At 35.7% G+C, this 57,671-nt stretch carries 61 protein-coding genes, 4 pseudogenes and 1 riboswitch; of the genes and pseudogenes, 21 read left to right on the forward strand and 44 right to left on the reverse strand.

All coding sequences use genetic code 11. The features are described from left to right. The 11 genes from BAU23_RS28320 to BAU23_RS28370 all read right to left on the reverse strand — a co-directional run. On the reverse strand, positions 1 to 2,292 hold a 2,292-nt coding region (locus BAU23_RS28320; RefSeq protein ID WP_116733325.1), incomplete at its 3' end, for a SpaA isopeptide-forming pilin-related protein. Positions 2,293 to 2,349: 57 nt separating this feature from the next. Beyond that, positions 2,350 to 2,442, reverse strand: a riboswitch (cyclic di-GMP riboswitch). 169 nt (positions 2,443 to 2,611) lie between these two features. Further along, positions 2,612 to 3,148: a TetR/AcrR family transcriptional regulator gene (locus tag BAU23_RS28325; RefSeq protein WP_001097940.1), complete on the reverse strand. Its 537-nt coding sequence runs from the start codon at positions 3,146 to 3,148 to the stop codon at positions 2,612 to 2,614. Between the two features lie 418 nt (positions 3,149 to 3,566). Beyond that, positions 3,567 to 3,833 (reverse strand): CPCC family cysteine-rich protein, encoded by a 267-nt coding sequence (locus BAU23_RS28330; protein WP_000877822.1) that lies wholly within the window; start codon positions 3,831 to 3,833, stop codon positions 3,567 to 3,569. Between the two features lie 20 nt (positions 3,834 to 3,853). Next, positions 3,854 to 4,273 carry a hypothetical protein gene (locus BAU23_RS28335; RefSeq protein ID WP_071735714.1) on the reverse strand — a complete coding sequence of 140 codons (420 nt, stop codon included), beginning with the start codon at positions 4,271 to 4,273 and terminating at the stop codon, positions 3,854 to 3,856. Between the two features lie 191 nt (positions 4,274 to 4,464). Next, entirely contained in the window at positions 4,465 to 5,118 is a 654-nt protein-coding gene (locus BAU23_RS28340; protein ID WP_071735716.1) for a DUF975 family protein, read from the reverse strand. Positions 5,119 to 5,317: 199 nt separating this feature from the next. Further along, the gene (locus BAU23_RS28345; RefSeq protein WP_000278232.1) at positions 5,318 to 6,745 is read right to left on the reverse strand and encodes a PH domain-containing protein; all 1,428 of its coding nucleotides are present in this window, start codon (positions 6,743 to 6,745) and stop codon (positions 5,318 to 5,320) included. Next, on the reverse strand, positions 6,738 to 7,214 hold the full coding sequence (locus BAU23_RS28350; RefSeq protein WP_000371361.1) for a PH domain-containing protein: 477 nt from the start codon (positions 7,212 to 7,214) through the stop codon (positions 6,738 to 6,740). Before BAU23_RS28350 ends, BAU23_RS28345 begins: the two co-directional genes overlap by 8 nt. An 83-nt stretch (positions 7,215 to 7,297) precedes the next feature. Further along, complete coding sequence (locus BAU23_RS28355) at positions 7,298 to 7,492, reverse strand: hypothetical protein (protein WP_071735718.1); 195 nt, start codon at positions 7,490 to 7,492, stop codon at positions 7,298 to 7,300. Between the two features lie 2 nt (positions 7,493 to 7,494). After that, positions 7,495 to 8,079 carry a TetR/AcrR family transcriptional regulator gene (locus BAU23_RS28360; protein ID WP_000164839.1) on the reverse strand — a complete coding sequence of 195 codons (585 nt, stop codon included), beginning with the start codon at positions 8,077 to 8,079 and terminating at the stop codon, positions 7,495 to 7,497. Positions 8,080 to 8,280: 201 nt separating this feature from the next. Further along, positions 8,281 to 8,577, reverse strand: coding sequence for a hypothetical protein (locus BAU23_RS28365; RefSeq protein ID WP_001137435.1), 297 nt, complete (start codon positions 8,575 to 8,577; stop codon positions 8,281 to 8,283). Between the two features lie 14 nt (positions 8,578 to 8,591). Continuing rightward, positions 8,592 to 9,797: a lipase family protein gene (locus BAU23_RS28370; RefSeq protein ID WP_406910823.1), complete on the reverse strand. Its 1,206-nt coding sequence runs from the start codon at positions 9,795 to 9,797 to the stop codon at positions 8,592 to 8,594. A gap of 113 nt (positions 9,798 to 9,910) precedes the next feature. Here BAU23_RS28370 and BAU23_RS28375 point away from each other — a divergent pair, with 113 nt between their 5' ends. The 4 genes from BAU23_RS28375 (at position 9,911) to BAU23_RS28390 (ending at position 12,132) form a co-directional block, all read left to right on the forward strand. Next, entirely contained in the window at positions 9,911 to 10,234 is a 324-nt protein-coding gene (locus BAU23_RS28375; protein ID WP_001220548.1) for a hypothetical protein, read from the forward strand. Positions 10,235 to 10,772: 538 nt separating this feature from the next. After that, positions 10,773 to 11,093 (forward strand): DUF1433 domain-containing protein, encoded by a 321-nt coding sequence (locus tag BAU23_RS28380; RefSeq protein WP_000902680.1) that lies wholly within the window; start codon positions 10,773 to 10,775, stop codon positions 11,091 to 11,093. A gap of 173 nt (positions 11,094 to 11,266) precedes the next feature. After that, positions 11,267 to 11,524, forward strand: coding sequence for a hypothetical protein (locus BAU23_RS28385; protein ID WP_000372302.1), 258 nt, complete (start codon positions 11,267 to 11,269; stop codon positions 11,522 to 11,524). Positions 11,525 to 11,817: 293 nt separating this feature from the next. After that, a complete protein-coding gene (locus tag BAU23_RS28390; RefSeq protein WP_000759584.1) occupies positions 11,818 to 12,132 on the forward strand; it encodes a hypothetical protein in 315 nt (104 codons plus the stop codon). Between the two features lie 158 nt (positions 12,133 to 12,290). Here the strand turns inward: BAU23_RS28390 and BAU23_RS28395 are convergent, their stop codons facing one another. From BAU23_RS28395 to ecsA, 6 genes are all read right to left on the reverse strand, one after another. Beyond that, on the reverse strand, positions 12,291 to 12,992 hold the full coding sequence (locus tag BAU23_RS28395) for a LutC/YkgG family protein (RefSeq protein ID WP_071735722.1): 702 nt from the start codon (positions 12,990 to 12,992) through the stop codon (positions 12,291 to 12,293). Beyond that, the gene (locus BAU23_RS28400) at positions 12,973 to 14,403 is read right to left on the reverse strand and encodes a LutB/LldF family L-lactate oxidation iron-sulfur protein (RefSeq protein WP_071735723.1); all 1,431 of its coding nucleotides are present in this window, start codon (positions 14,401 to 14,403) and stop codon (positions 12,973 to 12,975) included. The genes BAU23_RS28395 and BAU23_RS28400 overlap by 20 nt, the downstream gene beginning before the upstream one ends. Positions 14,404 to 14,418: 15 nt before the next feature. Further along, entirely contained in the window at positions 14,419 to 15,144 is a 726-nt protein-coding gene (locus BAU23_RS28405) for a (Fe-S)-binding protein (protein WP_071735725.1), read from the reverse strand. A gap of 136 nt (positions 15,145 to 15,280) precedes the next feature. After that, entirely contained in the window at positions 15,281 to 15,988 is a 708-nt protein-coding gene (ecsC, locus tag BAU23_RS28410; RefSeq protein WP_000634147.1) for an ecs operon protein EcsC, read from the reverse strand. Positions 15,989 to 16,001: 13 nt separating this feature from the next. Beyond that, the gene (gene ecsB, locus BAU23_RS28415; RefSeq protein WP_071735727.1) at positions 16,002 to 17,213 is read right to left on the reverse strand and encodes an ABC transporter permease EcsB; all 1,212 of its coding nucleotides are present in this window, start codon (positions 17,211 to 17,213) and stop codon (positions 16,002 to 16,004) included. Next, positions 17,206 to 17,949 carry an ABC transporter ATP-binding protein EcsA gene (gene ecsA, locus BAU23_RS28420; RefSeq protein ID WP_001292616.1) on the reverse strand — a complete coding sequence of 248 codons (744 nt, stop codon included), beginning with the start codon at positions 17,947 to 17,949 and terminating at the stop codon, positions 17,206 to 17,208. Before ecsA ends, ecsB begins: the two co-directional genes overlap by 8 nt. A 581-nt stretch (positions 17,950 to 18,530) precedes the next feature. Here ecsA and BAU23_RS28425 point away from each other — a divergent pair. The 3 genes from BAU23_RS28425 to BAU23_RS28435 all read left to right on the forward strand — a co-directional run bounded on the left by BAU23_RS28425 (position 18,531) and on the right by BAU23_RS28435 (position 20,394). Continuing rightward, positions 18,531 to 18,965, forward strand: coding sequence for an HIT family protein (locus BAU23_RS28425; protein ID WP_001016832.1), 435 nt, complete (start codon positions 18,531 to 18,533; stop codon positions 18,963 to 18,965). 210 nt (positions 18,966 to 19,175) lie between these two features. After that, complete coding sequence (locus BAU23_RS28430) at positions 19,176 to 19,538, forward strand: YtxH domain-containing protein (protein WP_000030296.1); 363 nt, start codon at positions 19,176 to 19,178, stop codon at positions 19,536 to 19,538. Between the two features lie 298 nt (positions 19,539 to 19,836). Further along, positions 19,837 to 20,394 carry an HTH-type transcriptional regulator Hpr gene (locus tag BAU23_RS28435; RefSeq protein WP_000834921.1) on the forward strand — a complete coding sequence of 186 codons (558 nt, stop codon included), beginning with the start codon at positions 19,837 to 19,839 and terminating at the stop codon, positions 20,392 to 20,394. 5 nt (positions 20,395 to 20,399) lie between these two features. On the opposite strand, the gene BAU23_RS28440 is transcribed toward BAU23_RS28435, so the two are convergent. Continuing rightward, complete coding sequence (locus tag BAU23_RS28440) at positions 20,400 to 20,735, reverse strand: YhaI family protein (RefSeq protein ID WP_000383654.1); 336 nt, start codon at positions 20,733 to 20,735, stop codon at positions 20,400 to 20,402. Between the two features lie 118 nt (positions 20,736 to 20,853). Between BAU23_RS28440 and BAU23_RS28445 the strand changes: the two genes are divergently transcribed. From BAU23_RS28445 to BAU23_RS30370, 4 genes are all read left to right on the forward strand, one after another. Next, positions 20,854 to 21,048, forward strand: coding sequence for a hypothetical protein (locus tag BAU23_RS28445; protein WP_000172693.1), 195 nt, complete (start codon positions 20,854 to 20,856; stop codon positions 21,046 to 21,048). A gap of 425 nt (positions 21,049 to 21,473) precedes the next feature. Beyond that, positions 21,474 to 22,334 carry a peptidylprolyl isomerase PrsA gene (gene prsA / locus BAU23_RS28450; RefSeq protein ID WP_000710083.1) on the forward strand — a complete coding sequence of 287 codons (861 nt, stop codon included), beginning with the start codon at positions 21,474 to 21,476 and terminating at the stop codon, positions 22,332 to 22,334. 341 nt (positions 22,335 to 22,675) lie between these two features. Continuing rightward, positions 22,676 to 25,012, forward strand: coding sequence for an RNA polymerase recycling motor HelD (gene helD / locus BAU23_RS28455; protein WP_001035439.1), 2,337 nt, complete (start codon positions 22,676 to 22,678; stop codon positions 25,010 to 25,012). 312 nt (positions 25,013 to 25,324) lie between these two features. Continuing rightward, on the forward strand, positions 25,325 to 25,489 hold the full coding sequence (locus BAU23_RS30370; protein ID WP_000561154.1) for a hypothetical protein: 165 nt from the start codon (positions 25,325 to 25,327) through the stop codon (positions 25,487 to 25,489). Positions 25,490 to 25,687: 198 nt separating this feature from the next. Here BAU23_RS30370 and glpD read toward each other — a convergent pair whose 3' ends face one another. The 11 genes from glpD to BAU23_RS28510 form a co-directional block, all read right to left on the reverse strand. Further along, positions 25,688 to 27,370: an aerobic glycerol-3-phosphate dehydrogenase gene (glpD, locus tag BAU23_RS28460; protein WP_071735729.1), complete on the reverse strand. Its 1,683-nt coding sequence runs from the start codon at positions 27,368 to 27,370 to the stop codon at positions 25,688 to 25,690. Between the two features lie 133 nt (positions 27,371 to 27,503). Then, positions 27,504 to 28,994 (reverse strand): glycerol kinase GlpK, encoded by a 1,491-nt coding sequence (gene glpK / locus BAU23_RS28465; protein WP_071735730.1) that lies wholly within the window; start codon positions 28,992 to 28,994, stop codon positions 27,504 to 27,506. A 12-nt stretch (positions 28,995 to 29,006) separates the two neighbouring features. Next, the gene (gene glpF, locus BAU23_RS28470) at positions 29,007 to 29,828 is read right to left on the reverse strand and encodes a glycerol uptake facilitator protein GlpF (protein WP_001272196.1); all 822 of its coding nucleotides are present in this window, start codon (positions 29,826 to 29,828) and stop codon (positions 29,007 to 29,009) included. A gap of 224 nt (positions 29,829 to 30,052) precedes the next feature. After that, positions 30,053 to 30,613, reverse strand: a complete 561-nt coding sequence (gene glpP / locus BAU23_RS28475) for a glycerol uptake operon antiterminator GlpP (RefSeq protein WP_000394292.1) — start codon at positions 30,611 to 30,613, stop codon at positions 30,053 to 30,055. A 90-nt stretch (positions 30,614 to 30,703) separates the two neighbouring features. Beyond that, positions 30,704 to 31,153, reverse strand: coding sequence for a helix-turn-helix domain-containing protein (locus BAU23_RS28480; protein WP_016128873.1), 450 nt, complete (start codon positions 31,151 to 31,153; stop codon positions 30,704 to 30,706). Positions 31,154 to 31,447: 294 nt separating this feature from the next. Next, positions 31,448 to 31,678 (reverse strand): hypothetical protein, encoded by a 231-nt coding sequence (locus tag BAU23_RS28485; RefSeq protein ID WP_071735732.1) that lies wholly within the window; start codon positions 31,676 to 31,678, stop codon positions 31,448 to 31,450. 213 nt (positions 31,679 to 31,891) lie between these two features. Further along, positions 31,892 to 32,092, reverse strand: coding sequence for a sporulation YhaL family protein (locus tag BAU23_RS28490; protein ID WP_002087191.1), 201 nt, complete (start codon positions 32,090 to 32,092; stop codon positions 31,892 to 31,894). A gap of 77 nt (positions 32,093 to 32,169) precedes the next feature. Beyond that, complete coding sequence (locus BAU23_RS28495; RefSeq protein WP_071735734.1) at positions 32,170 to 33,045, reverse strand: alpha/beta fold hydrolase; 876 nt, start codon at positions 33,043 to 33,045, stop codon at positions 32,170 to 32,172. Positions 33,046 to 33,257: 212 nt separating this feature from the next. Then, the gene (locus BAU23_RS28500; protein WP_000161565.1) at positions 33,258 to 33,785 is read right to left on the reverse strand and encodes a DUF2199 domain-containing protein; all 528 of its coding nucleotides are present in this window, start codon (positions 33,783 to 33,785) and stop codon (positions 33,258 to 33,260) included. 116 nt (positions 33,786 to 33,901) lie between these two features. Continuing rightward, complete coding sequence (locus tag BAU23_RS28505; RefSeq protein ID WP_001072570.1) at positions 33,902 to 34,879, reverse strand: ring-cleaving dioxygenase; 978 nt, start codon at positions 34,877 to 34,879, stop codon at positions 33,902 to 33,904. A 44-nt stretch (positions 34,880 to 34,923) separates the two neighbouring features. Then, on the reverse strand, positions 34,924 to 35,868 hold the full coding sequence (locus BAU23_RS28510; RefSeq protein WP_000273000.1) for a ring-cleaving dioxygenase: 945 nt from the start codon (positions 35,866 to 35,868) through the stop codon (positions 34,924 to 34,926). Positions 35,869 to 36,216: 348 nt separating this feature from the next. On the opposite strand from BAU23_RS28510, the pseudogene BAU23_RS30045 reads away from it, so the two are divergent. Further along, a pseudogene (locus tag BAU23_RS30045) lies at positions 36,217 to 36,333 on the forward strand (N-acetylmuramoyl-L-alanine amidase C-terminal domain-containing protein); the annotation flags it as partial. Positions 36,334 to 36,377: 44 nt separating this feature from the next. On the opposite strand, the gene BAU23_RS28515 reads toward BAU23_RS30045, so the two are convergent. From BAU23_RS28515 to BAU23_RS28560, 9 genes and pseudogenes are all read right to left on the reverse strand, one after another. Next, complete coding sequence (locus BAU23_RS28515; protein ID WP_000952063.1) at positions 36,378 to 36,635, reverse strand: hypothetical protein; 258 nt, start codon at positions 36,633 to 36,635, stop codon at positions 36,378 to 36,380. A gap of 100 nt (positions 36,636 to 36,735) precedes the next feature. Beyond that, positions 36,736 to 36,996 (reverse strand): annotated as a pseudogene (locus tag BAU23_RS28520) (IS110 family transposase); the annotation flags it as partial. Between the two features lie 158 nt (positions 36,997 to 37,154). Then, positions 37,155 to 37,781 carry a recombinase family protein gene (locus tag BAU23_RS28525; protein WP_071735736.1) on the reverse strand — a complete coding sequence of 209 codons (627 nt, stop codon included), beginning with the start codon at positions 37,779 to 37,781 and terminating at the stop codon, positions 37,155 to 37,157. A gap of 609 nt (positions 37,782 to 38,390) precedes the next feature. After that, a complete protein-coding gene (gene imm47, locus BAU23_RS28535; RefSeq protein ID WP_000862553.1) occupies positions 38,391 to 39,203 on the reverse strand; it encodes an Imm47 family immunity protein in 813 nt (270 codons plus the stop codon). A gap of 4 nt (positions 39,204 to 39,207) precedes the next feature. After that, positions 39,208 to 39,978, reverse strand: a pseudogene (locus BAU23_RS28540) (pre-toxin TG domain-containing protein); the annotation flags it as partial. Then, positions 39,956 to 40,201 carry a hypothetical protein gene (locus tag BAU23_RS28545; protein ID WP_001171228.1) on the reverse strand — a complete coding sequence of 82 codons (246 nt, stop codon included), beginning with the start codon at positions 40,199 to 40,201 and terminating at the stop codon, positions 39,956 to 39,958. The pseudogene BAU23_RS28540 and the gene BAU23_RS28545, both read right to left, overlap by 23 nt. A gap of 128 nt (positions 40,202 to 40,329) precedes the next feature. Next, the gene (yhaM, locus tag BAU23_RS28550; protein ID WP_000726647.1) at positions 40,330 to 41,274 is read right to left on the reverse strand and encodes a 3'-5' exoribonuclease YhaM; all 945 of its coding nucleotides are present in this window, start codon (positions 41,272 to 41,274) and stop codon (positions 40,330 to 40,332) included. Between the two features lie 41 nt (positions 41,275 to 41,315). Further along, on the reverse strand, positions 41,316 to 44,240 hold the full coding sequence (locus tag BAU23_RS28555; protein ID WP_071735737.1) for an ATP-binding protein: 2,925 nt from the start codon (positions 44,238 to 44,240) through the stop codon (positions 41,316 to 41,318). Next, positions 44,237 to 45,478, reverse strand: coding sequence for a metallophosphoesterase family protein (locus BAU23_RS28560; RefSeq protein WP_000815697.1), 1,242 nt, complete (start codon positions 45,476 to 45,478; stop codon positions 44,237 to 44,239). The genes BAU23_RS28555 and BAU23_RS28560 overlap by 4 nt, the downstream gene beginning before the upstream one ends. A 352-nt stretch (positions 45,479 to 45,830) precedes the next feature. On the opposite strand from BAU23_RS28560, the gene BAU23_RS28565 reads away from it, so the two are divergent. Next, positions 45,831 to 46,016, forward strand: a complete 186-nt coding sequence (locus tag BAU23_RS28565) for a YhzD family protein (RefSeq protein WP_000539551.1) — start codon at positions 45,831 to 45,833, stop codon at positions 46,014 to 46,016. A 26-nt stretch (positions 46,017 to 46,042) separates the two neighbouring features. On the opposite strand, the gene BAU23_RS28570 is transcribed toward BAU23_RS28565, so the two are convergent. Then, positions 46,043 to 46,405: a hypothetical protein gene (locus BAU23_RS28570; protein ID WP_000582796.1), complete on the reverse strand. Its 363-nt coding sequence runs from the start codon at positions 46,403 to 46,405 to the stop codon at positions 46,043 to 46,045. Between the two features lie 307 nt (positions 46,406 to 46,712). Here BAU23_RS28570 and BAU23_RS28575 point away from each other — a divergent pair, with 307 nt between their 5' ends. The 5 genes and pseudogenes from BAU23_RS28575 to BAU23_RS28595 all read left to right on the forward strand — a co-directional run bounded on the left by BAU23_RS28575 (position 46,713) and on the right by BAU23_RS28595 (position 50,522). Next, positions 46,713 to 46,853: a YflJ family protein gene (locus tag BAU23_RS28575; RefSeq protein WP_000273535.1), complete on the forward strand. Its 141-nt coding sequence runs from the start codon at positions 46,713 to 46,715 to the stop codon at positions 46,851 to 46,853. Positions 46,854 to 46,983: 130 nt separating this feature from the next. After that, complete coding sequence (locus BAU23_RS28580; RefSeq protein ID WP_071735739.1) at positions 46,984 to 47,976, forward strand: zinc-dependent alcohol dehydrogenase family protein; 993 nt, start codon at positions 46,984 to 46,986, stop codon at positions 47,974 to 47,976. A gap of 117 nt (positions 47,977 to 48,093) precedes the next feature. Then, a pseudogene (locus BAU23_RS28585) lies at positions 48,094 to 48,400 on the forward strand (hypothetical protein). A gap of 183 nt (positions 48,401 to 48,583) precedes the next feature. Further along, positions 48,584 to 49,264: a FadR/GntR family transcriptional regulator gene (locus BAU23_RS28590; protein WP_071735741.1), complete on the forward strand. Its 681-nt coding sequence runs from the start codon at positions 48,584 to 48,586 to the stop codon at positions 49,262 to 49,264. Between the two features lie 70 nt (positions 49,265 to 49,334). Continuing rightward, positions 49,335 to 50,522: an MFS transporter gene (locus BAU23_RS28595; protein WP_033670059.1), complete on the forward strand. Its 1,188-nt coding sequence runs from the start codon at positions 49,335 to 49,337 to the stop codon at positions 50,520 to 50,522. Positions 50,523 to 50,641: 119 nt separating this feature from the next. Here the strand turns inward: BAU23_RS28595 and BAU23_RS28600 are convergent, their stop codons facing one another. The 4 genes from BAU23_RS28600 to BAU23_RS30375 all read right to left on the reverse strand — a co-directional run bounded on the left by BAU23_RS28600 (position 50,642) and on the right by BAU23_RS30375 (position 52,151). Then, entirely contained in the window at positions 50,642 to 50,953 is a 312-nt protein-coding gene (locus BAU23_RS28600) for a YbjQ family protein (RefSeq protein WP_000637510.1), read from the reverse strand. A 136-nt stretch (positions 50,954 to 51,089) separates the two neighbouring features. Further along, the gene (locus tag BAU23_RS28605) at positions 51,090 to 51,293 is read right to left on the reverse strand and encodes a DUF4028 family protein (protein ID WP_071735743.1); all 204 of its coding nucleotides are present in this window, start codon (positions 51,291 to 51,293) and stop codon (positions 51,090 to 51,092) included. A gap of 150 nt (positions 51,294 to 51,443) precedes the next feature. Next, a complete protein-coding gene (locus BAU23_RS28610; protein ID WP_001100080.1) occupies positions 51,444 to 51,974 on the reverse strand; it encodes a general stress protein in 531 nt (176 codons plus the stop codon). A 36-nt stretch (positions 51,975 to 52,010) separates the two neighbouring features. Beyond that, positions 52,011 to 52,151: a hypothetical protein gene (locus tag BAU23_RS30375; RefSeq protein ID WP_001004564.1), complete on the reverse strand. Its 141-nt coding sequence runs from the start codon at positions 52,149 to 52,151 to the stop codon at positions 52,011 to 52,013. A gap of 223 nt (positions 52,152 to 52,374) precedes the next feature. Between BAU23_RS30375 and BAU23_RS28615 the strand changes: the two genes are divergently transcribed. The 3 genes from BAU23_RS28615 (at position 52,375) to BAU23_RS28625 (ending at position 56,396) form a co-directional block, all read left to right on the forward strand. After that, on the forward strand, positions 52,375 to 52,626 hold the full coding sequence (locus tag BAU23_RS28615; protein ID WP_071735745.1) for a hypothetical protein: 252 nt from the start codon (positions 52,375 to 52,377) through the stop codon (positions 52,624 to 52,626). A 205-nt stretch (positions 52,627 to 52,831) separates the two neighbouring features. Further along, positions 52,832 to 55,522, forward strand: a complete 2,691-nt coding sequence (locus BAU23_RS28620) for a response regulator (RefSeq protein WP_000836697.1) — start codon at positions 52,832 to 52,834, stop codon at positions 55,520 to 55,522. A 16-nt stretch (positions 55,523 to 55,538) separates the two neighbouring features. Next, positions 55,539 to 56,396 carry a CheR family methyltransferase gene (locus tag BAU23_RS28625; RefSeq protein WP_000429031.1) on the forward strand — a complete coding sequence of 286 codons (858 nt, stop codon included), beginning with the start codon at positions 55,539 to 55,541 and terminating at the stop codon, positions 56,394 to 56,396. Between the two features lie 39 nt (positions 56,397 to 56,435). Here the strand turns inward: BAU23_RS28625 and BAU23_RS28630 are convergent, their stop codons facing one another. Then, complete coding sequence (locus tag BAU23_RS28630; protein WP_000025527.1) at positions 56,436 to 57,578, reverse strand: fused response regulator/phosphatase; 1,143 nt, start codon at positions 57,576 to 57,578, stop codon at positions 56,436 to 56,438. Positions 57,579 to 57,671 lie beyond the last annotated feature (93 nt).

The raw sequence follows: 57,671 nt of genomic DNA on the forward strand, positions 1-57,671 counted from the left end.
ATCTACTTTTGTAATTTCTACTGAGCCTTTGTCTAACTGCTCATTTTCTACTTTCAATGATAAAACTTTTGTCATGCCTTTTTTAATTTCAAATGATACTGGCTCTGTTAGTTTTTTGTAACCTGGTAAGCTTTTCGTCTCTACTAATTTGTATTTTCCTACTGATAGATCTGAAACGTTTGCTTTTCCATCTTTATCTGTTGTTACTTTTCTTACTACTTCACCTTTCTCATCTTGGACTTCAAATTCGACACCTGCTAATACTGCACCGCTTTCTTTGTCCACTTTTGTAATTTCTACATTACCTTTGTCTACCATTGCATTTTCTACTGTTATTGGGAATATGCCGTCCCCTGCTACATTTACTTCGAACTCTTTTGCTTTTAATTGGTATCCTTCAGGCGCTTTCGTTTCTTTTAAAATATATTTTCCTGGTGCTAACGGTTTAGAAATTGCCTTACCGTCTTTATCTGTAATAATATGTTCAACTACTACACCGTCTTTTACTATATCAAACTCTGCATTTGCTAATGCTTTGCCACCATTTTCCGAATCAATTTTCTTTAATTCAATTTGACCCTTTTGCATGGTATTTTTAATTTCAATTGTTTTTGTTTCTCCAGCTTGAAGTGTAACCTCTACCGGACTTGTTAATTTTTGATATCCTTCAGGTGCTACTTTTTCATAAATTTTATACGTTCCAGGTGTTAAAGTTTGAGGAGCTGAAAAACCTTTTTCGCCTGTTTTCAGTACTGCAACAACCTTATCTTCACTATTTCGAACTTCAAATTCGGCACCTGTTAACTCTTTATTCGGATCCTCAGCATCTATTTTATGAATAGCTACTGTACCTTCTTTTGGAGGTTCCGGCGGCGTAACCGTTACTTCATTCGATGTTAATTTCTTATCATCATAATGTAACTCTGCTTTATTAGGAATCTTCTTATCTACATAAGAAGATAAGTCTGCATCAGCTTTAATTTTCGCCTTAATATTCAAGTTAATTATCTGGTCTTCATATGACTTATAGTCAAAGCTCTCACCGAACGTAAATGTTACTTTACTTGTTTGTTTATCTATCGTTAGCTTTCCTTTAGACGTAATATCTTGACCACTTTGATCAAATACTTTCGCATCTATAACGTCTAATACATCTTCTAAATCATCACTAATTACCATTGATGTATAATTAGGCGGATCTTGTGGTATATGCGTACCAACTTGATATTGAATTGTTTGATCCATTTGTGTTAACTGCTGATTCTCTACAAGCTTACCATTCTCATTAACTATATTTTTTTCAATGCTAGGTGGATTATTGTCACCTGAACCGGTTCCTCCCCCACCACTTACAAATACTTGTCCTACTTTTTCTTCAGTTTCAATATTTTTGCCTTCTAATTTCACTGTATTTTTATGAGGCTTTGCAGCAGGATTTGTAATTTTTGTTTTATATCTTAAAATATAACCTTTTGAGCTGTCTGGAAATTCAATTGTAAATCCAGCCTTCGTTGTATTGATTTTAATTTTAGATAAATCTGCTGGCTTAATATTTGTTGCTGCATAGCCATCTTCAAATACAGCCTCTTCTAATACTAAGCTATCTGTAATTAATTCATGCCCAGGTCCTAATGTGTCTGTTAATTTAAGATCTTGCATTTCTGTTCCAGTTGCATTTACATATACCGTCCAGTCTGCAATTGAAGGATCTTCCTGATTATAAGAACCCCATTTCAATAGATTATCTGTATTGGGCTGTGGCTTCGGTCTCTCTGTCGTATTATTTACACTTACTTCTTTATCTACGATTTGACCATCAACGTTAAATTCTAATGGGATTTTTTGAACACCATCATATGCTTCTAGAGCAAAATAGAATTCTACGAATAAAGAACCTTTAATGTTATTCTTTCCTTCTACATAATCACCCATAGTACACGTCAATAGACCATTTTTCATCTCACATGTACCAACTGTTTTTCCTTCAGCATCTTTTAAAGGAAAACTCATATTCATAAGATCTTTTCGAAATTCTTTTGGCATATCAATTGTGAATTGATCTCCACTTTTTATCTGTTCTTTAGCTGACCACTTCACTTCTACTTTCATACCATCTGAAGCCTGATATGGTTCAGATATCGTGCCATCAGTACGGGAAATGCTAATATCATCCACCGGACTTTTCATCACAGCAGCTTGAATAACTGGAGCCCACACATTCAGCACTGAAAATAATACTAGAAAAACTAATGAAACCATTGAAATGTGCCTTTTAGTACTTTTTGCTTGCATATTTTCCTCCTTGAATATTATATTTATATAATAAAAAAGATCATCCAATTGCATCAAAAGTGCAACCAGACGATCTTAGTAACCAATATATATTACCGTAGACTCTAAGCTTTGCGGCCTATCCTTTCGAATAGTGTGCTAAAAATATGTTTTATTCTTTTTTTGTTTCATTTCCCACTTGTACCAAATATTACTATACCGTCTGGACGGTTATAATTCAACATCTATACAATTGTTCTATTATTCTAATAAAAAAAATAATTCCCCGCCGGATTAAACAAACCAATGGGGAATTTTTTCATTCTATAGTTTATATATTCTATTTATAAGAAGCATTAATAAGGGCTTGAATCACTTTTTCTCTTAATTCAGGACTTAGTCTTCCGATCCCTAAATATTCCGAATACCATAATCCATCAGCTGCTAATCTAATAATTGTGGCACAAACAGAATCCATTTCATCATTTTCTATTTTAGTTTGCAATTGCTGAAATGCTTGTTGTAATGGCTCAAGTAATTCAGGTTTTAGCATTAATGCTGCCATCATACTACTACACAACTCTTCTGTTCTGTTCTCATTACTTAATCTTTCCTCTACAAAAGAACGAACCCACCTTCCTTTCTTCTCTGTGTCTTCCGTTACCCTATTATGAATAGCACCATGATACTCCTCTGTCCCTTTAAGTATCATGCCTTCTATTAAAGCTTCTTTATTTGAAAAGTGATACAATAATCCCCCTTTACTTACACCTGCCTCTTTTGCTACTGCTTCTAAAGTTAACTTAGCTACTCCTTTAAATTGAACAATTTGAGAAGCGGCGGCTAAAATTTTTTGCCGTGTTATGCTCGTGTTCATTCCTTTTTAAACCCTCATTTCTACTAATTCTATCTAAATACGTATTTTATCTTTAATATCGTTGAGTACTACTAGGTATTTTTTTATTCAATATAGGCCTCATTATTTTTGAATTGTGAGTTGCTTCTTCTATTAAAAATTTCCATATCATCCAATATGATAACATTAAATACACTACGTTGACTATACATCTATACATTTATATTAATTCCTAATATACCCATAAACATGAAATGTCATTTTAACGAGTTGATTTCCTATCCTTTAGTTTTCTAGCATTTTTCGAAGCTGGTCTTCCTACCACCCTATCAGCGTTATTGTTTTATTTTATAAGACGGTGCCAATTCTTTAATCACTAAATAAAAAATGTTATTACTTCTCTTTCTATAAGTAATAACATTTTCTCCCTATAAACCACTTAACAAATTTGCTTCCAACTAGAATCCTTCACATCTTCACTAGTCGGCTTTCTAACTGATCCAACACAAGATTCCTCGCAAGCACCAAATGCAATGAAATTTTTCTGTGCTTGCCTTAACGAGGGCTTATTTGCCCCGCCTTCAAAGTCATGATCATTAAACTGAACAGGATCATCTTCCCAATAACATATATTACAAATTTCATATGTACCTGGTGGTTCTTCTTCTATTGTTTTATATCCGCAGCATGGACAAGTGTATTTCATTCTGTCACTCCATTATTAATTTATTTTTTCTCCCATATATTCCGGCCCACAAAGAATGTAACAGCGCAAATCATAGTTATTACCATGAAAAAAACATTAGAATCTTCATATGTAGTTGGAATTCCTACCGTTACGAAAACAATACTAAAAGCTAAAAGTAAATATACTAATAAAGATATGATATAGCTTAGTTTAAATCGTAAAATGATACCTCTAAACAATAGCTCACCAAGAAGACAGCCACCTAAAATGATAGGTACTCCAAAATACAATGTAAGGACTCCCATTTGCGCAGTAGATTGAATTATCTTTCCAATTATGTTCGGCGAAGTCATCTCATCATTTTTCCCCATCCTATCATATAAATCAAGTGCCGTTGCTGAAATAAAGAAACTTAATATAGCAAATGAATACGGTATTAAAAATTTGCTCAATCTCATTCACCTCACTTTTTCCTTTACATATATTATTCATTATTTTCTATCATTTTTACATAAAAAAATAACCCTCTATGATAAAACATAGAGGGAAGAATTTCTATATAAAAACCTATACCTTATCCTGAAGTGCCCCCCGTAAACAGAACCTCTAAACTATCTGTGCCCTATATTCTTTAGGGGATAGGTGGTTATTAGAAAGTAGTACCTTCTTTTTTGTAATATTCTTTTGAAACCTCTTCATAAAACGCTGCCGATGTCGAATAGAAATAAGGTACTAACCATAAGAAACCGATTCCTAAAGTAAGAATACTTAAAATGAACCAACCTAAGAAACTTAAGCATAGTAAAAAGTAATCCATTTTATGTCCATTCATCATACGACGACTTTCAGTAATCGCTTGATTTGCTGTATATTCTGGATGATCGTTCAAAATAAAATATGTCATAGAATAAGAAAATGATTTAATAATACCTGGAATAATAAGAAGTAATGTCCATAGAATCAAGTACACATTCATTAGTAAATATGTTAAAAACGATTTCATAAACTTACTTCCATCGTTAAACCATCTAAATATATGACCAATACGAGCATTATTCCCACGAATTACATTTAAAACAAAATAAGAAGCACCTATTGTTAACGGACCGATAATAAACATTGCAATAATAGTTACTGTAAGCGACTCATTTGCTTCTTCCCAACCCCAAAACATCGAGAAAATACCTGTGGTTAGAATTTCAACAGCTCCAATAAGGATTCCGACTAATAAGGTTGCCCCTACCGCTAATCCCCATTTTCCTTTTAATGCATCAAGTGCTTCTCTTTTTAACTGACTTATCATATATAGCCTCCTAATACTTTTTCTATATTAGTATACCATTTATATCAAAAATTCCATAGATTTTCCTTAAATAGAAGTATACTACTTTTTTGATATGTATTGATATATGTGTGCTGTCGCTGTACTAATACATGGATTAAGTCACTCATTTTCCTATAACAAAAAAGCCTGCCTTTCATAATAGGCAAGCTTTTTCAAGTTAATCCTCACTTATTCTCTTCTTATACCAATCCTGCATTCTCTCCGCATCTTCAACTCTCGTATGTTCTAATTTATAATTCGATGATGCACTAGAAAAATTATAGGTACATAAATCCGCCCGGCGCTGGAAATATGATTGTGTTTTTTCAATTGATTGGACGTGTCTTCTTCTTACAAGTCCTGTATGTTTCCCAATACTACGATGTATGATCGTAATTTGTTCTCCGTTTACGCCGTAACCATTTGTTTTAAATGTTGCGTATCCAAGTGTAAAGATGAGGATAGCGAGCGGTAACAACGCCCACATGATGTAATACTTTTCAAAGTATATGCTGATTCCAGTAAGCGGGATTGCTAGCATTGCGAAGAATATAAAACTATCAATTAAGTAACGGCGCAATGCCGCTTTTGGTAATGCAATAATGTTTGTATTCAGTTCATATGGCAATTGTAAATGAGCAAGTAACTGTTGCACGCGATCTTTTCGAATAATCGGATGCAGCGTAACTTTGTCTTTCTCTTCTCCCAATCCCTTACTTTGAATGACGTCGACTTGCACAGCACAATAACCGAACATCTGACGGAAAATACCTTCTTTTATCGTAATACCTTGAATACGGTGCAATTTTAGTACAAGTTCTTTTTTCTCAAGTAATCCTTGCGAAATGCGGACTTCATCATTTCTTCGATTCACTGTGAAATCGCCATGTTTTAACGCATAACCGATTGTGGATATCATCCAAGAAACAACAAGTAAAATAGCTACCATGTAAATCCAGCCGTATATATCATGATCCATTACATACGACTCTACGCTATTTTTTATCCATTTCGGAATGTATTCATCTACTTGGTTATAAACGAAAAATATTAAAGAGAATAACAATCCAAATTGACCAGATGTAATAGATGCTAATAAAATTTCTTTCAAAGTTAATTTGTACTCTGTCGCTTGCTTTTCCTCTGTCATAACTTCTTTTTCTACTACTTCTTCTGCTTTCACTTCTGGAGTTGGCTCATTTAGTAAGGAAATAAGCTCCTTCGCCTCATCTTCCGTAATACCAGCTAGGCTTACTTCTGCATCATCGCCTCCACCAGCTGTTTCGATTTGAATTTTCTTTAAACCAAGCATTTGATATAACACGTTTGAACTTGTATTAATCGTTTGAACACGTTCTTTATTTAAGTAGCTCTCCTTCTTCACAAAGAGCCCTTGTTTCACATGTAATACGTTATTTTCAACCCAGTATGTTGTGTAATACCATTTTTCAAACGCTGAAAAGACGGTGAGTAAACCGAATCCAGCGGGAATTAAATACCAAAATGGAAACTTTCCATTTAAACTAAACATGAAAATAAGTAGTGGTATAAAGTCTGTTATTTTTAATTCTAATAACATCGTAATGGGATGCTGCCTCTTATACATCCTCATCACTCACTTTCGCTAATTCTGCGATTTTCGTTTTCAACATTTCTGCTTCATACATCGTTAAACCTGGGATGCTGTGAGAAGTTGCCGCTGTTGAAATATGTAATTCTGCTAATCCATATTTTCTCATAATTGGTCCTTGTTCAATTGTAACGTGCTGTACACGAATCATCGGTACTAATACGCGCTTTACAACGAAAAGACCGTGCTGAATTTCAAGCTCTTCTTCATTTAATTGATAGCTATAATAACGCTGACGTAGTTTCGGGAATAAAAAGTACGAAAATGGTGCTAGCGCAACTGTTAACCCAACCATCACATACAAAATCCACGCCCACCAATCAAACTTTATCATGAGGAAAAGGTATACTAAGATGACGAGAATACCTATCCCTTCTTCAATTACAGCACGAACTTTCCACACCTTGACCATGTCAGGGTGAATTTCATTTTTCAATGGATCCATGTAACCACTCCAAATCTAGTAATCTAATATATGAATACTCTCAATCTATATTTTACATAACTTTACATAAAATTGAAAATTTATTATTTATCCGTTTTTGTCTCAGGAATAAAATATCCGAACCAAAGGAGCCAAACTAAACTAATTAATGCGAGCCAAACTAAACTAATTAATGCGAGCCAACCTTTATCCGCTTGGAAAGCTTCAATCATACCTGGAATTTTATAAATTCCAATTAACCCCAGAAAACCGAGCCACCAGTTTTTCTGCATTTTCATTTTTATTCCCCCTCCTTCATGACGTTTTTCACATTTCGAATCCAAATTTCTTTATACTTTAACTGGAGTCCCATTAACATGTAATTACTCATATTATCGATCACGAGCGCTAACGTATGCGCGTTTTCTTCAGTTGCATGTTGTGACACAACGTCAAGTTCCACACCTTTTTTCAATAAATCGTGGAAACCATTTAAGAAATCTTCTTGTATTTCAAATAAGCGTTTCTGATACTTTTCATTTCGCGATGCAGTTACGATGAATTCATTTATGACGCGTAGTATGCCTTCTTGTCCTTCATACTCAGAGAGCATATGTAAACCATCGGCAATTAATTTTTCTGCAAAGTTTTCTTTCGTATATTGCTCTTTATCGAAGTAACTTGCAAAATGGTACCCAGAAAAAATTTCTTCAAATAAAAAATCAACTAACGCTTCTTTAGAAGAAAAATGATAATAAATAGCCGGTTTTGAAATACCTACCTCTTTCGCAATCATAGAAAGGCTCATCTTCTCAATACCGTGCTCTGCCATGAGTTTAAATGATGCCTCTACAATGTTTTGCGATGTTTGTAAATTCTTTGTCATACTGTACCTCACTTATTTTTACTTACCGGTCGGTAAGTAAATTGTAAAATAAAAAATCATCGTTTGCAAGTTTGATTCAAAACTGTATATTACTTTTTCAATCTACATTATGGATCTGGGATCATATTCCTTAATAATGACTACAATAATCTTTAATCCAGTTAAACTACAAAAAGCACCTTTGTGAGTGCTTCTTGTAATTTAATATTTAGGCCCCATGTAATCATAACTTTGATCTAGCGCTTTTAATAAATCAATCGCACCCTTTAACTCCCTTTTATCAGACTCTAATTCTTCCATCCTTCTTTCAATATCTTTTTTAAAAGATTCTAAATCACTAATGGCCTTCTTCCCCACTCCAAGTTGAGACCAGCTTGATAAGAGTAAATTATGTACATTACTTACAACTCTTTTATTATGATTTAAGTCTTGAATCATATGGTCAAATTGTTGTAAGGCTTGGTTCAATGCTTCTTCATTTAAGTAAATTCTCGGCATCCTAATCTTCTCCCTTAATATTGTTGATCTGTCTTCTTATAATCATCGGCTTTCTTCTCAATAAAATCTGAAATTTCCGTTGCTGTTCTTATGTACCAAAAACTTAAATGCTCTACATGTGCACGTATATTATTTACTTTAGCTTCTACCCGTCTACTTTCAGCCGTTTCTAATAATGTCATCATATTAGAAATTAACCTCGGTACTCTATCTTGAAATTCTTGCGCGTTTCGCTTCATATCTCTTACAGCTTGTTCTAAATTCTCTACCACTACACGAATTTCTCCCCCGCCTAATAACGCGCCTGGTGAATCATAAACTCTTTCATTCGTGTCTACATTTAACAAGTATTTATTGGATAAAGACCCATTCTCTCCAAACCGGAAGTTCTGATCTGTTTGATAATGATAACCAGGGCCACTTATCGAATTCAAAAATCGAGTAACATCCATCCCAATCTTTTGCTGTAATGATAGCTTTGACATTTCTTCTTTCGAAATTGGTGGGGTTACCGCATAAGTAGAGCCTATATGACTTTCATATGCACCAAATGGTCCATAGCCAATTGAATCATTTCCGTGAACAACACTTACAATTCTATTATTAAACTCACCATTATTTGCTTTTTCTTGTAAATCAGGCGGTAACAAATGTTTTGCACTCGGCGCATTCCATGACATACATCTTACATTATCATTAGATGCCGCTGCATATTCCGCTAAAGCTCCCCCTAACGAATGACCCGTCGTATATATCTCCACATCATCCCTGTCCTTGTATGTATCCGTTACTTGTTTCATGACCCTTTCAGCCTGTTCGAATTGATTGTGTGTTTCCCAGCGCTGATTCTCTTCATTCCAATATTTCTTTGAACCTTCATTCTCAGTCCCTGCTACAGGAGGTGCTGCTGGTTCATGAACACCTTCTCGTAATACAAAATGATTGGTATCCGTTTTTAAATCCTTCATACCTTCCCCTGGCTTCATCGGAATGCCTAAAGAGTTTTTCTCTATAATTTTGTCCCCTTCTGTACCTCGGAAAGCTACCATAACTTGCTTTTTGCCATCCACATCTCGTTCAAAGGCTACTGCGTCCATTCCGGTTTGTTTGTCGTGGAATGTTTCACGGACCTTCCATGTTTGTAAAGTATCATCATTCGCATTATTCACTGTAATTTCATTTCTTAACTCTTTATCTGATTTATACGCATCTTTAGCCATTCGATAAAAGCTTAAATCTAACACTTCTTGTGTATTTTTGCTATCCAAAGTATTCCCTCCTCGGGATATTTAGTATATTCTAAATTATAGAACAACATTAACGGAGGGTAAACATGAGAATTAAAATCCGAAAATTTACCTTTTTTGTCTTTTTTATCTTTGTAAGTACAATAATTGGGGGATGTAATATGCAGGAAAATAATAAAGAAAAACAAATAGTAGATAAAGCAACAGAAAAAACAATTAATTACTTTAAAGAGAAACAAAATTTAGATGTAACTATTACTGATTACAGGTTCCCTTCTAATGATCTAGAATCAGTCTTCATAACTGGTCATATCAAAGATGATGAAAGCAAGGAATTCACTGCTACAATAGATTACAATAATAATTATAATGTTGGTTCTGTTTCAACGAATTTTTCTCTAAAAAAATAATACAATATGGATAAAAAAATGAGGAAATAGCATTAAAAGAAAAAGCAGAAAAGATCGCAATCCAACATTTTAAAGAAGATAAAAAGCTAGGTGTCACAGTGACAAGAGTGGAATTCGCCCCCTCAGATTTTTGGGTGATTTTTGTATCAGGTCATGTAACAAATAATCCAAACCGTAAAATAACTGCAGATATAAATTATAAAAATAAGGTTGAAAGTATTAGTTATGATGACTGAAATTAATATGAAAATAAAATATATTTTTGTTGGCCCTTTATATTAATTCCAATTATTTCATATGTATATAAAGGATGAGATCAATATTCAATAAGCTCAACTTCTAACATTAAAAATTTAGAAGCAATGTATCAAACTTTTGGGCACCTAACAATAAGGTGTCTATTTTTATTTTCAAAAGGAGCCCCTCAAATAATTCTTAAAAACCTAGATTGATTTGAACCTATTAAAACATTTTAAAGTTTCTCTTCTACAACATTTGATATATCCCTAATTTAGGAACCAATGATTGGAGGAGAATTATGTTGCATAAAAGATTGTTTTTTTATTTAGTTTTCATTTTCATTATTACTACCTTAGGAGGCTGTAATAATGAAAATAATACCGAGGAAGAAATCATTAATAAAGCAAAAGAAGAAACCATTCAATATTTCACAAAAACAGAGGGCTTAGATGTAACAATTACTGGTCATGAATTTGGACCAAAAGACTTTCAAACTATCTCTATATCAGGCTATGTGACTAATGATAAAACTAAAGAATTTACTGCTTCAGTTGAATACGCAAATAATTATCATATCGGCGCTATTTCAACCACCAAAAATTTAGAGCTTAAAAACTAATAATCCTGGCACTTTAGAGTGCCTTTTCTTTATACTTCACCACACAATATTCAGTGAATATAAAATTTATTGAAGAGGAATATAACGCAACATTCATGGAGTGATTATTCGTGAAAAAGTATGCTATAAGATTATTCTTTATTTTTACACTTATCCTTTTAGGAGGATGTACTATGGATCAAAAAAACAATGAAGAAAAAGTAGTAAAAGAAGCAAAAGCGACAACCATTACATACTTTAAGGAAAAGCAAGATTTGGACGTAGTAATTACTGGGCATGAGTTTGGTCCTAAAGACCTACAATCCATTTATATCTCTGGGCATGTCAAAGATGATAGAGCCAAAACATTTAATATAACTATTCAATATAGCGGAGATAAATACACGATAGGTTCAATTTCTAAAAGTAAAAGTTTAAAATTAAAATACTAACACTTCCCATAATTTTCATCTAAATCATTCCTATATGCTCCCAATGATTTTCAAATAGTTTTTATAAACTGACATGTGAAAGATAACAAAAATAAGATTTTTTCTATGGACGCAGAATATGATGGAGGAGAATATCATATAAGATCTATGTCTCACTCCAAAAATTTAGAGCTTAAAAACTAATAATCCAGGCACTTTAGATTGCCTTTTCTTTATGCTTCACCACACAATGTTCAGTAAATATAAAATTTATTGAAGAGGAATATAACGCAACATTCATGGAGTGATTATTCGTGAAAAAATATGCTATAAGATTATTCTTTACTTTCACACTTATCCTTTTAGGAGGATGTGCGATAGATCAAAAAAATACTGAACAACAAATCGTTAATAAAGCAACAGAAGAAACCATTCAGTATTTCAAAGAAAAAGAGAATTTAGAAGTGACTATTACAAATCATAGATTTCCTTCTAATGATATCGAAACTATTTTTATAACGGGTCATATCAAAGATGATACAAATAAGAAATTTACTACTTCAATTGATTATAAAGATGATTATAATATCGGTTCTATCTCTACCACTAATTTCAGCCTAAAACACTGAAAAGACAATCTGAAAATTTCCTTTTAAACATTAATCATTAGAACAAAAAGACATCCTAAATGTGTGATTAGGATGTCTTCTTTATAAAACAAATCAATTCCTATTTAGATAAACGGTAAAAAGTTTCATCTATATTTCCAACTCGTAACCGTAAATCATTATTGATCATCCACAATAATATACGCTGTCCGGATCGGCCCATGCACACCTACGACAAGGTTCATTTCAATATCCGCGCTATTTGATGGACCAGAAACAAAGTTCACACAAGCCGGCAAGTTTTCTCCCGCTTTACTTTGATCATGAATCATTTTTGTAGCTTGGGTTAATCTTGGTACGATCGTACTTTTAGGAACGATTGCAATATATGACTCTGGAAGCAAACTAACATGCCTTCCTTTTAACCCATCATTAAATAGCACAACGGTTCCTGATTCCGCCAGAGTCATATCACTGAACGTAATGCCAAGGTCAGCAGCTTTCGCAAATTTTATGTCCTCTTCTTTATCACCTAATCCCCATGCACGAAAATGTGTTGTGCCTTCATTGTTGAAACATGAAGTAAGACCGTACTCATTAAAGCGCTCATCGTTCGAATACATAGCAGATTTGATATTCCATTCTTTTATTAAAGACCCCAATGTTTCAACAAGATTTTCCTTTGTTGTTCGCTTTACTTCTGTATGAATCACTTCGCAGTGCTCCATTAACTGTAATACAAGTTCGTCTTGCGCCAGTCCATCAAAAACATTCCACTGCGGGGAAAAAGACCATTTCGGTTTTTCCACCGCTTCTGGACGTTTCCTACCAAGCTTTTCTGATAATTGGAGTAAAAATTCCTCACGATTTTGAATGGCCATCATCGTTCTCCTTTACGTGTTTTTCAAACCACTCTCGAAACGGTTGTTTTTTCGGAACCGGAAAATCTCTCGCGTCCGTCCAAGCTTTTAACGGTCCAATGCCGCGCTCAATCTTATCTCCTTTTGCGAGAGGTTTTAATGCATACGGAGCGCTCTTCGCAGCAAAAGAAAATAGTCTAGGACTCTTCACCGCTTTTTCAAAACCTTTCATAGCCACGTTCCAAGCTACGGGTGATTGTTTTTCTTCTACGATGCGGCTGCGATGTTTAATTAATAAGTCGTGTAACGGGATTTTCACTGGACACGCTTCTGTACAAGCACCACAAAGGCTAGATGCATAAGGTAAATCCTTATATTCATCATATCCTCCTAAAAGCGGTGTTAACACAGCTCCAATTGGCCCTGGATAAATAGAGCCGTACGCATGTCCACCAATATGCCTGTATACAGGACACACATTAATACATGCTGCGCAACGAATACACTGAAGAACACTTTGGAATTCTGTTCCTACAATATCGGAACGACCGTTATCAACAATGACTAAATGAAATTCCTCAGGTCCATCTGTCCCGCCAGGCTCAGTTAATCCTGTAATATAACTTGTTAACTTTTGTCCTACAGAACTTCGGCATAGAAGTGCGACTAAAACATCAAGCTCTTCCCACGTCGGAACAATACGTTCCATCCCCATAACTGTAATCAACGTTTTTGGAAGTGTCGTAGTAAGTCTTGCATTTCCTTCGTTTGCTACAATAGAAATTGACCCAGACTCTGCAACAGCAAAGTTACATCCAGTCACCCCTATATCCGCTGCAAAAAAATCATCACGTAAATAATCTCTTACAAACCTCGCCATTTCCGTAGGGTCAGATGTTCCAGTGTAATTTAACTTTGTTTTAAATATTTCACAAATGTGTTCTTTATCTTTGTGAAGGCACGGAACAACAATATGCGAGGGAGGATCGTGGTCGTTCACTTGTAGAATAAATTCAGCAAGATCTGTTTCTAACACTTCCGCCCCAGCTTCTTCAATCGCTTCATTTAAACTAATCTCTTCTGTTACCATCGATTTTGATTTCACAATTTTTTTCGCATTTTTCTTTTTTACAATCTCTTTTACATATTCCCTTGCGTCTTCTGCAGTCTTTGCGAAATAAACGAAACCACCGTTTTTCTCAATATTTTCACTTAGCTGATGTAAATAATAATCAAGGTTTTCTAATGTATGCTTTCGAATTTCTTCTCCTAAAGCTCGCCATTCCTCCCAATTCCCAAGACTCTCAGTAGCTTTTAATTTCTTAACTCTAAGACCATCTTGCGCTTTCCTGACAGCCTGTCGCATAAATTTATCCCCAATGCCTGTTTCAGTACGCTTATGAAAGGGATCGTTCCCAATTCTCATTCCCATCTCTATATCCCCCTCTTATTTTCGATCTTCATTTAATACTTGAGCAATATGTTTTACATCAATTGGATAGCCATTGCGTGTTAAACGTCCTTTTATATTCATTAAGCAGCTACAATCCATCCCAATTAACAATTCCGCACCGGTTTCCATAATATGCTTTACTTTTTCCTCAACCATTTGCTCAGAGATTTCTGGCATTTTCACCGAGAATGTCCCTCCAAATCCGCAGCAATCATAATTATGTGGCAGTGAAACAACTTCCAGTCCCTTTACACATTTCAATAATTTTTGCGGTGGTTCCTTAATCCCCATTAACCGGCTCATATGACAAGATGTATGAACCGTTGCTTTTTTATGAAGCTCCGCACCTAAGTCTTCTTTCCCTAATACTTCAACAAGAAATTGTGTGAATTCATACGTTTTATTTCCAAGTTCCGTAGCCTTTTTCTTCCACTCCGCTTCACTTTCAGAAAATAAGCTAGAAAACTCGTGAACCATCATAGCGCAAGACCCCGATGGTGCCACAACATATTCCGAACCGGCAAAGGCTTCAATCATATGTTTTGCAGCTGTTTTTGTTTCTTTCACATACCCGCTATTATAAGCAGGTTGTCCGCAGCAAGTTTGAGTTTTTGGAAAATCAACTTCACACCCTAAATCTTCAAGAATTTCCACAACATCTTTCCCTACTTCTGGATAAAAAACATCTGCAACACAAGTAATAAATATTGATACTTTCATATTTTGCACCCCTAAATACAGTAAAGTAAGCTCAAGTAACTTTATTTGTATATTATTGGTAAAAAGTTTAAAAATATGAATAAAAATAAAAAAAGCATCCTAAATGTGTAATTTAGGATGCTTTTTTTAACGCAAATCAATTTCTATTAAGCAATCGCATACGATAACAATTCATCGTCACTTCCCCAAGCCTTTGCAACAATTGATAATTCGCATATGCGCCAACCGGGGCACCTATGATTGGTACGAGCTGAAGCATTTTTGCTAAATCGATATAGTCTCGGTACTCTGTTTGGAACTTTTCCCAGTCCATATGATTTTCTTCTTCTGTATCCCACGTTTCAATCGCTTTCCATACTTCTTTTCGGTGATCGTCACTTGAAAAAGCAAGTTGGAAAACGTGAAGGATAAAGAGGCGCTCTTCTTGTTTACTCGTATCAAATCCGTACAATGTTGCTGCATCGAATAAAAATTTAATTTTAATTGTAAGTAGTAGCGGAAAGTCAGCAAGACCGAGAAGAATACCACCAGCTCCTGTTCCCGCTCCTTCTGCCGCTGCTACTTTTTTATATTCGTCCATTTTTTTACGAACTTCATCATCACGTCTTTGCAGCGACCAAGTCGTTTCTTTTAGTTTCGGCTTTATAAAGTTTGATCCGGCGCTAATCGTTTGTACCATCATCCGAATCGTTTCTGTTAGTACCTTTTGCACTTTCGCCGGAATGAGCTGTTGTACTTTCACCTGCACTTTTTTAGAGAACCGTGTCATCATAGAAGAATCCTTCATGAATGTAGCTTTCCACTGCTCCAATTCTTTTATAACCTTCTCTTCATATGTAATCATAGGTTCATTCCCTTCAATTTAAACGCTCAATACGTTTCGCCCCGTATTGATAAACGAAACCGATACTAAATACTATGCTTACGACTAGTAAAATTCCCGTCATCATGAAATCTTTCGTCGCAAGGGCGAATATAACCGTAAATACAACACTGCCGATAATAAGAATCGCATTTAATAAAGTAAGAAAATCGTTCTTCTTCTCGTCTCCCCCTACCGGATATAAATCAAGCCAAACTTTCATACGGTGATGTTTCCAAAGGGTTAAGAGCTGGTAGCCGATTAAGTATAAGAAAACAAGGCTTACGATAAAACGTCCATATAAAAATGGAATAAAGTAAAGAATAACTCCTCCAAGAGCGAGTAAACGCACATATAAGCCGAAATAGTTACCCGATCTTAAAAATGTTCTCGTATATAAGTATAAATATGTACGTTTCTCACCGATCATCGAAAGGATGAAATCAAGCCATTTCCTACGTGATACTCTCTCTTTTAATGCTGGTACATCAACGAACATGTTCGCGATGCGGTACAGCAGCATCATTTTTTTACCTTCTTCAGAAATTAAATACTCCCAGTTCAGCGGCTTTCCCTTCACCTTTTGATGCATAACAGCAAGGTATAGCACCATTAAAAAGACAATTACACCGGTAAAAATGACTGAAGTACGTTCTACAAGGAAGTACACAAATAAGCCGTTTAAAATAAAACGAATGAACCAATCGGCTCTTTGTATATTTTGGTCTGTTAAAAATGATTTTTCCCATGCGACGAATAAGTTCCACGCTTTTACAATGACAAACGCGAGTACAATCCATATGTAAGCCGCTCCTGTTTGTTTCATTTGCTGGAAATATAACGGGGCAAGCGCAGCCGCTACCATTGCGATTATGTATAACTGAATCATAAACGTAAAGAGAAATGCCTTTGTAAAATAAAGCTTTAACTTTTCTTCAACTGGCAGCAAATAAACGAGGTCCGCTTCTTTTAATAACGTTTGGATGGATCCAGCTGTTAATACGAGGCCAAGTAAGACTGCCATAACGAGCGCTGTCGGAAACGAAGGTGTTAACGTTTGTAACCATTGCTGGTAATAATACGCTCCTGCGCCGATGATGAATACGAAAATAAATTTCAAATGATCATTAAATACGTATTTACTATATGTACGAACTTCTTTTAGAAAGTGCCGAAATCGTTCTTTCCATAACGCTGTGCTATTCATAATCTTCTTCCTTTGTTAATGCAATATAAATATCATCTAACGTTGCACCAGGCATGTTAAACCCAGATTGAAGTTCTGATAATGTTCCCATCGCTCTCACTTCACCTTGATGCAAAATAATAAATGAATCACAATAGCGCTCTGCTGTCGCTAAAATATGTGTACTCATTAAAATACCTGCACCACTCTTTTTCATTTGATCCATCATTTGAAGAAGCGATTGAATCGCTAACGGATCAAGACCAACGAAAGGTTCGTCCACAATGTAAAGAGATGGTTCAACTAAAAATGCACTCATAATCATTACTTTTTGTTTCATCCCTTTTGAGAAATGAGACGGAAACCATTTCAAACGATTTTTCATGCGAAACTCTTGTAATAGTTGTCCTACGCGTTCTTCATATTGTTTTTCATCTACACCGTACGCCATCGCTGTTAATTTCAAATGCTCTTCTAACGTTAACTCATCATATAATACTGGCGTTTCTGGAATGAAGGAGAAACTAGAACGGTACGCTGTCATATCATCACGAATTGTTTTCCCGTTAATTGTGACAGTTCCTTTTTTCGGCTCCATTAAACCGATGATATGTTTAATTGTCGTACTCTTCCCGGCTCCATTTAAACCGATTAAGCCGACAAGCTCGCCTTTATTAACAGAGAACGAAACATTTTGCAGTACAGGTCGTTTCGTATATCCTCCTGTAACATTTTCTACACGCAATAACTCGCTCATACGACACCACTTTCTTCATTGATATTCATTCACTTTTGTAAGAAATGTATATATTCATCTTACCAAAAATCATGGTGCACTACATAGTATCGATGCCTTCAAAAAAAAATTTAAATTTCTTGGCATATATTTTTACGAAAGCGGACATCATAATTAGTGAGGAAGGAACACATTGAAAAAGCAACCACCAATTGATGAGTATAACAACACAGTGAAGTCATCATGAAATGGGGTGTCCAAATTGGACAATGAAATTTACACATAACCAGATAATTTGTTTCATTTTCGAAACGGGGTGTCTCCGAAAGAGCATATACTGTTTTAAAAAATAAACAATTTCATTTTTAAAAAAGATTGCAATTCATTTCACTTGAAAATGGGGTGTCTACGGCAGAAACTTTAGCCGATTTACCGTGCATTTCTTAAATAAATGAGGTGTCTGCGAACCGTAAATTATAAAAAATGCTTTTTCAATCCCTCTTCAGAAAACAGGAAGCTGAGTCAGCTTCCTGTTTTTCGTGTTTGTTCTCCTATGTAATTATGGTAAAATACGGCTAAGGATATTTGAAAGGATGAGATCGATGAATCATACAGCGGACAATTGTATTTTTTGTAAAATTATTGACGGGCAAATCCCTTGTTCAAAAGTATACGAAGATGAACATGTGCTTGCATTTTTAGATATTAGTCAAGTAACAAAAGGACATACTCTTGTTATTCCAAAAGTTCACAAACAAGACATTTTTGCGTTAACGCCAGAAATCGCATCACACATTTTTGCTGTCGTTCCAAAAATCGCAAATGCAATGAAAGCAGAATTTAATCCAGTTGGCTTCAACTTGCTTAACAATAACGGCGAGAAAGCTGGACAAACTGTATTCCACTTCCACCTTCATTTAATTCCACGCTACGGTGAAAACGATGGTTTCGGTGCTGTTTGGAAATCACACCAAAATGAATACACTATGGAAAATTTACAAAACATCGCAAGTACAATTGCAAATAGTGTGAAATAGTGCCACTATAATAAGAAGTAATACATAACAAGCCTATCCCTTTGGCATATATACCCTATGGCTTGTTTCTTCACAAAAAATGCCAAGGATATGATTTTTTGTGCATAGCACGTACAAGAGAGAAAAGTTCACTTTTCTTCCCCTTGTCTTAAAGATATGCACAGTTTTATACATCATGAATACGAACGAAAAATAAGGAGGTTTCCTTTTATGTCAAAAGCTAAATCCTTTATTACAGGTGTAATTTGCGGCGGAGCAGTTGCTGGACTAGCCGTTCTTTTCTCAACTCCTTCTTCTGGTAAAGCTATGCGCGGTAAGCTGAAAGAAAAAGGAACTGATATTAAAAAGACATTAGCTGATATTACAGCTGATACGAAGTTGTTAAAGCGCCAAATCGTCGAAACTGCTTCAGAAGGTAAAGAAGTATTTCAAGAACTAAAAGACGATATGCAAGACACGCTTTCTAACTGGAAACAAGATATTTCTCAAAACAAACGACATATTGAAAAAGAAATTTTAGACATTCAAAAGTCAATTGAGAAACTACAAGAAGCGGTTCCAGAAAAAGCGTAAACATATTCCTGCTTAGTTTTTTGCATATAACAAATATTTTTTATACAAATTGACCTTGACACGGCATATCACATAGATATGCCGTGTTTTTATGCATTTACAATATCTGTTATCCCTTAACATGTACAGACAACACATGTATTCTTGACTCATAAAACGCTTCCATAGTTATGCATGATTTGTATAGAATGTCATTTTTCCAAAAAATTTTCACAATTCTCACAAAAAGACTTTATTAATTTTTATTTTACTGGCATAATAGATAGTAATGAAAAAGAATGTTAAAGTGGGTGAGTAAATGAAAAGTGGAGAAAAAGATTACTCGGTAAAAGAAGCGATGATTTTCAGCCAACGCATTGCTCAATTATCGAAAGCGTTATGGAAATGCGTAGAGAAAGATTGGCAACAGTGGATTAAACCTTACGATTTAAACATTAACGAGCACCATATTTTATCAATCGCTTATCATTTAAAAGGGGCTTCTATTTCTGAGATTGCTAAGTTTGGAGTTATGCACGTATCAACGGCGTTTAACTTCTCTAAAAAGCTAGAAGAACGCGGCTATCTTGTATTCTCGAAAAAAGAAGATGATAAACGAAATACGTACATTGAAATTACAGACAAAGGGGAAGAATTACTACTTCGCTTAATGGAGGAGTATGATCCTGAAAATAATTCTGTGTTTAATGGGGCACTTGCACTTCGTAATTTTTATGGTAAGTTCCCAGAAAATATCGAACTTATCGCGATCCTTCGCAATATTTACGGACAAGACTTCATCGATATTTTTGAGAAATCATTAGAAAATATTGAGGAGAACTTTACGGAGACCGATCAAAAATTAGTTAAGAAATAATCTATTTATCCTTTCGCAATCATGCGTAAGAATTCATTCATAAGTGGTACAAATAAACCTTGTTTTACTAGCGCTTCCGCAGTTTCGTTTACTTCGAGCTGATGTGGAAGCGCTTTTTCAAATTGATCTAACAACGCGTCGAACAATAGAAAGCCTTCTGCTTTCTCCTTTACGTATTGTTCGTTCAGCTTTTCACAAAGATTTAGTATACGTTCAATATCTTTTTTACGAGCTTTTTTCTTTATGATTAAAGAATAAAATGGACACTTTTCTTCATCAATCATTTTAAATAGTAGGTCTACGTAATATTCAGCTTGTTCTAGTCTTCTTACAACGTCCATTTTCTCCCTCACTTCCTAACACAAAGTCTTCTATTTCTGAATTTTGTAACACGAACAAAATATCGTATGATACAATATATAAAGTATATGTATTTTAGCCAAAAGGAGGTCTCGCCTCATGACTCTTATAACCGTTGTTTTTGTCGCATTTGCACTTCTTGTTATATTTTACACGAATTTCATGACACATACACTGTGTGAGCGAAAACAAATATCTGCGAGCCGCCAGCCAGGTGTCTTTCGAGTTATTAATGTATGTATTACCATTCTATTAATTTCTAGTTATGTAGAAATTATATTTCATGGAAAGTGAGGAAGGAAAGCCCCTTCCTCATTTTTTTCCTCTATAAGCAAATTATACCTACTATAACTAATAAAATAAACAGTACAAGTAATAAAATAAGTTTTGAATTCATCCCCCATCCCCTCCTCTTTTCTATATATGCGACATGCGCCCAATATGGCACCCCTTCAAAATCTGACACAAACTGGTTAAAATTTCTTTATCAATAGGAAAACAGGTCGAAATATGATATATTAAATTTTGTACATATTGCTTATACTATGAAATAAACGACACGCATCTAAACTTTATCCTCAGCCTCGGTAAGCCCTGTTAAGCGCGCTTTACCAAGATAAAAAGCAAAAGTATCAGTGAGACTTAATCGGGCTCTTATGAACCAAAATTCATCGGTGTAGGATAAATTAAAAATACATAATAGTAGGAGTGTTTATCGAATGAAGAAAGCTATGCTTGCCTTAGCCGCAACAAGTGTAATCGCATTATCAGCATGTGGAACATCATCATCATCAGACAAAATTGTTACATCTAAAGCTGGTGACATTACAAAAGAAGAGTTCTACAATCAAATGAAGACACAAGCTGGTAAACAAGTACTAAATAACATGGTTATGGAAAAAGTACTTATCAAAAACTACAAAGTCGATGACAAAGAAGTAGACAAAAAGTACGATGAAATGAAAAAGCAAGTCGGTGATCAATTCGATACACTATTGAAACAACAAGGCCTTAAAGAAGAAACAGTTAAAAACGGTGTTCGCGCTTCATTAGCTCAAGAACAAGCAATTGAAAAATCAATCACTGATAAAGACTTAAAAGCAAAATATGAAGACTATAAGCAAGAAATTAAAGCAAGCCATATTCTTGTAAAAGATGAAGAGACTGCTAAAAAAGTGAAAGAAGAACTTGCACAAGGTAAATCTTTCGAAGAGTTAGCGAAAAAGTACTCTGAAGATCCAGGTTCAAAAGAAAAAGGTGGCGACTTAGGATTCTTCGGACCAGATAAAATGGTTAAAGAATTCGATGAAGCTGCTCGTAAGCTGAAAAAAGACGAAGTAAGTGAACCAGTAAAAACACAGCATGGTTACCATATCATTAAAGTAACTGATACTCATGCTGACAAAACTTTCGATCAAGCAAAAGCTGACATCAAAAAAGAAGTAGTTCAAGAAAAAACACAAGACGCTCAATTTATGAACGATCTTATGATGAAAGAAATCAAAAAAGCTGACGTAAAAGTTGATGATAAAGATTTGAAAGATCTTTTCGAAGAACCAAAAGCTGACGCTAAAAAATAATGAAAAGCTCGGGCTTAGCCCGAGCTTTTTTGTTTGTCCAAATACTTTTTATATAAGAAGTAGACCTATTTTACGTTAAATGAAATTATATCGACTTACCGACAAAATCAGATAGGAGTCCCCTCTCCCCTTGTAAAAAGGAAAACAAAAAAACCTCAGTTCCATCACACACGGAACCAAGGTTTATCTTATTATCATTGATTAAATTAAAAAACTATGGTAAATTAGTACAGAAACACGTTTCCATAAACACAAAGAACGTATTTATCCGTATCTTAATTGTACACCAAAACACATCTTCAGTCAACCTCTATTTTTCACTTTTAAAGGAGTGCTTACGTATGAACAAAAAACTTGATTTAGAGCAAAAACGATTGGATACCGTAATTGAAACGATTACGGAGCAAATTGATAAACTGGAAAACGAAACTGGCAGACGCCGGGCAGAAGTAATCAATATTCGTAAACACTTCTGGGATGACGTTAAAGTGAATACTGATACTTTCGATGATTATCTTGAAACAGTTATCAACTTAAGACAACAAGCTCAGTCACTAGCTGTCACACAAATTACCCATAAGCACACCTTTAATCGACTTGCTGCATTAAGACGTATGCATAAAGCACCTTACTTCGGGCGAATTGATTTCAAAGAAGAAGGAGAATCTGCTGCAGAGCAAATTTATATCGGCGTAGCTACCCTTACTGATGCAAGCGGAGAAAACTTTCTTATATATGACTGGCGCGCACCCATTTCGAGTGTCTACTACGATTATCCACCAGGACCAGCTGAGTACAGTACACCAGGAGGCGTAATCCACGGTAATGTGGAAAAGAAATTGCAATACATTATTCAAAATGGCGAGATTGATTCTATGTTCGATACGAGCCTTACAATTGGCGATGAAATCCTGCAACAAGCGCTCGGAAAAGGTACAAACAAACATATGCAAAGTATCGTTGCTACGATTCAGCGCGAGCAAAATGAAATTATTCGTCACGATGAAGGCCGATTACTTATCGTGCAAGGAGCTGCTGGTAGCGGTAAAACGTCAGCTGCCCTGCAACGAATCGCCTACTTACTATATAAATATCGCGAATGGCTAAAAGCAGATCAAATCATCCTCTTCTCCCCTAACTCTATGTTCAACAGTTACGTTTCTAACGTACTACCTGAACTAGGTGAAGAAAATATGCAGCAAGTTACATTCCAGGAATATTTAAACCATAGACTAAGCAAATCATTTGACGTTGAAGACCCTTATGAGCAATTGGAATATATGTTAACTGAAACGAATAGCCCTGCCTATAAAACGAGAAATGCGAGCATTCGATTCAAAGCATCTACTCAATTTTTCGAGATGATTAGAACGTACAGACAATCTCTCGAATCTTCAGGCATGCTATTTAGAGGAATGAAATTTAGAGGAAAACTGATTGCCTCTGCTAAAGAAATTACAGAGCAATTTTATAATACTGATTCCTCCCTCCGCTTCCATAATAGAATCGAGAAGTTAACGGATTGGCTAAACAAACAAATAGATGCAATCGAAAAAACAGAACTGAAAAAACCTTGGGTAGAAGAAGAAATTGAACTGCTTAGTAAAGATGAATACCAAAAGGCTTATAAATATTTACAGAAAAAAGGCGAGTTTGACGACAACTCCTTTAATGATTATGAGAAAGAAACGAAAGTACTTGGACGTATGATTGTCCGTAAAAAATTGAAGCCACTTCGTAAAGGCGTTCAAACATTGCGTTTCATCAATTTCACAGGCATATATAAACAACTCTTCACAGATGCATCATGGGTTACTGGAGAAAAGCCGAAAGAATGGGATGACATTTGCTCACTGACAGTGAACATGCTTGATGAAGGTAAGTTATATTACGAGGATGCGACTCCATTTTTACTTTTAAAAGAGTTAATTGAAGGCTTCCAAACGAACAGATCGATTAAACACATACTCGTAGACGAAGCGCAAGATTATTCGCCGTTTCAGTTCGAGTTTTTAAAACGTCTCTTCCCTGCTGCAAGAATGACTGTACTCGGGGACTTTAACCAAGCGATATTTGCCCATGCGAGTGAAGCAGTGAATTTCAACACACTTACTAGCTTATACGGACCAGATGAAACGAACGGCATCAACTTAACTCGTAGCTATCGCTCAACAAAACCAATTATTGAATTTACACGTGCTCTCGTACCAGAAGGAAAGAACATTAATGCTTTTGAACGTGACGGTGAGAAACCTACAGTGACTAAAGTGACTGATTACAGCGAACTGCACGAGCATATTACTGCCAAAGTTGCTGAACTACAAAAACAACAGCACAATACGATCGCAATTATATGTAAATCCGCAGCTGAAAGCGCCGCTGCATACGAAGCACTCTGTCATATCGAGAATATTAAACTTGTCAAAAGTAACTCAGCCGAGTATGAACAAGGCATTGTCGTGATCCCTGCTTACTTAGCGAAAGGTATCGAATTTGATGCTGTTATTATTTATGATGCTTCTAAAGATGTGTACAGCGATGAGAGCCTACGTAGATTGTTCTACACCGCTTGTACGCGCGCGATGCATGAATTGCAACTTTATAGTGTTGGTGAGGTTAGTCCTTTTGTACTTGGGGCTGATACGGAAAGTTTTGAGCTTATAACGAAAACACCTTGATAATTCAAGGTGTTTCTTTTTTATGCAGGACTTATTGTTTCCTCCTTCCCATATATTAGAGGACGCACTGTATGGAAAAGTTTTATAAATTCATAAAAAAATACGGATGGCAATGTCCATACCGTTTTTTATGAATGCTTATTTACTTATTGTCCCCTCGCACTAATGCTCTGCTTAAAGACAGGAATTTTCATCCATATGTCTTGTTCCCCATTCTGAAAAATAATACAATTAATACGTAACTTAATAAGCTATAACTAGTAGGTGTGGTAATCATCTCTTCCATTTTGAAAAAAGGGGGGAGGTGATAAAATGATCGCGATGTTTGTAATTAAATTAGTGTATGGTATCCTAACTGGAGCTGGCGTTGTCATCGGTAGAAGATACGTCGGTCCGTGGCTAATTTCTGTATACAAAAAAGCGAGAACCACCCTGCTTCGTGGAAAAGGTAAGGGCGGTTCTCGGCTAAAACGTTAATGTAGTTGTCTTATAACCGCACCTACTACCACCACAATAGCAAGTTAGGTTACACAAGGCAGAAGTTTCTCAGGCTTCTGTCTTCTTTATTTTATGCAAAATTCATACTATATACTCTATCATCATTGTAACACATTCTATTTATTTTTAGTCAAGATAAAAACCACCTAAAGGCTCCCCTTCAGGTGGTTCTCTATTTTACGCTAACGCAGCTGCTTGCTCTTGTTGATCTACAGGAATTACAGCATCTCTTAACGCTTTTTCTAGTTCTGCTGTGTATTTCATTTGCTCTTCTTTGCTCCAGCCTAGTTTCGCAGCCATGTAGTTGATTACTGCTTCTTTCCACTCATATACCCAGTGGATGTTGAAGAATACAGCGCCTCTACGGCGTACGAAGAAGTCAACTGGTTTAGCTGTCATTTCGTAATCCATTGCGTATACAAGCGGGATTAGAACGTCTAGCGGCATGTTGTATTCTTTCGCTTCGTCTTTATGTTTTTTCGCTAAGTCGAATAGTACATCAACGTTAGATCCGTAGAATTTCGCGAATTCCTCAGCTTGTGCTGTCGTTAAACCGTATTTCGTACCTTCGCCTGCTTTTTTCGCAACGAATGCTGGGAATCCGTGTGAACCACTTACATGTCCACCAGAGATTGGCATATGTTTCGTGTCACTCTTCTTATATGCACCATGACCTTCTTTTTGTAATAGATTCGTTACGTAGTCTACTACCATTTCAGCCATTTTGCGGTATCCTGTTAATTTACCACCTGCGATTGTAATTAAACCAGATTCAGAAGTCCAAATTTCATCTTTACGAGAAATTTCAGATGCATTCTTACCTTCTTCATAAATTAACGGACGTACACCAGCCCAGCTTGACTCCACATCTTTTTCTGTAATTTTCACGCTTGGGAACATGTAGTTAATCGCATTAATGATATATGTGCGATCTTCTGTTGTCATGTGTGGTACAGCTGCGTCTTTATCATAGAACGTATCTGTTGTACCTACGTACGTTTTTCCTCCGCGCGGAATCGCGAACACCATACGTTTATCTGGTGTATCGAAGTAAATCGCTTGACCTAATGGGAAACGTTTTTGATCAATTACTAAGTGAACACCTTTTGATAACTGTAGTACTTTCCCTTTTTTAGAGTTATCTTTTTCACGAAGTGTATCTACCCAAGGACCAGCTGCGTTTACAATTTTCTTACCGTAAACTTCATACACTTCTCCGTCTAGTAAATCGATTACACGTACACCGCATACTTTTCCATCTTTATATAAGAAACTGTCTACTTTTGCGTAGTTAACAGCTTTCGCACCGTGTTCAATCGCTTCTTTCATTACTTCAATTGTAAGACGCGCATCATCTGTACGATATTCTACGTAGTAACCGCCGCCTTTTAATCCCTCTTTTTTTACAAGAGGCTCTTTGTTTAATGTTTCTTCACGGTTAAACATTTTTCTGCGCTCGCTTCGTTTTACGCCCGCTAAGAAGTCGTATACACGAAGACCAATTGATGTACTGAATGACCCGAACGTGCCGCCTGTATGGAACGGAAGTAACATCCACTCCGGTGTTGTTACATGGGGACCGTTCTCATATACGATCGCACGCTCTTTCCCCACCTCTGCTACCATTTTCACTTCAAGTTGTTTTAAATAACGTAAACCGCCATGTACAAGTTTCGTTGAACGACTTGATGTACCTGCTGCAAAGTCCTGCATTTCAAACACAATCGTTGATAAACCGCGTGTTGCCCCATCTAATGCAATACCAGAACCAGTAATACCTCCACCAATTACGATCACATCTAACTCTTGTTTATTTACTCCATTTAATACGTCTTTACGTTGTTTACTTGAAAATTTCATGGTAATTCCTCCCTTTGATAACGAAAAAAGAGACCACGAACTCCGCTATAGATTTCGCCTCTATAGCGTGTTGTGGTCTCTCCAAATCTCCTACCGAATTATTAACTTGTCATCATTATAACACTGTTTATGATTATTTGAAAGCTTTTGTTGCTTCAATTGCCTTTTTCCATCCAGCATATAGCTCTTCGCTTGTTTCCGCTTCCATTACTGGTGTAAAGCGTTTATCCATATGCCACTGCTCTTTAATTTCGTCTTGGTTTTTCCAATATCCAACTGCAAGACCCGCTAAGTACGCTGCTCCTAAAGCTGTCGTTTCATTGATCACTGGACGCTCTACAGGAACGTCTAACATATCGCTTTGGAACTGCATTAAGAAGTTATTCTTAACTGCTCCGCCATCAACGCGTAATGTGTTCAGTTTAATACCTGAATCAGCTTCCATTGCACATAATACATCTTTCGTTTGGTATGCTAAAGATTCTAGCGTTGCACGAATGAAGTGCTCTTTCGTCGTACCGCGTGTTACTCCAAACATAGCGCCGCGCACTTCACTATCCCAATACGGTGTACCTAATCCTACGAATGCTGGTACAACGTATACGCCGTCAGTTGATGCAACGCGAGAAGCGTACACTTCACTCTCACTTGCATCTTTAAACATGCGCATTCCGTCACGTAACCATTGAATTGCAGAACCTGCTACGAAAATACTTCCTTCTAATGCGTAATTTACTTTACCATCTAAACCCCATGCAATTGTTGTTAATAGGCCATGCTCAGAAGCAACTGCTTTTTCGCCTGTGTTCATTAACATGAAGCAACCAGTTCCGTAAGTATTTTTCGCCATACCTTCACCGAAACAAGCTTGTCCAAATAATGCTGCTTGCTGGTCACCAGCTACACCTGCAATCGGTACATTTTGACCGAAGAAGTGATAATCAATTGTTTCTCCATATATTTCAGATGATGGACGTACTTCTGGAAGCATGCTCTTTGGTACTGTTAACATGTCTAGAAGCTCATCATCCCACTGTAAGTCGTGAATGTTAAACATTAATGTACGTGATGCATTTGAGTAATCTGTTACGTGCGCTTTACCGCCAGACAATTTCCATACAAGCCATGTATCAATTGTTCCGAATAATAGCTCGCCGTTTTCCGCTTTTTCTCTTGCACCTTCAACGTTATCTAAAATCCATTTTACTTTCGTACCAGAGAAGTATGCATCAATTAAAAGACCTGTTTTTTCGCGAACCATCTCGCTATAACCTTTTTCTTTTAACTCATCACAAATTTCAACTGTTTGACGAGATTGCCATACGATTGCGTTATAAATTGGTTTTCCAGTTGTTTTATCCCATACAACCGCTGTTTCACGTTGGTTCGTAATACCGATACCAGCGATTTGTTCTGGTTTTACATCCGCTTCACTTAAGCAAGTTGCGATAACTGCTAAAATAGATCCCCAAATTTCTTGTGCGTTATGTTCTACCCAGCCTGGCTTCGGAAAATGTTGTGTAAACTCTTTTTGAGCTGAATGAACGATTTTTCCTTCTTTATTGAAAAGAATTGCGCGTGAGCTTGTTGTTCCTTGGTCTAATGAAAGAATATATTTTTTCATATCGGTTTCCCCCTATGCTACTTTTCTACTTTTTGTAGTAGTTCCACTTTTTTTACTTGTCATATAAGAGATTGCTAGTACAATCACAGTTGCAATAATCACATAAATAAGTGCTGAATTTTGTTTTCCTTCAAATACAACTTGATGGAATAATCCTGCAAGTGATCCACCTAAAATTGGACCAACTACCGGAATCCATGCATACTTCCAATTTGAACCGCCTTTTCCTGCAATCGGAAGGAAGAAGTGTGCAATACGCGGACCTAAATCACGAGCCGGGTTGATCGCGTATCCTGTTGTTCCACCTAATGATAAACCAATACTTACAATTAAGAAACCTACGATAAATGGATTTAATCCATCTGCAAATTTATTTGCTCCAATTGCTAATATACCAAATACTAAAACGAATGTTCCAATCATTTCACTTAAAAGGTTTGCAAATGTGTTCGGAATTGCTGGACCTGTTGCAAATACACCTAACTTCGTTCCTGGATCTTCTGTTTCTTTCCAATGTGGTAAGTAGTGTAAATATACGATAACTGCCCCGATAATTGCCCCAATCATTTGTGCTGCGATATAACCTGGTACGTCACTCCATGGGAACGCTCCCTTAAAAGCAAGTCCTATTGTTAAAGCCGGATTCAAATGTGCCCCACTAATTGATCCAACTGCATATGCTGCAACCGCTACCGCTAAGCCCCAGCCCATTGTAATTACAATCCAACCCGAATCTTTCGCAAACGATTTCTTTAAACTTACACCAGCACAAACGCCGCCACCAAGTACGATTAACAACGCTGTCCCTATTAATTCCCCTAAAAATGCTGACATAAAATCCCTCCACAATCAATTTAAATGCGTTCAAATGTGATAGAGGTAAAATGAATGGCCATTCGTTTTTTTCAAAAGAAAAAGATCCACAGCTTACATGCTTCTATATAATATATAGAAACAATAAAATGTGGATCTCTTCTTTTCTCCGTCACGTTTATTAACTTGTCTATAATGTTAACCTCTAATGAAAGCGGTGTCAACAGAATTTTTTCACATTTTCGTCACTTTTTTTGGTAATGTTTCCATAGTTCTTTTTTCGATGTCGTAATTGCTGTCGCACCAGCATTTAACGCTCTTTCAACGTCCTCGACAGTTCGAATGAAACCACCCGCTAAAATCGGTACACCTGTACGCTCTTTCACTTCAGCGATCACATCCGTTAACGCACCAGGAAGCACCTCTATATAATCCGGCTTCGTCTTTTCTAGCAAATTACAGCTCTTTTCCATCGCACTAGAATCAATTAAAAAGATGCGTTGAATTGAGACGACACCTTTTTGCTTCGCCTTCATAATTACACTCGCCTTTGTCGATAATAACCCATACGGTTTATATTCTTGGCATAAAAACTCCGTCGCATGCCCATCACTTTGTAATCCATGGATCAAATCCACATGTAAAAATACTTTTTTATTATGCTGCTTCGCGAGCGACACAACACTCTTCAATTGACCGACATGAATATCTAAAATAACAATATATTCATACGAACTATGTAATAGCTTCTCCAAATCTTTAATTTGTCTCACTGCCGGCAAAATCTTTTGCTCATGAAATTCCATTCTAAACGTCCCCTTCCTATCTATCCTTTATAGTACACAATTTGGGTGAAAAGAACAGCTAGTGTAGGGGATTTCTTACAAATCTTTCTCTTATCTATATATTTTCTTCAACTTATCAGAAACCGTACCACCTATAATCATTAATAGGAGCGGTAAAAAATTCATTACATATGGTGCATCTGCGACAATTGTAATGCTTGCTCCTGCAAACTTATTTAACGCCCATACAACGATTTTTGTAATAAACAAAAATACCCCCAGCATGAATAGACCATCAAAGAACACCTTCCATTTTGGATACGCTAATTGTTTACTATCTGCAATTACTTTCTGCGTCAACTCTTCATCACTCCTTAGCAGTTCATCAATTGTAATACCGAACAGATCACTTAAATGAATAATAATTTCAATGCTCGGATAGTTCTTTCCCGTCTCCCATTTCGAAACAGATTGTCTACTTACATGAATTTTTTCAGCCAAATCATTTTGCGACCAATTTCTTTTTTCCCTTTCTTCTTTTAAACGCTCACTAAAAATCATACTGTGTTTATCACCTCTCTATGTCTAGTATGGTCAAATAAATGATGAAGAGTAAAGCTAGTTATCGTTGCATAGCCTGTGCAACTTGTGCGTTACAGCTTATAATGGCGCCATTTTGTATTTTATGTCGTGCATATTTTATATGTTTTTCTTCTATAATAATTTCCCGAACAATAAAAAGAAGAGAAACAAAATCCTTTTCTCTTCTTCAAAAGTTTCTATTAAAGTAAAACCGAAAATTTTTCCTCTGTCATACTGATTACGTCTCTTTTTATAAACAGTATTTGGACTTTGTTATTTAAGGCATTTCCCCAAATCATCTAAGTTTCTCGTATGATTTAAAATGATTACATACTCAACTTCAACTTCTGTTACTACCGTTTCTAAAACTTGATGAATCTCAACATAATCATTTTCATATTCTTTTGCCGAAGCTACAATCTCTTCTAAGGTTCTTACAAATGTTTCAGCACTCCAGTCTTTTGTTGACAACGCCACATAGGTTTGAATTTTTTTTGTATTCATGTTAGTTCTCATCCTCCTCCAAAAACAATAAAACTATATATTAAATATTTTAAATGTAAAGTATCCCCCAGCAATAATCAATTATCTTTTCATTTAATAAGTCTTCAATTTTAAAATAACAGCTACTAAACGTAACCTATACTTTTATACAAATATTTCATACAACAAAAAAGAAGAGAAACAAAATCCTTTTCTCTTCTTCAAAAGTTTCTATTAAAGCAACACTGAATCCTTATCACTATCCTGATTCCGTTTCTCTCGTTCTTCTTCTAAGCGCTTCATATATACTTCGCCTTCTTTTTCGATAAAATCATTATCCATCTCTTGCTCTTTTTTTGAAGTATATAAAACCATGTAGCCACTCAATACAATCCCAATGATCACAAGATAAATCCACCATGGTAAAGTTTCCAAATCACTTCATTCCTTTCCTTAGACAAGCCTTATTAGTTTCACTCTATGAGGAAGGAAGTGGATTTATGCTTAAAATTTCATTGTGGATTCTCCGCGAAGAACGCTTGTACATATTCCATAAACTCGATTGGCTCCTGACGAAACGGTGCGTGGTATCCTTTTTCAATGATATGAAACGTGCTATTTACAAATAGCTGATGATACAGTTCACCATTTTTCCAAGAGACGCTCTTATCGTGTCGGCCCCATATAATTAAAGTCGGCACCTTAATTTTATCGGCTTCCATCGCAATGCGGCGCTCTCTCATTTTTGTAAGCTGATCATAATGCTCTTTATCGTCGCGGCTATTTTTCACTGCATTTTTATTATAATCCGTAATCGCAGTCACAGTTTGTGGGTCCATTGATAACTGTGGTAGTTCATGACTTTCCTTTTTCTGGAAAGATTCGATCCCTGTAGAATCCGCTAAAATGAGATGGGTAACCGCGTCTGGATATAGATACGCTAAATTAAGGGACATCTCTCCCCCCATCGAATGACCAAGTACTGCAAATTGATCATATCCGAGTTTCTTCATTAATTTATAATATAAATTCACTTGCGTGGGAAACGAATACTGAAAATCAATTGGCTTAGAAGAACGCCCAAATCCTAAAATATCAACAGCGATAATCGTATGATCCTTTACGAGTTCCGGATAAATATCACTAAACCCATCTGAAGAACCGCCAAATCCGTGAAGCATAAGTAAGGGCGGTTTCCCCTCACCAAGTTGCTTAAAATAAATCGTCTGCCCATCAATTTGCGCCATCTTCTCTTTCGTATTGAACTTCATCATAACAGTATCTTTCACTTCTTCAACCTTCGCAATCGGCTTATCAACGAAGTTACATACTACTAATACAACAAGAACAATACCGCTAATCATATAAAACTTAAACCGTTTCAACATTCCCGTCTCCTTTCTCAAGTTGCTATTTAAAGGTTTTACATTATTTGGTTGTTTTATGTTCTCTTTTTGATTGTAACCGATTTAGTTACAATTATATTAAAAAAATATAACTCATTTCTATTAATGATGGTTATTTTGTAACTATTATAGTTACATATAAAAAGTAAGTCAATTATTTTATTCTATATAATAAAAAGAGCGCTGAACAAACATCAGCACTCTTTTTCATCATCCTCGTTATTTACACAAAGTTGTTCCGCTATTTCTTGTACCCGTTCCATCGTTATTCCTTCTCTAAACTCCACTGCTAGAGGATGGTCTGTCGGCTCCAGTTCAATATAGGGACGAATACCATCCGCTCTCGGATGAACCATTGTTTTTAAACTTACTGTTTCCAGCTCATATGGTAAATCAGTCGAAAGCCACCCAAACATCGGCTCTAATAATTGTTGCTTATCCCAAAATTCATTCACCTTATCAAAATTCGCTTCACTTAATGAAACCCATACACCCCATATGAAATGTTCACCTGTACCAACGATAGGAATTTCAATACTCCCTCGCATAAAGAAGTGTTCTCCATCCATCACGCATAAATCATCGTTCATTTCAAATCTATCTTCTCGCTCTTCAGGTTCAGCGTCATAATAATAAACAGGAGCCGATGATCCATAGCTCGTTGGAATTTCTTCATGATATGTACCGCAGCATCTACAAGTATACCCATTAATTTTCGTCATTCTATTCCTCCATCAGTTTTACATACCTTTTAGCAAAATACTTATAAAGCGAAAACAAAAAAAAACAAGCAATTCCAGCGATTCGCTAAAACTACTTGCTCTCCTACTTATTATTTTTACTCTTTAATAAATTCCTTCGTACTTCTCACTGTATCAATTGGACGAACTAATTTTTCAATTTCTTCACGTTTTGGCTCTAGGAACGGAGGTAATGATAACTTTTCGCCAAGTGTTTCGTATGGCTCATCTCCCATAAATCCTGGGCCATCTGTTGCGAACTCGAATAAAATTTGCGGCGCAACTCTTGCGTATAATGACTCAAAGAAGTGGCGATTTACATAACCAGATGAAGGGAGTCCAACTCGGCTTAGTCGCTCAATCCACTCTTCTAATACAGCGCGATCCTCTACGCGGAATGCGGCATGATGCACTGTACCAAAACCTTGTTGTGCTTCAGGAAGAACTGTATTATGTTCTACAATGACAGAGGCACCGTTTCCACCTTCACCTACTTCAAATAAGTAGAACTCTCCTTCTTGAGCAATCTCTTTAAATAATAGAACTTTTTCTAGCACCTCTTTGAAATAACTAAAGTTCGCGATACGAATAAATACAGGTCCTAAGCCAGTAATTGCATATTCTAATGGAACTGGACCGTTTTGCCACGGTGTACCTGATTCCACACCTTTATCAAGTTCATCTGAGATTAATTGATAGTGTTGATCATCAAAATCAACGAAAGAAAGAGTTTTCTTACCAAATTGCTCTTTAATTCCTGTATGTTCCACTTCAAGACGGTCAAAACGTTTCACCCAATATGCTAATGCTGCATCAGTTGGAACACGGAATGAAGTTTTTGAAATTTCATTTGTACCGTGCACTCCTTTAGGAACACCTGGGAAGTCAAAGAATGTCATATCTGTTCCTGCACTACCTTTATCATCTGCGAAGAATAAATGATACGTTTGAATATCATCTTGGTTTACTGTTTTTTTAACTAAACGCATTCCTAAAACATGAGTGAAAAATTCATAGTTCTTTTCTGCACTACTTGTAATTGCTGTAACGTGGTGAATTCCTTTTAATTGGTTCATTTTATATTCCTCCAGTGGTTTTAAATTTTATATTTTCTCTTCTATTACTTCTCTTCAATAGGTGCTAATTTCGCTTCAATTTCTGCTCGCTGATCTTCTAAGAACGGCGGTAAATCAAGTTTTTCTCCTAAATGTTCTACATCGCCATCAACTGTAAATCCTGGTCCATCTGTCGCAATTTCAAATAGGATTCCGTTTGATTCGCGGAAGTATAAGCTTTTAAAGTAGAAACGGTCGATAATGCCTGAAGAATGGAAACCTTTTTGTATCACCTGTTCTTCCCAATAAGCTAGCTCTGCATCGTTTTTTACACGAATTGCTAAATGGTGAATGCTACCGCGGCCCGGCTTTTCAGTAGGACCATCTAAATATTTCACAACCATTTCTCCGAAGGCTTCCCCTTTAATAGACTGGAAAACCGCTTCTTCATCGCTTCGGCTAATCTCTGTATAACCAAATATGTCTGTAAGTGTACTCGCCAGTTTATCAAGCCTACGCACTGTCATTTCCACAGAACCCATTCCTTGAATTTGATGCTGTGCAGGAACTTCGGATTTCTCCCACGTTTCCCAGTGCTCTACTTTTTCTCCGTTTGAAACGAGTAACACGAGGCGAAGACCTTCCGCATCCTCAAATTGCAAAGCAGGACGATTTGCATATGTTGTCATTTCACTATGTTCCACACCAAGTTTCTCAAATCGTTCTTTCCAGTAATGTAAGCTTTCCTCTGAAGGAACGAGTAATCCGATTCGAGTAATTGCATTTGTACCACGGTATGTTTTCCCTACTAAAGGCATTTCAAAAAATGATAATTCTGTACCGGGACTTCCTGTTCTATCTCCGTAAAACAAGTGATACATGGACGGATCATCTTGGTTTACTGTCATTTTTACACGACGTAAACCAAGTACATTTTTATAAAAATGGTTATTCTCACTCGCGTTTTTTGTGACCATTGAAATGTGATGATGCCCTTTAATTTCATACATTGATAATTCCTCCTTTTCATTTTACTAGTCAAGTGATAACTAAAAAATAATATGCTTCTTAGTTTTTTAATTTATTCTCATTATATTTTTGTAAATTCATCTTAGTTTTTACTGAATAAGTTACTTTGTTTTTTAATCGAAAGCAAGTGAGTGTATGTTTTTCATATGACTCAATCGCTTTCGTTACTATCACTTTACAACTCAAGTGATTAAAAAGCAAGTAATTTATCTCAAGTTCGAGATATTTTTTTATTGCATAATATTTTGGACTAGAGAATGATTTAGTAAATAAAAAAACATTAGTGGAGAGAAGAACCGTCAATCTAGATTAAAGTTGCAACGCCATCAGCAAAACAAAACATCATCAAATCAGGAGCTTTCTCACCCTATGAAACACCTGATGGGCAACTTAATGGAATGAAAAGATACCTTGATCGTAGATGTTGGTGGTATGAGGTTAAGTAAGATAAGATCCTTCCTGTTGGGTGGCTTTTTTTATGTTCGTTTCATTATGCTTGATATGCCATGCTATCTGGAAATTCCTCGTTCTTTCTAAGACATCGCACAATCCTAATACACGCACAATTAAAATAATGTTCTCTCATATTTAATGAATCCACTGGAGCTTGCTCTATGTCATAAAACATTCGTTCCTTTTTATTATAGTGCATCTTACCTATTTTAGCGGGTGATTCAGAAGGATAGTATTGATAAACAACTATCTCTTCATTCTCAAATTCTTTAGTCATTAATAAACATATTGCCATAAATAAGGCCCCCTTTATTTATATTGAATTTCATGTTTGGAGTTGTCTGAGAAAAATAATTTCCTGATTTCTAGTTTGAAGTTGTGGAAAATGACTAGCCCTCTTTTACTACCTTTTCGTGATCTACTAAATATTTCGCTAACGCTCTTCCATAACCACCAACATCTTCTAAACCAAATACAACTGATAAACCATCACTCACATATGTCTCTACTTCTAATAAAAACTTCGAAAATGCAGATGGTTTATTCTCAAATTGTATTTCTCCTAATTTCTCTTGCCAGCAATTAATCATAACAGCCGTATGATGCTCCTTATGTAAATCTACTCCTACATACAAATAGTTCTGCCTATTATGCATAACTCATCCCTCTATTCAATAATTTAGTCATATATAAAAATGTCGGCAACCTTAGTTCGAGCGTTCATCTTCCGATGCGCATAGGTACGCAAGCCTATCCATTTTCGTAACTTCATAAGTACATATAGTAAAATGAGCGATTTTTTTAAGTACGACTGTTATAAAATTTCTGAATATTTACCGTTTGTTTGTATTTGCCCGTATGTATATACCCCTCGATAAAAGTTCTCTCGGTCTAACATGCGTTTTACTTGTACTTTCGTAAACAGCTTTCCTTTCTCTGTACGATAGCCCTCTACATTAAGTCGTTCCGCTTTCTTCTTTCTGCCTCTACTTAGCTTTAATGCAATTTCAAGACGTTGATATTGGTCTAATAGCTCTAACATGCCATTTACTAAAAAGTCATTGGGATCATGTGTATATATACTGTAATTCGGTTGTTCAATTGCTTTTACATCAACCTCATGTTTCTTTAGTTCTCTTTGTATTAACACTTTTGCCATATCAGAGCGCCATAACCTAGATGTATTTAGTACAATCACGTGGCTCACTTGTTGATACGCCAAATCTGACAATAGCTCTTGTAATCCTTCACGTTCAACTGTTAATCCATCTTCATCTACTGTCGCCCCGCTAATTCCTTTATCTTCGTATATGTGAAGCAGTTGTAATTCATTCTCGTTACAGTACCGTTCAATTTCTTCTACTTGATACGCCAAGCTGTACCCTTCACGTACTTGTCCTTCTGTTGAAACTCGTACATAACCAACTACTTTCTCTTCCATATTGAGTCCCTTCCCGTTACAGCAATTAAAGTCCCTGTAACGTTTACCCGTTTTTTGCGGATAACGTATGCATAACGTCCATCCGTTAAAACGTACTTTACGATGACTTCAAAAAATAACACAACCCTTTATTTTTCCCTCTACTATCATCGTACACTGTACATAGCCATTACAATCTATAAAATAACAATAAAAATTTAACACTTAATGCACTTATAAAATTATAGTGCTCTTTTAAATTTCTACGCTAAAACGCAAAAAGCACTTGTTGCCTTTAATTGACAATCAAGTGCTTTAAATTCATATGTTTTTAAGTAGCATTAAATTTGTAAGTTTTGTAATAACAGTATGACACCTATTGTATGTCATGACAACTACTATGTTAAAACTTACGAGTTTGTACGAGTTTGTTAGTTTTATGTCCATTCCATGTCTTTATATTCGTCGCACAGTAAAATGTCATCTCGCCTAAGCTCGTACTTTATTTTCTATTCTATCATTGCACATAACACTCTATGATGGTACAACCATCATGGAGTATCTATTTTCAAACGCCCTATTATTTTTTCCTATCCACTTCACATATACTTTGTTTTTCATAGGTTATAGTTAAAGCTTATATCCGTAAAAATATTTTTGTCCCTTTTCCCAGTTTTCACTTGAAAGTTCGTTTATATAGTCAATAAAATCTTTATAATTATTTTCACTAATAATAGTGTTGTAATCCGCAGGTACTCTTTCACCAGTCCAAATTGATAATAAAGATGGTATTAATTCCATTTTTAATTGTTCCTCATTATTAGCAGCAATCATAACCCGCTGAATCAATTTTTTAGCTAAGTCTCCAGGAAAAGCTAAATTCTGTTGAAAATAATAATTATTTGTATCCTTCTCCTGACAATACTTAAAATAAAAATTTCCAATTTCATCTATAGTTGCATCTTCACCAATTTGAGCTTCAAAATTAATAAAGGAATCAATAGAGTCTCTTATAATAGTAGCTGTATCACTGAATTCCTCCCACTCTTCAAGTAAAGCCAATAAATATGGAATTACCTCAAGAGAAAGTGAGGTTGTGGCTGCTGATGCAAAAGTGTCTACTGTTTCTTCAGTTACCTCACTAAGAAAACGGAGATTATTTGAATCCCTTAAGTCTTCATGTGTTGCGACAGATAAAAATACTCTAATACATAAATTCAGAACCGCTTCATCTTTAGTCTGATTCATTAATTGAACTAATAGTGGTTTTTGAGTAAAATCCCCCGTTTTAAATAATTCTATTAAGTTAAATAAAACTTCCGTTTCTGTTACAGATTTTAAAATTTTTTCTTTTATTTCCGATTTAGCTAAAATTGTTTTTTCTCCAAACCATATACTATTCATAAGATTTCTCGTTTCTCCCATAAATGCACCTACTTTCATTAAATTATCTCTTTCCATTTTCTCGTTGCCATTTCAGAACTTTATTTTGAAAAACAGTAACCTCAGTATGTTGTGGATTATTACCAAATACAATAATCCCCTTTTCATTCTCATGTATTTTTAGTACCTTAGCATTTTCTTTACCATAACCCATTTCATGATAAAAATCCAAATTCAAATCATCAATTTGCTCTCGACGAATAGTCGATTCTCCTGTATTCTTTATATTTGAACTTACATTCTCTCCCCCAAAAGATAAACCTTGTACATGGTGACCTTTTTCAAGTTCCCCTCTTCTAACTAATGCTTGATAGTCTGCTCTTGCTTCCTTTAGTTCTTTACCCTTTACTATTGTAGATTCATCAGGATTAGGATACCAATCAGGGTTAGTTTCGTGTAATTTTTTTGCCTCATCATAATAAAGTCCATAAACATCCTTACTCGAAGAATTATTACCCGTACCCTTAACTACATCGGCTCCTCCAACAGGTACTTTTTTAGCTGTATTTACAGCCTCAGTAGCCTTAGCAGTCATTTTAACTCCTTTTCCTACTTTAGCTATCTTTCCAAATGGTGTAAGGCCGGCTACAGCCATGACACCTGCCCCAGCACGTTCCCACCCCGAAAGTTTTTCGCCAGTAGATGGATCAATACCATCCCAAGCACGACGAACATCGTATTCACCACTGACTTCACCGGCAATATCTCTAGCTAATTTTTTACCATCAAAGCCTTTCTCTTCAGAAGATGGTTTACCGCACATTGCACCTTCTTCTTAACATCTCAATTAAACTAGTATAGAAGTATTCACATGCTTCTGTCTCAGAATTAAGTGTCTTAAGATTACTCTTTGTTCCTCGCTCACTATAATATACTTCCCATACTCCACTCTGTTCATTTAAACAATACGATTCGTTTGGTAATCCACCCTTTAAACTATATAAATCCTTTGGCACCTCTTCTTGTAATAATTTCTGTTCTAACTCATTTTTTTGCATGTTTAGAACCTACCCTTTTCAATGATTCTTCTTCAATTATTTCCTTTTAACTATTTCATTTCATTTTTAATAAAGAAAACAGCCCCACTAAGCTTTTAACACTTAATGAGGCCATTTGATTCACATTATTAATTATGGAACGTCGGTTTATAGAACGAACGATTATCAAGCGCAAAGACACGCTCAGTGTATTCGCCTGGTTTTGTGCGTCCTAATGCACGGTCCATCATATTCATTTTTGCATCTAAGTTATCGATGTAGTGCAGAATTTCTGCTTCTTTTACTAACGGTGGTTTTGGGCTACCCCATTCTGCTTTTCCGTGATGGGAAAGGACGATGTGCTGAAGGATTAATACTTCTTCTGCATCGATGTTCAGCTCGTCTGCTGCTTTACCAATTTCGTTCACCATAATTGAAATGTGGCCAAGTAAATTCCCCTCTAACGTATAAGTTGTAGAGATTGGGCCAGATAGCTCAATTACTTTACCAAGGTCGTGTAAAATAACGCCCGCATATAGTAAGTCTTTATCTAACGATGGGTATAGAGCCGAGATAGCTTTCGCTAAATCTAACATCGATACGACATGATAAGCTAGTCCAGATACGAACTCATGATGATTTTTCGTCGCTGCTGGATATTCTAAAAATTCGTTTTGGTGCTTATTTAACAAATGTCTCGTTAGACGCTGAATGTTCGGGTTTCTCATTTCAAATATGTATTGCGTAATTTTTTCAACCATATCTTCTTTTTTCACTGGTGCTTTTTCTACGAAATCCGAGATATCTGTTACTTCATTTTCATTTGCAACACGGATTTGTTTCACACGTAATTGAATACGTCCTTTGTAGTTTAAAATATCTCCAGCTACTTTAACGATTGTTTCCGCTACATATTGTTTCTCAACTTCTGGCGATACGTCCCATAGCTTCGCTTCAATATCTCCACTTGGATCTTGTAAGATTACTGTTAAAAATGGTTTCCCATTGCTTGCTAGACCTTTTGTCGCTGTTTTAATTAACAAGAAAACATCGACTTGTTCACCAACTTCATATTCTGCAATTTTCTTTTTCATTCGAATTCCTCCACCAAATCAATTACTTTTAGTATAGCATACTACAACTCATTTTCTTTACGCTTATGCGTTAATTTTATAATCTGTTTTTCTGTAAAATACGTTAATAAATGCGCATGACATGTAAAGAAGATGACTTGTCTATCTTTCGCAATTTCCTTTATTAGTTCAATCGTACGATTCGTCCTTACCGCATCAAAATGTACGAAACTATCATCAATAATAAATGGATAATCATGCTCAAACGTTTTCGCTAACGCAAATCGTAACGATAAATATAACTGCTCTGCTGTCGCTTGGCTTAGTTCATGACTGTAAAAACGCATACCGTCGTTACGCTCAACGATGAACGGTTCCGCCTCTGACGGTGAAAATATTTTACTATATCGTCCGCCTGTTAAATAGACGAAATACTCTTCCGATTTTTGTAAAATACGCGGAAGATGCACTTCATGATAATATTGCTTCGTTTTCGTTAATACTGTCTTTGCCGCCGCATATGCAGCCCACTTCTTCACTTGTTCACGTACTTGCGCATTCTTCATTTCCCACTCGTGCATTAAATCACCATACGTACTGCCTTCTTCTAAATTCGCAATTTCCATACGATGTTTCGCAATACGCTCTGTCAGTTCTTTTTCCTTTGTAAGACAGTTTTGCACGGCTGTCAGTTCTTGCTTTAACTTTTCATCATAACCGTCAGCCTCATAATGCTCAGCTAATGACAAACTCGTTAAGCGCTGTTCTAAAAGATCAATTTGAGGTAATAAACGCCCCATTTGCTTATCCGCATCTTCACGTTTTTCTGCCCGCTTACCTGCTTCTAAAAACATCTCTTCATCAGTAGAATCTGCAATATGCCATAAGTTATCTCGTTCTACTAAAAGTTGTTTTAATTGCTCTTGCATGAACTCATATTCTTCTCGCCATTCCGCCAGCTTCTCTTTCAGCTGCTTACAAGTTTGGCGCTTCTCTTTCTCATTTTGCATACGACTTTGCGCCTCATGCAAATTACCATACTCCGTGCTACCGATAACAGTTTCTAGTTTATGTTCAAATTGCGTAATCATTTCATATAATGAAGATTTCCGCTCGCCTTGTTTATCTAGCTCACGATATAATTGCTGTATTTTTTCAATACGCTCAAACGCTGGCAACATGTGTGCATACGTAAAAAATTCAGGGAACATATAGCGCGTTTTATATGCATCTACTTGTTCTCCTATTTGGAAAGTTTCTCGCTCCCATTCTTCATACGATGAAACGACTTTATCATAAGCTCGTTCCATTTGCTGCAATTTATAAGACTCCCGCTCAAATAACTTTCGAATCTCTTCATCCTTTTCTAACTGATAACGAACGGACATCGCTTCTTCACTTTGACGACCGCCAGCACTTTGCTGAAGAGTAAGGAGTTCTTCTTGTAATCCGCTTGATGGATCTTTATATAAAACGAGTGCTACAACAATCCCTACAAAAGCAATGACACTAATAAATAATAGCACGCGGTTATCTATAAATAGACTCGTGAATAAAACAAGCGTGTTAATAAGAAGTAAAAGAAGACAAACTCTTTGCCACTGTTTTTTCTTTTGCTGAGCTGTCCCTGCTTTCTCTTCATACTTACGCTTCATTCTCTCTGCGCCCATACCGATAAACGCCGCATCTTGAAATGACTTTTCTTTCTCCACTAACGTATTTCGTTCTTCATCCGCTAACATTTGTTTCTGAATCTGTCTTATATTTTCTTCTTGCTCTTCTAATTGCTCCTGAGCCGTTTTAAAACGTTCATCTAGTTGTGCTTTTTGCGATTCTAATTCACGCGCCTTTTGCACAGTTTGCGTAATTAATTCTTTCGTCGCTAAACTTATATCAAATGAAAGAACCGTCTCTTGTTCAAAAGTGGCTCCAATTTGTTGCTCTAGTTCTGCGATTTCTTCTTTTATATTCGCAATACTTCCCGTCATATCACGCATTTCTTGGCGTGCATTTTCATAAGACATGTGCTGCATACGAAGTTCTTCTACGTGACTTTCTTTTTGTAAAAATGCTTCATCTATTTCTGTGGAATCAATTTCTGATTGCACTGCTTCTATCTTTTTTTGAAGTGAATCTACTTGTACTTGGAGCGGTTCTACCTTTGCCTTTACCGCCTCATAGCGCGCCATTCCGTTTACAGGAAACTGCCCGTTCTCGTTTTCTAACACTTTCTCGTGCGCACTCTTTTCAATAACGAGAGGCTCAAGCGCTGCTAATATTTCATAGTCTTGCTTTCGTCTTTCGGCACTCTCTTTCTCCGCACGAACAAAAGCAAGTTTCTCTTCACTTTCTTTTAACTGCTCGACCTGTTTTTCATACGTGCCAATCTTCCCTTGCCACTCTTTCATCTTTTCTTCAATTTTCTTCATCTCTTGCAGTGACACATTAATTTCAGGATTACGACCACTCGGCTTAAAGCGCTGATTCATTTCTTTTTCTAATTTTTTATCTAACTGCAATAACGCATCGCTTCCGACTGCACTTGCCGAAAATAAATAATTACCGATATCCGCTTCGCCCAATTGATGAATATTTTGCAAACCATGCATATCAAATGAAAAAACAGAATCAAATAAGCTTTCATTCACACCACTTAATATATCGTGTAAAATTTCCTCGCCGCCCGTTTTCCCGTCTTCAAAATAAACGGTCACCTCGCCAGCTGCCGTCTTTGGCAATCGTTCAATTTTCAAACGGCCGTACTTTTCTGTTTGAACAGTAACTGCTCCGCCATACTTGCCTCCTTCTTTCGGCTCATAACGGCGTTGTCCTCTCGTTGGAAAACCGAATAAAATACTTTTCATAAATGAGCGAATTGTCGATTTCCCCGCTTCATTTTCACCGTACAGTACCGTCAGCATTGACAGATCCATTTCCACATTTTCTAATTTTCCGTACCCATAAATATGGAGTTTTTCAATTCTCATTTCTTATCCCTCTCTTGCTGGAATAATTGCTCTAAAATAATATTTTCCGCTTCCATTTGAATCTCTTTCTTCTCTTCTTCCGTAAAAGCTTCAATGCTATTACGCGCTACAGGAGATGTCCAAATGGTGCGCAACACTCCGTCCATATTTGTAAAAGCTTCTAACTCTTTTAGCACACTACCGACGAAATGATTTTCCTCTTTCAGACGTTCAATTTCCGCAAAAGAAACCGTCTCATTTTTCCACTTCATCGCATATACAAAGTCTTTTCGCTCTTCTCCCGCTGCTAAAATATGAAAAATCTCTTCCACGCGCTTGTCTTCACGCAAATAAGGAGAAAGTGGGCCTTGTCCTGTAAATACGACAGTTAAAAGCGTGCCTTCCTCTTCTCTTCGGCATTCATTCATCGCACTTGACGCGCTCGTCATAAGATCATCAACAGTTTCAAGCCCATCGATACTCACTTCTATCTCATCCCATACAACATCCGCCGTATGGAAAAATGAACACTGCGATCCTTGTTTCGTGAGTTCAATAAGGTATGCCCCTTTCTCGCCGGCCTCCTTACGATGACGCCCTTGTATATTACCTGGATAAATAATATACGGCTCTTCTGATAAAATTTCACGTTTATGTATATGGCCAAGAGCCCAATAATCAAACTGCTTTTCTTTCAGCTCACGAATTTGAAACGGTGCATAGCGATTATGCTCTGCATCCCCTTCCACACTTCCGTGAAGCATTCCAATATGAAAAGGCGCATCACTCATTTTCGTATACTGCGCTGTCATATTATCCGTTACCGCTTGCTGCAAATAACTAAACCCATAAATAGAAGCTAACAGCTCACCATTTTTATAAAATGATTTCTCTTCTACATAAGGCTCTGTAAACACATGAACATTTTCCGGAAACTCAATTGCTGCCCAGCTTCCCCCTAAATGATCATGATTACCATGAATAATAAAAACAGGGATATCGTATTGCGAAAGTCTCTTCATTTGCTCGCGCACAAACACTTGCGCCCTCAAACTTCTCGTCTCCGCATCATACAAATCCCCGGCTAGCAATACGAAATCAACGCGCTCTTGAATCGCTTTATCAACAATACGCTCGAACGATTCAAACGTACTCTGCTTCATTCTCTCCCAAACAGACTGCGCAACATTCATCTCCATCCCTTTAAACGGACTATCCAAATGCAAATCAGCCGCATGTATAAACTTCACTTGTTTCACAAATAACGATCCTTTCTATAGTTCAAAAGTTTCATTTTATCCGCATGAACACAAACAATACATGCTCAATTGGTCAAAACTAGTAATAAGCAGGAAATAAAAAACTCCCCACTGATTAAGGTGTCACTTTACCCCGTATTAACGGGCAGTAGGCAAAGAAGCCAATCTGAAAGTAAACTGCCCATAAATACCCGATTGATTCAACTAATAACTAGTGGGGATGAAAAGACTCCCCATTAGTTAAAGTTTCACCTTATTGTAACACGCAATGTCATATATTTCTTTGCATATTCTAGTGATTTATGCCAAAATAGTTATAAGATTCTGATTTTTATTATTGGAGGGGATTTTCATGGGAGTATACGTTCTAACAGTCTTTGAAAAAGATGGTTCTAAAGCATTAGATGAATCATTCGAGGCGGCAACTGAAAAGGAAGCGAAAGCAAAAGGTGAATCTATTTTACAAGAAAAAGGATTGTATGAAAAAACACATCGCTGCACATCTTCTGCAGGTAAGCTCGTTTTATTCCAGCGCTAAAAAAAAGAAGCGTTATCCGCTTCTTTTTACTCTACTATATCTTCGTCACACCACGTAAACACCACATCTAGAATGCGATTACCGATACGTACGCGCTTATTCCATTTTCCTGTTTGGATCTGATGTTGCAATTCTGCTTTCATCTTTTCCGTCCAGTCGTGAATCGTTTCACTACCGGCGTACGGATATACGCTCGGAAACTCTTCCTGCAGTAGATGCAAGCTCTCTGCATCAAAATGAAAATGGAAGAAGTAGTTTGCTGTAAGCGATGGTTCTTGTAATCGTAAAAAATGATCATCAACTTGCTTTCTATTCCTATAGAAAGTAAAGATATTCACTTTACCGCTCGTAATTTGGTCAATTTGAATTTCGTGCTTCTCTATAATCACGTCTTGCCCACCTCGTTATATACTATCCTTAGTATATATGTCTTTTGCAACAAAGTTAACCATTTTCGCGCGAAATTCATTTCCTTCATTATATTACCTGTACCTCCAAGTACAATCAGAACAACTAAAGTGAAACTTTAATCATTGGGGAATCTTTTCATCCCAAATGATTATTAGTTGAACCAATCGGGCATTTACGGGCAGTTGATCTCCCACCTAACCGCTTTGCTTCATAGCCCAATTTCAAGGTGGGAGTCTTACTGCCCGTTAATGCGGGGTAAAAACAAAGTTGAAGGGGAGCGATCACATGTATTTCGGAAGCAAAGGTTGGTATGTAAAAGAACTTAAAAAATTAGGTATTCGTACTTATGAAGGTAAAAAACTAGAATCTTATCGTACACATATTTTATCTAGTTTACTTGAGAGAATGAAGAAAGCTTCGGCTTAATAGATGTAGGAAGCAACTACGGTTGCTTCCTTTTTATTTTGCGCATATCCCCTCCTACATGTAAATGAAACAAGCAATTGAACCGCAGATGTTATAATACATTTAACTACACTAAGGGGGAACGTTTATCTTGCACGGAAAACACATTCAATTTCACAAGTTTGGTAACCCAAAAGATGTATTACAAGTTGAATATAAAAATATAGAACCATTAAAAGATAATGAAGTTTTAGTTCGTATGTTAGTTAGACCGATTAATCCATCTGACTTAATTCCCATAACCGGAGCGTATGCGCATAGAATCCCTTTACCTAACATACCTGGTTATGAAGGTGTTGGTATTGTAGAAGATATAGGCGCGGGCGTTTCTAGAGACCTTATCGGTAAACGTGTTTTACCTTTACGCGGAGAAGGTACTTGGCAAGAGTTCGTTACAACATCAGCTGATTTTGTAGTCCCTATTCCTGATTCAATCGATGATTTTACAGCGGCACAAATGTATATTAATCCCCTTACGGCGTGGGTCACATGTACAGAAGCGTTAAACTTACAGAGTAATGACGTTTTATTAGTGAATGCTTGCGGATCCGCTATTGGTCATCTATTTGCGCAGTTATCACAAATTTTAAACTTCCGATTAATTGCTATTACAAGAAATAATAAGCATACAGAAGAATTACTACGCCTTGGTGCTGAGTATGTAATTGATACCTCCACTGCCCCACTTTATGAAACAGTTATGGAATTAACAAACGGGCTCGGTGCGGATGCTGCGATTGATTCTATCGGGGGACCGGATGGAAATGCATTAGCTTTCTCCTTACGTCCAAATGGGCACTTTTTAACTATCGGTCTTCTATCTGGGATACAAGTAAACTGGGCAGAGATTGTTACGAAAGCAAAGGTGCACGCGAATATATTTCATTTACGACATTGGAATAAAGAAGTATCACCATATAAATGGCAAGAGACGTTTCGTCACTTAATTCGCCTAGTGGAAAATAAGCAATTACGTTTCATGAAAGTACATTCTACGTATGACTTAACAGATTTGAAAACTGCGGTTGATGTCGTTCAATCTGCTGAGAAAACAAAAGGGAAAGTATTTTTGACGAGTTATTAAATACAATGGAACAAGTCCTTTTGATTGACCTTTTAAATAGACTAGACAGTACGTTTAGCGGCTTACAATTGTAATTATCTGGTATGATTCTATTAAAAGGTGAAAGGAGATTTTAACATGTGGTTAATTTCGGCAATTGCGCCTGTTGTAATAGTTGGAGGAATTGTAGTATATGTGATTAGAAGGCTTAAACATAAATATAACAACGGTAACTTAGGTAAAAAAAAAATCAAAAAATGCTCAAGTTTTATTAGATAGTTTAATACCAATGGGAATGCTTTTAGGCTGTTTAATCGGTATAATTGTCGACATATTTTTCCCGGATTATTCACTGTTTATAGTTGGTTTAGGAGCTGGAATAGGCTATTTATTTGGATTTTTTGCCTATGAAATTTATAGCAAGACAGGAAACGATTTTTCATAATCTAAAAACAAACACAATTGTAGAATAAGTGAGGTCAGTACATATGAGTCATATAAAATATGTACTGGCCCTTCAATTATTTCATCAACGTTATCCCCTCCCACCTCAACTACCTAAAAAATAACATTGTCAACAGAACTTAAATTGGTTATCATAAAAGCGAATGTAACAGGAGATGAGCAGATGAATATAAACGAAAAGAAATCTTTTTCAAAAGTTTCTCGGCGGAAATTAGTCGATGAAGTGTTGGAACGTTTACAAGAAAAAATCTTTTCTGGCGAGTATGAAGTTGGTGATCGACTCCCTACAGAGCCGCAATTAATGGAAGAGTTAGGTGTAGGGCGTTCGACGCTGCGAGAAAGCATAAAGATATTAGTACATGCTGGCATCTTAGAAGTTCGACAAGGACAAGGTACTCGTATTGTCTCACTAAATACAACACAAGATTCATTTGAAAAACGATTGCAAGCAGCTAATATTAATCATGTGTATGAAGCAAGAAATATGTTAGATAAAGAAGTAGCGATGTTAGCGGCACAGCGCCGAAGTGAAGAGGATCTTTTATACTTAAAAGGACATTTGAATAAACGAAAAAATGCCCTTCATGAAGGAAATTATGTAGCATACATAGATGCAGACATTCAGTTTCATCTAGCAATTGCAAAGGCGAGCAAAAACGAAGTTCTACTTGATTTGTATCAATCTTTCGTACCTGCCCTTCGCCACATTTTAAGCCAATTAATATTAAATACAGTGAACTATGAAGATAACTCTGACATTCATGAAAAGTTATTCCAAGCTATTTTAAAACAAAATACCGAAGAGGCACGAACATACGCTGTTCAAAATTTGGAGCTGAAATAAGCTCCTTATATAATGCATTTAAACATCAGATGATATACTCAATAACATCTGATGTTTAAGAGAGGAGAAAATCAAATTGAAGCATCAAGAACGAACTTATTTGTATATACTAGCACTATTTTTTGTTTCCATTAATTTACGTATCGGAATCACATCTGTTTCACCTTTATTAGAAACAATCCGACAAGATTTAAATATAAGCAATTTTTCCGTTAGTTTTTTAACAGCTATTCCGGTTTTTTGTATGGGGACATTCGCCTTACTGACTGGGAAGGTCATTAAAAAATATGGGGCAGAAAAAGCAATTATGGCTTGTCTTATTTTAATTGGGTTTGCTACATGTATGAGGGCTTTTACTTCTTCCATTTCCACATTATTCGCGAGCTCTTTATTTATCGGCATTGGAATTGCACTTGCAGGTCCGTTACTATCAGGGTTTATTAAAGAGAAATTCCCTACGAAAATCGGCTTAATGATTGGAATATATTCAGTAGGCATGGGAACTGGCGCTTCTTTAAGTGCAGGATTAACGATTCCTTTACAACATGTATTAAAAGACGATTGGAATATGGCACTCGCTTTTTGGGGTGTGCTTACTATTATCGCTATTATATTTTGGTATCCGGTTATGAAACAAAAAAAGAATACGAGCACACAAAATAAAAAGAATAATAGCTTACCTTTAAGAAATACGAAAGCATGGTTGTTCACAATCTTTTTCGGACTACAATCAGGAATCTTTTACTCCATTACGACTTGGCTTGCGCCCGCAAATCAAAGTATGGGTGTCAGCGGCGAGCAAGCTGGTACTCTTATAACTGTTTTTACAGTTGTTCAAATGATATGTAGCTTTTTAATTCCAACATTAGCCGATATTTATAAAAACCGAGCACTTTGGTTATTAGGTAGTATATGCTTTGTACTCGTAGGTTTATCGCTTATGATTTACCCACTAACTACACCATGGATCCCTTCTATTTTACTAGGTATCGGGCTCGGCGGCGTATTTCCACTCGCTCTTATGCTGCCGCTATATGAAACAAAAACTTCAGAAGATGCGAGTGCATGGACTGCTATGATGCAGTCAGGAGGATATATTATGGGCGGATTTATTCCAGTCTTAGCAGGAATCGCTCGTGACTATTTTGATGGTTATACGCAAGTTTTTATTATAATGGCACTTTTAAGCTTAATTTTGTTCCTATTAACTTTAGTCATGAACAAAAAGAAAATAGAAGTAAAAGATCTTATAGCTTAAATAAAAAGAATGAGCTTTTTCCTAAAGGAGCAAGCTCATTCTTTTTACTTCTACTACTTGAAAACAAAAAAAGCCCCTCAAAGCATACGCTTCAAGGGGTGAGCCTGTTTTTTATTTACTTATATACGTACAGCTGTACCACTTACAGCAACCATTAACATTCCATCACGAACAACTTCATAATCTACGTCAATACCAACGATAGCGTTCGCACCTTTTTGTTTTGCAAGTTCTTTCATTTCATCCATCGCGATATCACGAGCTTCTTTTAGCTTGCTTTCATAAGAACCAGCACGGCCACCGACAACATCACGAACTGAAGCAAATAAATCACGAACAATATTTGCACCCATAATAGCTTCACCATTTACAATATCAATATACTCAATAATTTCTTTACCTTGGATTCCAGACGTTGTTGTTACAATCATGACTGACACTCTCCTAATAAGTTGTAGTTTTAATAAGCTTTCTTATGTCTTTATTATGACATGGAAAAAGTATCTAATCTATTGAATTACCTTACAGGAGTGTGACAATTTTGTAAGGATGAAACGCCTATTATTTTTAATAAAGAGCTTTAACATTTGGATACATAAATGATTCTCTATTTTCTCTCCAGTCCTTTTCTACTTCTTTAAAGGTTGGTCGCCCTAATTCTTCATTGTTTTTCTGTTTACGAAACCATTTCTTCACATACTGATCTCCATTTTTCCTTTGAACCGTACAAAGGAAACTATTACTACTATCCTTTACTATTTTTACAATCACGAAAAGACGCTCCTTCCCTTTTCAATAACAGAATAGAACTTGATCTTTTACTATAAGCCCTTCCTCTCTTATAGTCATACGACTCCTCGGCCGCGCCAAAGTTGTAAGATCAAAAACGATATTCACTATGTTTAATATGTGACGTACATATTATTTAAAGAAATCAGAGTTATAAGCATTATGTTTATCAAATATTTTATAGATTTCTAACTTATCATCTAATTTTGCATCTACTAAAATTAATATATTTCCATCGTAAATGTATTCTTCATATTTCTTAGCATGTTCTTCAGGAATTCCTAATCCGATAAATGCTCCTATTAAACTTCCAGCTCCTCCGCCAATACCGGCTCCTCCAATAGCTGCTGCGATAGGTCCTGCCGCTACGATTGGACCCATTCCAGAAACGGCAAGTATACCAAGACCTGTTAATAAACCACCGAGTCCGCCTGCTACTCCTCCTGCCACAAGCCCTGTCGCTGAAAAGATATCCGCTTTATGTGCAGTTTCATGATTCACTTTTTCACCCGATTTTTCTTCCAGATGTTCAATTTCCTTTTGATCCTTTGCAATAGCTGAAATATTATCCGCCGAGTATCCTTTATCATTTAATTCATTAATAACACATGCCGCATCATCAATTGTTCTAAAAACACCTACTATTTTTCTGTCTACATTCATAACTATTAACCTCCTAAAGTTTTATATAATGTATCTTTATCTTTCTTCATTTCTGTATACACTAATCTTCTTATTAACATAACCATTTACGAAAAAAGCGAATAATAAAAGGATTACAAGCGAACTACTTAACAAGTAAATTAAATCAAATGTAATATCAATCATCATTTCATTCATGTATACCAGACTCCTTTTTATTTAAAGTAAAAGTATATTTTTATAGGCTAGAAATTTTATGATTCATCTTCAGTCAATCTCTTTGTAGTATATGTATACCCTTCGTAACCCTTTCTAAACGTAAAAATACTATAATTATATTTTTTCTTATTTATATGTTTAACATTTTTTAAAACGGGTATGTTTATATTGTTATGCTTACTATATGGAAAGGAATATTTCGATGAATGCAATCCAATCTACTACTATTCTTTATAATGAAACACCTACAATAACGCAGATGCATCATTTTTATGCTTTAATGACAACATTTCAAACTAATTTATTTATAAGTAAACATGGAACACTTACTTCTATTAAAAGCTTAAGCACATTAATATCCTTTTTCCTTACTGTAAAAAAGAGAGAGCTTGTATTATTTATCTTTGAAGGAATAGATGCAAAAAAAGCTTTAAGAACACTCTTTCCTTCTTAAAAGTTTTATTATCCCCCTATTCCCTCGATCGTTACTTTTCATATATGTTTTTATATTTCAAAATGATTTCCTCTATTAAAAAAGAACCCCCTAATACAATAGGGGGATTTCTAGTTTGGCCTTATAAAAACTGATATAATATATATTACGTTTTTCATTCCTTACAATTGAAAACTTTGAATAACCTTGAAGGTAGGAATTTTTAATGAAATCGAAAGCAAAATTTAGTATTCGCTACAAAATTATGGCTGGTTATTTAGTTATCATTTTGTTCTTACTTATCTCTTTCATTATGTTAAACAATGAGATTTCTAATTTACAAAAATCTCGTAATTTTATTATTGATCACGATTTTAAAGTTCTTAATTTAACGAATCAAGTGGAGAAAGAATTGCTAACAATTGAAAATAAAGCGAAAGGATTTATTACTTCTAATGATGCAAATTACGTTCAATCCCTTAACGCTGCAGAAAAGGATTACGAAAAACATTATCAAGATCTTTTTGCTCTATTAGAGGATAACCCCTCTCAGCAAGAAAAATTAAAACAGATTAATGAAAACATCAATAGTTGGATTAATAAAGAGATTCACCCATTAATTACAAATCACAATAGTAATAACATACAAGCAATCGATACGACTCAAATTCAATCATTACAATCGCAGCTAACTAGCTTCCGTGGTGTAGAGGAGCAACTAACGAAAAAAAGAGCTGCACAATTAGATACTGAAAATAATAAATTAGAGCTTTGGTTATACAGTTTATTGTTCTTACTTTCTTGTATTTCCATTATCGTTTCACTTTATATTTCTAATTCCATTACAAAAACGATTAAAAATGTAATTCAAGCTATTAAATCTATTTCTTCTAAAGAAAAAATTACTGAAAGAATTCATGTAAACACACATGATGAAATAAAAGATCTTGCTCATACAACGAACCATCTACTAGACGAAATATCTAAAAGGGAGTGGTTACAAACCGAGCTTGCAGAATTAATTTTAATGTATCAAGGTGTACCTTCTATTGAGATGTTAGGTAACAAAATTCTTAGTGGAATGATACAAAAAACGCAAACTTCTTGCGGTGCATTCTATGTACGTGAAGAAATTGAAGACACTGTCTACTATGTGAAGAAAGCTTCTTTCGCCGATCAAGGTTCTGATGTTGGAAAACAATCCATTAAAATGGGTGAAGGTTTAATTGGGCAATGTGCTTTAGAAAAACAAAGCTTTATTCTTCGAGAAATTCCAGAAGAATTTCGTTATGTCACTAGCGGCTTATTAGAAATACGCCCTCAAAACCTACTAGTCATCCCTATCTTATTTGAAGATGAAGTGATTGCAGTAATGGAGTTAGTAAGTGTAACTGAGATTTCAGACTTGCATCAAGATTTAATTCAACAAACTGTTGATAACCTAGGTTTAACAATCCATAGTATTATGGGACGTATGCGAATTCAAACTCTTTTACATGAATCACAAGCAATGACAGAAGAGTTGCAAGTTCAATCAGAAGAATTGCAAACGCAAGCTGAGGAACTACAAATGCAAGCCGAAGAATTAAGAACAACGAATGAACAATTAGAGTCTAGAACGGAAGAGGCCGAGCAAAAGACAGCTGACTTACAAATTACTAAATCAGAATTAGAAGAAAAAGCAAGTGAGTTATTACGTAGCTCAAAATACAAATCAGAATTCCTAGCAAATATGTCACATGAATTACGCACACCATTAAATAGTATTTTACTATTATCTGAAATGTTAAGAGAAAATCATGATAATCATTTATCCGATGATGAAATTGAATTAGCAACTGTCATTCATTCATCAGGGAAAGATTTACTTACTCTAATTAATGACATACTAGATTTATCTAAAGTAGAAGCAGGCAAACTAGACATCATTTTTGAAGCAACGAACATAAGTGATATGGCAGCAAATATGCATCAAAACTTTTTACATATAGCTGCACAGAAAAATGTTGAATTTATGATTGAAGACAGTGATACGATTCCTGATCTGTTTTATACAGATGCAAAACGGATTGAGCAAATTATTAAAAACTTATTATCCAATGCATTTAAATTCACAGAAAAAGGATCCGTTTCTTTACATTTCGATTCGATAGAAACAACCAATTTGAGTCATGATATGCAGTCTATAAGTAAAGATTGGATTACAATTTCGGTAAAAGATACTGGTATTGGTATCGCTACAGAACAGCATCAACTCATTTTCGAAGCCTTTCAACAGGCAGATGGCGCAACGATTCGAAAATATGGTGGTACAGGATTAGGGTTATCTATTTGTAAAGAGTTTGCTAGATTATTAGGTGGTTGGATTACGTTAGAGAGTAACGTAGGAGAAGGCAGTACTTTCACCGTATATATCCCTAACCTTCCAAATGGGTTAACTGATATACAAGTATCCAATTTAGAAGTTGCAGCAACGATAGAAGATGTTATTCCTGCTGAAGTTATTGAGGAAACTATCGTGACGCCAGAAACAAATAACGTCTTCCAAGAGAAAACTATTTTAATTGTCGATGATGATCATCGAAATATATTTGCATTACAAAACGCATTAGAAAAACAACATGCCAATATTATTACTGCACAAAACGGCATAGAGTGTTTAGAAATACTAAAAAACAATACAAATATTGACCTTATTTTAATGGATATTATGATGCCGAATATGGACGGTTATGAAACGATGGAACATATCCGAATGAACTTAGGGTTACATGAAGTACCTATTATCGCATTAACTGCTAAAGCAATGCCAAATGATAAAGAAAAATGTTTATCTGCTGGCGCTTCAGATTATATAAGTAAACCATTAAATTTACATCAACTTTATTCGGTAATGAGTGTATGGTTAATAAAATAAGTGAGGTTTAGTTTAAGTGGAAAATAAGTATTATAATTTTGATCCATCCGTAGATATGGATAAGCGCACGAACTTAGAAATTGAATTACTGTTGGAAGCGGTATTTAAACTATCTGGCTTCGATTTTCGCCAATATGCTCGCACATCTATTTATAGAAGAATTTGTAATCGAATGCAGCTCTCTAATATCCCGACCATTTCAAAGTTAATTGAAAAAGTAATTCATGAGGAAGGGTTTTTAGAACAGTTATTAAATGATTTCTCCATTAATGTAACTGAAATGTTCCGTAACCCTAACTTTTTTAAAGCGCTAAGAGAGCATGTGATTCCTGAATTAAAAAAGTATCCTGAAATTAGAATTTGGCATGCTGGATGCGCAACCGGTGAAGAAGTATTATCAATGTCCATCTTACTTCACGAAGAAGGATTAAGTGAAAAAGCTGTTATTTACGCAACAGATATGAATACCGATGTGTTAGAAAAAGCAAAACAAGCTATCCTTCCGTTAAATAAAATGCAAACTTATACGAAAAATTATTTACAAGCTGGTGGTACACAAGCATTTTCTAACTATTATTCAACAGATAATCGTTTCGCTTATTTTAATCCCTCTCTTTTACAAAACATTATTTTTGCACAGCATAATTTAGTAACCGATCAATCTTTTAACGAATTTCATATTATACTTTGCCGTAACGTTTTAATTTACTTTACGAGTAAACTTCAAAACCAAGTACAGCAACTATTTTATGAAAGTTTAGGTCACAATGGATTCCTATGTTTAGGAAATAAAGAAACTCTTCGTTTTTCACATATAATGCCGCATTATATCCAATTTAATCCGAACGAACAAATCTATCAAAAAATACAATAAAAAGCGTATGAAATCCTCTGTTTGGATTTCATACGCTTTTTATTTCGCATTCGTTTGTATCATAATTAGACACATATCATCTGATTGTGCTTTCTTCTGTTCTTCCTTATAAAACCCTTCTATCTCTCCTTCTAAATCTCCCCATTTTCTTTCGGTAAAAGCACGTAATTTCTCTTCAGATTCAAATTCATCATTTGCAATTGCTTCAAGAACACCATCTGTAAACAATACGATTTGAGCGTTCTTCTCAAAAGGTATAACTGTCTTTTCAACTTTTATTTCATCAAAAAATCCTACTGCACAACTCCCGCGATTTAGTTCCACTACATTCGCTTCATCAACTAAAACGTATCCAGAAGGATGTCCTGCATTTACATATTCAATTGTTCTCTTTTCTGTATCAACTACTAAGTATATCGCTGTAAAATAATATGGGATATTGTCATTCTCATTATGTAAAAGAGTCATATATTTATTTAAGTCTTTAATGACAAGTTCTGGATCGATTAAACATTTAATCGATTCACGTAATACAGACGAGATAAACATACAAACTAATGAAGCAGATATACCATGTCCCATCACATCTAATAATATAATACCGTAGCGGTTTTCATCGATTTTATACCAATAATACATATCTCCAGCTAGTTTGAATGAAGGTAGGTAACTTGCTTCAATTTTTATATGATCTTCTCTTAATGGGCTACTTAATAAGTTTCTTTGTACTTGTGTAGCTAAATCTAATTCATTACGAAGATTTTCCTCTTGTTCTTTATGCCAATTTAATTCTGATTTCAAGCGTAATGCTACACGCATACGCGCTAACAATTCAACTTTATTTATAGGTTTCGTAATATAATCCATTGCGCCTATATCAAGCGCTTCAGCTAATTTATTCGCATCTTCTAAAGCTGTTACAAAAATAATAGGAATATCTTTAAACTTCTCCTCTTTTTGTAATCGCCTACAAACTTCAAGTCCATCAATTTCAGGCATCATAATATCTAATAGTATTAAATCAATTTCATTATGCCTGGAAGAATCTTTTCCAAAATGGATGTATTCGAAAAGCTCTTGTGCAGAATTAAGCGATACAAGATCCTGATATCCGGCTTGTTTTAAAATTTTTTCAATTACAAAGATGTTAACCGGATTATCATCGACAATTAAAATGGACACAAGTTATTTCCCCTTTTCTTATTTAAAATGTAAATCTATTATCATTTTCTATTTTTCTAGTATTGCATACTCAGTTACAAAATGAAAATTTCC

This window comes from Bacillus nitratireducens, from assembly GCF_001884135.1.
GTDB lineage: Bacteria > Bacillota > Bacilli > Bacillales > Bacillaceae_G > Bacillus_A > Bacillus_A nitratireducens.

Bases quoted from the DNA above. Each gene is read 5' to 3' on its own strand.
- BAU23_RS28365 (WP_001137435.1), bottom strand. From the start codon at position 8,577: ATGCCGAGAATTTACTTAAATGAAGAAGCATTGAACCAAGCCTTACAA.
- BAU23_RS28620 (WP_000836697.1), top strand. From the start codon at position 52,832: ATGAAATCGAAAGCAAAATTTAGTATTCGCTACAAAATTATGGCTGGT.
- BAU23_RS28345 (WP_000278232.1), bottom strand. From the start codon at position 6,745: ATGTATAAGAGGCAGCATCCCATTACGATGTTATTAGAATTAAAAATA.
- BAU23_RS28405 (WP_071735725.1), bottom strand. From the start codon at position 15,144: ATGAAAGTATCAATATTTATTACTTGTGTTGCAGATGTTTTTTATCCA.
- glpD (WP_071735729.1), bottom strand. From the start codon at position 27,370: ATGAAATTTTCAAGTAAACAACGTAAAGACGTATTAAATGGAGTAAAT.
- BAU23_RS28350 (WP_000371361.1), bottom strand. From the start codon at position 7,214: ATGGATCCATTGAAAAATGAAATTCACCCTGACATGGTCAAGGTGTGG.
- BAU23_RS28500 (WP_000161565.1), bottom strand. From the start codon at position 33,785: ATGACGAAAATTAATGGGTATACTTGTAGATGCTGCGGTACATATCAT.
- BAU23_RS28385 (WP_000372302.1), top strand. From the start codon at position 11,267: ATGGATCAAAAAAACAATGAAGAAAAAGTAGTAAAAGAAGCAAAAGCG.
- BAU23_RS28515 (WP_000952063.1), bottom strand. From the start codon at position 36,635: ATGGCAATATGTTTATTAATGACTAAAGAATTTGAGAATGAAGAGATA.
- BAU23_RS28610 (WP_001100080.1), bottom strand. From the start codon at position 51,974: ATGAATGTAGACAGAAAAATAGTAGGTGTTTTTAGAACAATTGATGAT.
- BAU23_RS28355 (WP_071735718.1), bottom strand. From the start codon at position 7,492: ATGAAAATGCAGAAAAACTGGTGGCTCGGTTTTCTGGGGTTAATTGGA.
- BAU23_RS28565 (WP_000539551.1), top strand. From the start codon at position 45,831: ATGGGAGTATACGTTCTAACAGTCTTTGAAAAAGATGGTTCTAAAGCA.
- glpK (WP_071735730.1), bottom strand. From the start codon at position 28,994: ATGAAAAAATATATTCTTTCATTAGACCAAGGAACAACAAGCTCACGC.
- yhaM (WP_000726647.1), bottom strand. From the start codon at position 41,274: ATGAAAAAGAAAATTGCAGAATATGAAGTTGGTGAACAAGTCGATGTT.
- BAU23_RS28485 (WP_071735732.1), bottom strand. From the start codon at position 31,678: ATGAATACAAAAAAAATTCAAACCTATGTGGCGTTGTCAACAAAAGAC.
- BAU23_RS28425 (WP_001016832.1), top strand. From the start codon at position 18,531: ATGAATCATACAGCGGACAATTGTATTTTTTGTAAAATTATTGACGGG.
- BAU23_RS28575 (WP_000273535.1), top strand. From the start codon at position 46,713: ATGTATTTCGGAAGCAAAGGTTGGTATGTAAAAGAACTTAAAAAATTA.
- BAU23_RS28545 (WP_001171228.1), bottom strand. From the start codon at position 40,201: ATGCAAAAAAATGAGTTAGAACAGAAATTATTACAAGAAGAGGTGCCA.
- BAU23_RS28480 (WP_016128873.1), bottom strand. From the start codon at position 31,153: ATGATTTTTAGTGAGCGTTTAAAAGAAGAAAGGGAAAAAAGAAATTGG.
- glpP (WP_000394292.1), bottom strand. From the start codon at position 30,613: ATGGAATTTCATGAGCAAAAGATTTTGCCGGCAGTGAGACAAATTAAA.
- BAU23_RS28375 (WP_001220548.1), top strand. From the start codon at position 9,911: ATGAGAATTAAAATCCGAAAATTTACCTTTTTTGTCTTTTTTATCTTT.
- BAU23_RS28495 (WP_071735734.1), bottom strand. From the start codon at position 33,045: ATGTTGAAACGGTTTAAGTTTTATATGATTAGCGGTATTGTTCTTGTT.
- BAU23_RS28590 (WP_071735741.1), top strand. From the start codon at position 48,584: ATGAATATAAACGAAAAGAAATCTTTTTCAAAAGTTTCTCGGCGGAAA.
- BAU23_RS28510 (WP_000273000.1), bottom strand. From the start codon at position 35,868: ATGTATGAAATTAAAGGGCATCATCACATTTCAATGGTCACAAAAAAC.
- BAU23_RS28330 (WP_000877822.1), bottom strand. From the start codon at position 3,833: ATGAAATACACTTGTCCATGCTGCGGATATAAAACAATAGAAGAAGAA.
- BAU23_RS28325 (WP_001097940.1), bottom strand. From the start codon at position 3,148: ATGAACACGAGCATAACACGGCAAAAAATTTTAGCCGCCGCTTCTCAA.
- BAU23_RS30375 (WP_001004564.1), bottom strand. From the start codon at position 52,151: ATGAATGAAATGATGATTGATATTACATTTGATTTAATTTACTTGTTA.
- BAU23_RS28395 (WP_071735722.1), bottom strand. From the start codon at position 12,992: ATGGCCATTCAAAATCGTGAGGAATTTTTACTCCAATTATCAGAAAAG.
- BAU23_RS28335 (WP_071735714.1), bottom strand. From the start codon at position 4,273: ATGAGATTGAGCAAATTTTTAATACCGTATTCATTTGCTATATTAAGT.
- BAU23_RS28400 (WP_071735723.1), bottom strand. From the start codon at position 14,403: ATGGGAATGAGAATTGGGAACGATCCCTTTCATAAGCGTACTGAAACA.
- BAU23_RS28445 (WP_000172693.1), top strand. From the start codon at position 20,854: ATGACTCTTATAACCGTTGTTTTTGTCGCATTTGCACTTCTTGTTATA.
- BAU23_RS28555 (WP_071735737.1), bottom strand. From the start codon at position 44,240: ATGAGAATTGAAAAACTCCATATTTATGGGTACGGAAAATTAGAAAAT.
- BAU23_RS28615 (WP_071735745.1), top strand. From the start codon at position 52,375: ATGAATGCAATCCAATCTACTACTATTCTTTATAATGAAACACCTACA.
- ecsA (WP_001292616.1), bottom strand. From the start codon at position 17,949: ATGAGCGAGTTATTGCGTGTAGAAAATGTTACAGGAGGATATACGAAA.
- BAU23_RS28370 (WP_406910823.1), bottom strand. From the start codon at position 9,797: ATGGCTAAAGATGCGTATAAATCAGATAAAGAGTTAAGAAATGAAATT.
- BAU23_RS28340 (WP_071735716.1), bottom strand. From the start codon at position 5,118: ATGATAAGTCAGTTAAAAAGAGAAGCACTTGATGCATTAAAAGGAAAA.
- BAU23_RS28525 (WP_071735736.1), bottom strand. From the start codon at position 37,781: ATGGAAGAGAAAGTAGTTGGTTATGTACGAGTTTCAACAGAAGGACAA.
- imm47 (WP_000862553.1), bottom strand. From the start codon at position 39,203: ATGAAAGTAGGTGCATTTATGGGAGAAACGAGAAATCTTATGAATAGT.
- BAU23_RS28360 (WP_000164839.1), bottom strand. From the start codon at position 8,079: ATGACAAAGAATTTACAAACATCGCAAAACATTGTAGAGGCATCATTT.
- prsA (WP_000710083.1), top strand. From the start codon at position 21,474: ATGAAGAAAGCTATGCTTGCCTTAGCCGCAACAAGTGTAATCGCATTA.
- glpF (WP_001272196.1), bottom strand. From the start codon at position 29,828: ATGTCAGCATTTTTAGGGGAATTAATAGGGACAGCGTTGTTAATCGTA.
- helD (WP_001035439.1), top strand. From the start codon at position 22,676: ATGAACAAAAAACTTGATTTAGAGCAAAAACGATTGGATACCGTAATT.
- BAU23_RS28380 (WP_000902680.1), top strand. From the start codon at position 10,773: ATGTTGCATAAAAGATTGTTTTTTTATTTAGTTTTCATTTTCATTATT.
- BAU23_RS28600 (WP_000637510.1), bottom strand. From the start codon at position 50,953: ATGATTGTAACAACAACGTCTGGAATCCAAGGTAAAGAAATTATTGAG.
- ecsC (WP_000634147.1), bottom strand. From the start codon at position 15,988: ATGATTACATATGAAGAGAAGGTTATAAAAGAATTGGAGCAGTGGAAA.
- BAU23_RS28435 (WP_000834921.1), top strand. From the start codon at position 19,837: ATGAAAAGTGGAGAAAAAGATTACTCGGTAAAAGAAGCGATGATTTTC.
- BAU23_RS28505 (WP_001072570.1), bottom strand. From the start codon at position 34,879: ATGAACCAATTAAAAGGAATTCACCACGTTACAGCAATTACAAGTAGT.
- BAU23_RS30370 (WP_000561154.1), top strand. From the start codon at position 25,325: ATGATCGCGATGTTTGTAATTAAATTAGTGTATGGTATCCTAACTGGA.
- BAU23_RS28440 (WP_000383654.1), bottom strand. From the start codon at position 20,735: ATGGACGTTGTAAGAAGACTAGAACAAGCTGAATATTACGTAGACCTA.
- ecsB (WP_071735727.1), bottom strand. From the start codon at position 17,213: ATGAATAGCACAGCGTTATGGAAAGAACGATTTCGGCACTTTCTAAAA.
- BAU23_RS28430 (WP_000030296.1), top strand. From the start codon at position 19,176: ATGTCAAAAGCTAAATCCTTTATTACAGGTGTAATTTGCGGCGGAGCA.